This window comes from Kitasatospora sp. NPDC038210, from assembly GCF_055600605.1.
The window spans coordinates 1-54,826 of record NZ_JBVJYK010000010.1 but is presented as its reverse complement, the minus strand read 5'-3'; the positions used below and the strand labels follow the sequence as shown (position 1 = coordinate 54,826).

The following is a 54,826-nucleotide window of genomic DNA, read 5'->3' as shown; positions in this document are numbered from 1 at the left end:
ACGGCTGCTTGTACTTCTTGCGGTCGGCATCGGCGGGCACCTCCCGCCACTCGAAGTAGCCGTCGGCGGGGATGACGCAGCGGCGGGCGGTGAAGGCCTTGCGGAAGGCGGGCTTGGTGTCGACGGTCTCCGAGCGGGCGTTGATCATGCGGGCGCCGCCGGACGCGTCCTTGGACCAGGACGGGACCAGGCCCCAGCGCAGCGGGCGCAGCTGGCGCAGCACCTCGCCGGTGTCCCGGTCGACGCGTTCCAGGACGGCCGGGACGGGATCGGTGGGGGCGACGTTCCAGCTCGGCGCGAAGGTCTCGGCCGGGTCCCAGCGGAGCTCACCGAGCAGCGAGACGAGGTCCTGGGGCGTGGTGGTGGAGACGAAGCGGCCGCACATGCCCCCCAGCCTGCCACCAGGGACGGACAACCGGGGCGCACCCCGCGGCTTCGACGCGTCGGCGGCTTCGGCGGGCCGGTGTGTTCGGTGTGCCGGTGCGCCCGGTGTACCGGCGCGTTCGGTGTGCGCCGCCGTGGCGCACCCTGCGGCCGGTCCTCCGCCGGAGGGGCCGACCGTCCTCGCCGTCGGGCCGCTGCTGCTCGGTGGCGGGCAGGCCGACGAGGCGGGGCCGGGACCCCCGCCCGTGGGGCGACGGGGGCGTCGGGGACCGGCCCCGGGGCGGCGGCTCAGTGGCCGCGCTGCCGCCCGTCCTCCGTCCAGGGGCGCAGCTTCTCCGGGTTGCGGACCGCCCAGATCCGGGTGATCCGGCCGCCGTCCACCTCGAAGGCCGCGACGGTCGCGGTGCGGCCGGCGCGCTGGGCGACGAGGCCGGGGCGGCCGTTGACGGTCCGTTCGAGGAGCGTGAGCCCGGGGGCCGTGTCGGCGATCCGGACCACGTACCGGGCGATCGGGTCGGCGCCCACGACCGGGCGCAGGACGGCGCCGACCGTGCCGCCGCCGTCGGCCGTCATCGTGGCGTCGGGGGCGAGCAGGCCGACCAGCGCCGCGATGTCCCTGGCCTCCCAGGCTTCCTTGAAGTGCCGTACCAGACCGGCCTGTCCGGCCCTGGGGGCGGTCGGCGCCTGCACGGCGCGCACCCGCCGTCGGGCCGAGGTGGCCAGCTGTCGGCAGGCCGCCGGGGTGCGGCCGACCATCTCGGCGACCTCGGGGAACGGGTACCGGAAGACGTCGTGCAGGATGAACGCCACCCGCTCGGCCGGGGTCATCGCCTCCAGGACGACGAGGAAGGCCATGTTCACCGACTCGTCCAGGGTGACCCAGTCGGCCGGGTCGGTCGGCTCCTCCTGGCCGCCGCCCGGCCCGCCGATCCACTCGGCGCGGTCGGGCAGCGGTTCGGGTATCCACTCCCCGACGTAGCGCTCGCGCCGCACCCGGGCCGAGCCGAGCAGGTCCAGGCAGACGCGGGTGGCCACCGTGGTCAGCCAGGCACCGGGCGAGGCGACGGCCTGCTGCCGCTCCGGCGGCATCGCGTACCACCGGGTGTACGTCTCCTGCACGGCGTCCTCGGCCTCGGCCAGCGAACCCAGCAGCCGGTAGGCGATGTTGATCAGCTGCCGCCGCTCGCCGACGATCGCGCTCGGGTCCGGTGCGGACGGGTGGTGCCCCGGCTCGGATGGGGTGGTCATGATCGGGGACGCTCCCTGGCTCGTCTCGTCCGCTGCCGCCCGCACGGCGCTCGTGCGGACGGCTCCTGCCGCTCTCGCCGTTACGACCGAACGGCGCACCGGAGTGTGACACCGGAAACCCCGCCTCACACTCGGGGCCCCCACGTCGTCGGTTGATCGAGACATCGACGATCACTGCCGCGAGGCGGCAGAGGGGAGCGCATCATGACCACGGCGACCACGGCTACGACGGCTACGACGGCGGCGACCCGGCGGGGCGTCACCTTCCTGAGGGCCGCGATCGCCCTGCAGACCGCGGCCGTCTTCTTCCAGGCGGTCACGGCCGGCCTGCTGCTGTCCACCTCCTCCGCCGAGGTGGTGCACGGAGTCGGGGCGCGGGTGATGTACGGGGCGTCGATGCTGTACGTGCTCGCCGCGGTCCTGGCGTGGCGGCCGGGCGGTGGTTCGCCGCGGCCGGTCCTGCACGCCACCGGCTTCCTGGTGCTGGCCTCGGCGCAGGTCGTCCTGGGCATCGCGCACGTGCCGTCGGTGCACGTCCCGCTGGGCGTGCTGATCTTCGGCCTGAGCGTGGCGGCGCTGGTCCGGGCGCCGGCCGCCCGCGTGGTGCGGCGGTCCGGTGCCCGGTAGCGCGGGCTCAGGAGGTGACGGTCCAACTCCGCCCGGCGGGCGGGTCGGTGGTGACGGGCGTGCCCGCGGCCGCGGAGCCGACGCCGAGGTCGAGCCCGGTGGCGACGTTGGTGACGGTGAGGGCGCCGCCGGCCGGGGCCCGCGTCACCCGCCACTCCTGCCAGGGGTTGCCGGGGGAGAGGTCGAGCAGGTAGGCGCTGTTGCCGGCGGAGGCCCCGGCGGACAGCACGGTGTGCCGGTGGGTCGGGGTGTCGCAGCCGTCGGTGATCCGGACCGTGCCGTCCGGGTTGGTGGTGAACACCCACTGCTGCGCCGGGTCGCCGCTGCGCGGCGGCTCGATGTCCGCGACCGAGGTGAGCGGCGAGGCGCAGGAGCCGGAGACGCCCATCGCGAGTCCGCCGGTGGCCAGTGTGTGGTACCGGCCGTCGTCGACCACGCCCGACGTTCCGCCGCCGGTCTGCGCGGTGAGCCGGTACAGGGCCGCCCCGTGCGGCGGCAGGGTGCCGCCGAGCGGGCCGGTGACGGTCGAACTCGCGCCGGTCCACAGCTCCTCGGCGCGGTAGGCGGCGCCGCCGAGCCCGAGTCCGGCGAGGCTGGTGCTCACCGTCCGGGCGGCCGTCGGGTCCTGGTTGACCAGCAGCACGGCGGTGTCGCCGCCGGCCAGCTGCCGCTTGAGCACGACCGGTGCCCGCCCGTCGGCCGGCCTGGCGCCGACCAGGGTGGCGGGCTTCGCCAGGCTGTCCTGGTCGACGGCGATCACCTCGCGGTTCTTCAGGATCGCGAGGCTCTCGGCGCTGATCCCGGTGGACCAGGTGTAGCCGTCGGCGCTGTGCCCGGACTGCGCGGCGGTGCGCAGGTCGGCGCCGGAGATCAGCGGCGCGGCGAGCATCGCGAGGATCGAGGTCTCCGTCCGGGACTCGTCGTCGGTGAAGGGCTTGTGGCAGGTGCAGGTGTCGGTGGTGCCGTAGAGGCCGTAGACGTCCTGCCAGCCGGTGAACATCATGTCCAGGTCGTTCCAGCTGCCCGGGCGGACGTTGTCCGGGTACTGCAGCGCGGTCTGCAACTGCCCGTTCCAGAGCACCCCGTCGAGTTCGCTGTCCCGGTCGCCGCCGATCCGGCACAGGTGGGCGACCTGGCCGCACCAGATGCCGGTGGGCGCGTAGCCGGGGGCCTGGAAGGGAGCGGTGCCGGCGGCCAGGACGACCGGGTCGGTGCGGGCCGGGTCGTCGGCGGCCAGCAGGTACGGGACGCCGGTGTGGACGGGCTGGGCGGAGACGCTGAGGGTGACCCGGGGCCGTCCCTGCGCGGCGGAGGCCGCGTCGAGGGCGCGCTGGAAGGTCTGCACCCGGGTGTAGACGGAGCGGGTCAGTTCCTTGCCCTCGCCCTGGGTGCCGTAGTCGTGCCCGTCCGGGCCGATGATCTTCGGGCCGTACGGACAGTCGTCGTACTTGACGAAGTCGACGCCCCAGGCGACGAAGTCGGCGGCGTCGGTGCTCTCGTGGCCGAGGCTGCCGGGGTGCATCTGGCAGGTGAGGTAGGTGTCGGTGGCGTAGAGGCCGAACTTCATGCCCTTGTCGTGGGCGTACCGGGCGAGGTACTCGATCCCGTTGACGGTCCGGCCGTCGACGTTCTGCGCGGGGAAGTGGTCGGGCCGCGGGACGAGGTGGCCGCTGGTGGGGTCGTTGCCGGCGCCGTCGCTGCCGCCGACCGGGTTCCCGGCGGCGTCGTAGAGCTGCAGACCGCCGTCGGCGTTGCGGACCAGGTCGGTGGTCTGGCCGTCTCGGTGCCACAGCGACCAGCCGTCGTCGATGGTGACGGTGTCGTAGCCGGCCGAGACCAGGCCGTTGGCGGCCATGAAGTCGATGGTCTGGACGACCTGCTCCTCGGTGACCTCGGTGCCGAGGGAGTTCCAGGAGTTCCAGCCCATCGGCGGGGTGAGGGCGGGCCCGTTGCCGAGCGCGGCGGCTCCGGGGGCGGTGCCGAGGTCGAGGGCGGTGAGGCCGGCGGTGGCGAGGGCGAGTGAGAGGAGGGTGGCCGCCAGGCGGCGGGGGGTTCGGCGCATGCGCGCTCTCCTGGGGTGTGGGGGTGGGTGTGACGGTCGGTCGGGAGGTGCGGGGGAGCCGCAGCCGGCCGGGTGGGGCCGGCCGGCCGCGGGTGGTGCGGTGCGGGGGTCAGTCGGTGACGGCCGCGGTCGCGGACCGGCCGGGGGCGAGGGTGACGGTGGCGCAGGTGTAGGTGACGCCGTCGACGACCTCGGTGCGGGCGTCCCGCGGCTTGCCGTCGACGGTGAGGTGCGCGTGCCGGCCCCGGAAGCGGGCCTCCCAAGTGATCGTCTTCGCACCGGTGTTGGTGACGGTGCTGGCGCGTTCGCCGTCGTGGCGGACGGTCACCGTGCCGTCGCCGACCGGGATGCCGGCGACCTGCAGCCAGCCCGTCGGGGCGGGCAGCCGGGAGGTGGTGGCGAGGGTGCCGGCGGCCGCGTCCGGTTCGACGCCGAGCAGGCCCTGGACGGTCTGGGCGAGCAGGGTGAACGGGACCTCGGGGTAGTCGCCGTTGAGCATCCGCCCGCTCGCGTGCTGCTCGCCGGCGTTCTCGTAGACGTAGCGCATCCACTTCCAGGCGGTGGCGCCGTCGTTGCCGGCGAAGAAGGCGTCCGGCAGGTAGGTGTAGGCCTCCAGGTTGGCCGAGCGCTCGGGGCCGGAGTCGGCGGCGTCGATGGCGGCGAGGAGGCCGTCCCGGCGCGGCCCGGGGTCGAGCAGCTGCTTGACCGGCATCAGCACGCTCGCCTCGTAGCCCCAGCCGGTGATCGGCGTGCCGGCGGTGTCGTAGCCGTGCACCACCTCGCCGGGCCGGCCGGGGTCCACGCTCCAGGTGGTGTTGACGTACGTGCGCAGCGTCTCGGCGGCCCGGCGGTACCCGTCGGCCGAGGCGGCGTCGCCCCGGGCGTCGGCGAGCGTGGCGGCGGCGAGGTAGGCCTGGTACTGGGCGCCCAGCGCGTCGCCGGCCTCGGCGTAGGTGCCGGTGGCGTTCTCGGCGTAGCCGGCGGTGCCGGCGAAGATGCTGCGGCTGGTGGCCTGCGGGATCGGCAGGCCGCCGTTGTCGATCGGGCCGGGGTGGCGGGCGATGAACGGACCCAGGGTGTTGCGGACGTAGGCGCCGAGCGTCGCGTCGTCGGCGTAGTCGCGGTCGCCGGTCCAGCGGTAGGCCTCGCCGGCCTTCTGGACCAGCTCGAAGGGCGCGGGCAGCTCGCGGACGAAGCTGGCCGGGCTCCGGTAGTCGATGGCGCCGTACGTCCGGGCGTCGAAGTCGAGCGCCCAGACCGGGTACAGCCCGTTGACCTCGGTGGCGGAGGCGGCGAAGCCGCGCAGCATGGTCTTGTTCTCGGCGTCGAGGCCCAGCAGGTGCGCGCCGACCAGCTGGTGGGCGAAGTCCCGGCTGTAGAAGGCGGAGCGGAAGGGGTAGCCGGCCCAGTAGGTGGCGTCGTAGGTGGTGCTGCCGGTGCCGCCGGGGTGGTTCTCGTCCATGTCGAGGACGCCGGTGGCGCCGGCCTGCTGCACCCAGCTGTTGGCCTTGGTCTTGGCCCAGTCGAACAGTGCGACGACCTCGGGGTCGGAGGAGCTGGCGACCGGGTCGTTCGGGGCGGACGGGGCGACGGCGGCGTCGTCGACGTTGACCCAACCGGTGGGCGAGGAGCCGATGGTGAGGTCGATGCGGTCGCCGGCGGCGACCCGGATCCGGGGGAGGCTGTACTTGGCGTAGGTGGGCTGCTCGGGGAGGGTGAGCGAGCGCACGACGGCGCCGTTGACGCGGACCGCGAGGGTGCCGCCGGCGCCGCCGGTCGCGATCCAGGCGGAGAGGTCGTAGCCGCCGGCGCTGACGGCGGTCGTCCGGTGGGTGACGGTGTAGCCGGAGCCGGCGTCGAGGTAGGCGAGGCGGGTGCCGCCGTGCGGGTTGTTGGTGGCGATGCCGGTGTGCTCGGTGAGGGTCCAGCCGTCGGCGCCCTGCTCGAAGCCGGGGTTGGCGAGCGCGAGGGGCTCGGTGCGGGTGAGGGTCCAGCGGTGGGCCGGGCGGGTGTCGCAGCGGCCGCGCGCCGCGGCCCGCCCGGTCCCCGGCGCGGGGCCGGTCCCGGCCTCCTGTCCGGCGCTGAGGCAGGAGCCGGTGCCGCGCGCGGCGAGGGTGTACGTGCCCTGCGGTCCGCGGGAGACGGTGAAGCGCTCGGCGTCGGGGGAGGTGCCGCAGTCGGCCGTGGTGGGCGGGCGGCCCGGGCCGTCGAGGGTGAGGCAGCGGCCGCTCGCGGCGTTGACGATCAGGAACTCGCCCCCCGCGCTGCGCAGTTGCCAGCGCTGGCTGAGCAGCCGTTGGCAGTGGGCGCCGACGACCGGCACGGGGCCGGGGCCGGACTGCGCGAACTGCGGGCCGAGGCAGCTGCCGTCCAGGGCGGAGCCGAGGACGTAGCTGCCGCCGTCCACGAGCGGGGCGCGGTCGGGCACCTGGCCGGGCGCCTGGTCGCCCGCGAACGCGGGTGGGCCGCCGAGGGCCTGGGCGGCGAGGACGGCCAGGAGCAGGAGACCGGACGGTAAGGCGCGGGTGCGGGGCGGCATGGCGGGTCCTCTTCCGTCGGGTGGGTTGACTGGCAGGCGTTTGAACGTTCAAATCGATGCGCAACAGGTCGCGTGTGATGGGTGACATTTCACATGTTCAGACAAGCCCGCGTCAACGGCCCGGACAGCACCGGCTGCGCGGCGCGGCGACGGCCCCTGCCCGACGGGGGTGGGCAGGGGCCGTCGCCCGGCACGCGGTCCGGGCTCAGCGTCCGAGGGCGGCGAGCGTGTCGTCCAGCGTGGGCCCGCCGGGGCGCGGGCGGTTGTGCGGGAGCCTGGCGAGCATCGCGCCCATGGCGCAGGTGTTCGTCAGCGCGGAGAAGGCCAGCCCGGCGCCGACGGCCGCGGAGGCCCAGCGGGCACCCGGCAGTACGAGGTCGAGCAGCAGCCCGGCGAGGACCAACAAGCCTGCTGACAGCCGTACCTGACGGTCCATCGCCCAGGTGCTACGGGCGCCGGGCGCCTTGTTCAGCGCCTGCCCGGCGCCGGACCAGGCGTTGGTGCCGCCGGACAGCGTGAGGGTCGGGATGCCGGCGTCGGCCAGCCGGCGGCAGGCCTGCTCGGCGCGCGGCCCGGCGGCGCAGACGACGGCGAGTTCGTGCTGCTCGGCGGCGTCGCGCAGCACGGGCAGGGCGCGGTCCAGCCGGTCGAGCGGGACGTTCAGCGCGCCGGGGATGTGGCCGGCGGCGTACTCGCCGGGGGAGCGGACGTCGATGAGGGTGAGCTGCCCGAGGCGGGGCTTGAGCTGCTCGACGGTCAGCGGCGTGGTCATGGGGGTCCTTTCGGGCGGGGGAGGTCGCGGCCGGGGCGGGTCGCGGGGAAGGGGAGGAGGGGGGCTTGGAGGCGGGCCGGGCGCGGTGTCCGGCTCGGCGGCCGTGCCCGGCTCCGCGGGGCGATCAGCTCAGTGAGGTGATCAGCATCAGCGCCGCGACGCCGAGCAGGGCGACGGCGAAGGCCTTCTGCAGGGTGCGCCCGCTGAGCTTGTCGGCGAGCCGCTTGCCGTCCCAGGCGCCGAGGATCGCGGCCCCGGTGAAGGGCGCGGCCACGGCCCAGTCGATGGCGCCGGTCGCGCCGAGGCGGGGCAGCAGGGCGGCGAGGGAGTTGGCGCTGATGACCAGCAGGCTGGTGCCGACCGCCTCGGCCATGGTGAGCGCGAGCACCGAGACCAGGGCGGGGACGGCCAGGAATCCGCCGCCGACACCGAGCAGGCCGGTGACGGCGCCGAGTCCGGCGCCCGCCGCCGTGGAGCGTCCGGGCGTTGCAGCGGAACGTTCCTGCGCGTCCGCCTTGGCCGGCTTCAGCATCCGCCAGGCCGCGAGCGCCGCCAGTACCGCGAAGGCACCGGTCAGCAGCGCGCCCGGCAGGTGCGCGGACAGTGCCCCGGCGGCGGCCGCCACGGGCAGTCCGGCGGCGGCGAACAGTGCGCCGGTGCGCCAGCGGACCCGCCCCGCCCGGGCGTGGGCGAGCAGCCCGGTCAGCGAGGTCGCGGCGACGATCACCAGGGCGGCCGTGGTGGCCAGCGCCGGGCTGAAGCCCAGCAGGTAGACCAGGGCGGGCACGGCGAGCATGCTGCCGCCCCCGCCGAGCCCGCCCAGCGCGAGCCCGACCACGGCGCCGGCGGCCAGCGCCAGCAGCAGCGACGTCATGCCACCCGCCCGGCTTCGCCGCCCGGGGTGGTGACCGGCAGCCCGGCGAGGGCCCAGGCGTGCATGCCGCCCGTCACGTTCAGCGCCCGGATGCCGCGCTGTGCGAGCAGTTCCACCGCGCGCCGGGAGCGGTGCCCGGAGCGGCACAGGGCGAGCACCGTCCGTCCGGTGGCCGCCGGCGGCAGCGGGGCGCCCGCCGCCAGGGCGATCAACGGCTGGTGCAGCGCGCCCGGGGCGTGGCCGGCGGCGAACTCGTCGGCCTCCCGGACGTCGAGCAGGACGGCGTCGTCGGTGCGGGTGAGCTCCCGGGCCTGGACGGGGGTGGCCCGGTCGGTGTCCGGGTGGGGTGCGGGGTGCCCGAGGGCGGGCGGCAGCTGAGGCAAGGCAGTCTCCAGTGGTGCGGGCCGGACGGCACGTGGGTCCGGGCGGAGCGGGGGTGTCGCGGCCGCCCGTAAGGGTCGTACGGCCCGGTGTGGCGGCGGTGTCGGCGCTTCGTCGGCCCCGCCCGTACCTGGTTTCGGTGGCGGCGGCCGGTCCCCCTCGACGCCACCATAGTACCCCCGGGGGTATTATCGAAACTGTTCGGCGATACCCCCACCGGTATCAGACCCATGGCCACCGCATGCCGGATGGCATACCGAGGGGGGTATCGCGAACTGTCCCGGCGCCCGACGCCTCCAGGAGGGCCACCCGTCGAACGCGTGGCCGGCTTGTCAGACCCGACGAGGAGACACCCCGTGATCTTCAGCCAGTACTACCTCGACTGCCTCTCCCAGGCGTCCTACCTGATCGCCGACGAGACCACCCGCCAGGCCGTGATCGTCGACCCCCGCCGGGACGTCGACGAGTACCTCGCCGACGCCAGGGCGCGCGGCCTGACCGTCGTCGGCGTGATCAACACCCACTTCCACGCCGACTTCCTGGCCGGCCACCTCGAACTCGCCGCCCGCACCGGCGCCTGGATCGGCTACGGCCGGCGGGCCGAGACCGAGTACCCCATCCGCCCCCTCGCCGACGGCGAACGCATCCCCCTCGGCGACGTCACCCTGCAGATCATGGAGACCCCCGGGCACACCCCCGAGTCGATCAGCATCCTCGTCCACGAGCACGCCACCGACGAAGTCCCGTACGGCGTCCTTACCGGCGACGCCCTCTTCATCGGCGACGTCGGCCGCCCCGACCTGCTCGCCTCCGCCGGCGTCACCGCCGAGGAGCTCGGCGCCATGCTCTACGACAGCGTCCACCGCAAGCTGATGGCCCTGCCCGACGAGGTCCGCGTCTTCCCCGCGCACGGCGCCGGCTCCGCCTGCGGGAAGAGCCTCTCCACCGAGAAGCAGTCCACCATCGGCGCACAGCGCCTGACCAACTACGCCTGTCAGCCCATGGACCAGGACGCCTTCGTCCGCATCGTCGCCGCCGGTCAGCCCGCCGCCCCCGCCTACTTCGGCCACGACGCCGCCCTCAACCGGCAGGACCGTCCGCTGCTCGACCGGACGAACGCCGACCGCCCCCTGTGCCCCGAAGGCTTCAGGGAGGTCCGCGCCGCGGGCGCCGTCGTCCTCGACGCCCGCAGCCCCCAGGACTTCGGCGCGGGACACGTCCGCGGCGCCGTCAACGTCCCGATCGACGGCCGCTTCGCCGAACAGGCCGGCACCGTCCTGACCCCCGACGCCACCATCGCGATCATCGCGCCGCAGGACCGCGAGGACGAGGTCGTCACCCGCCTCGCCCGCATCGGCTTCGACCGCATCGCCGGCTACCTGCGCAACCCCGGCACCGCCCTGCCCGCCCTGGCCGACGAGGTCACCCCCGCCAGCCGCCTCACCGCCGACCAGCTCCGGGCCGCACTCGCCGGCGCGCAGCCCCCCACCGTCCTGGACGTGCGCAGCTGCGGCGAACGCGAATCAGGAGCCATCGAAGGGTCCCTGCACATCACCCTGGCCGACCTCCCCCGCCGCCTGGACGAGATCCCCACCGGCCGCCCCCTGGTCGTCCACTGCGCCGGCGGCCACCGCTCCTCCATCGCCGCCAGCCTGCTGCGCCACCACGGTCGCGCCGACACCTCCGACCTCATCGGCGGCTACCACGCCTGGGACGCCCTCACCCACCCCGCCCGGGGCTGAAGCCGGCGGCCGTCCCGGCCCGCGCGCTGCCCGGGGCCGTTCGGGTGCCGGGCGGTGGGCGACCCGCCGGTCCGCCGTCACGATTCGGGCTGTTCGTCTCCGTCTCCGAAGGCCTGTTCGACCCACACCGTCTTTCCGGTGGTGGCGAACCGGACGCCCCAGCGGTCCGCGAGCTGCGACACGATGTAGAGCCCGCGGCCGCACTCGTCCGTGGTCCGGGCGTGGCGGAGGTGGGGGCTGGTGTCCGCGCCGTCGCTGACCTCGACGCTCAGGCTGTCGGCGTGGATCAGGCGCAGGCGGCACGGCGGATCGCCGTAGCGGACCACGTTGGTCACCAGCTCGCTCACCACGAGCTCGGTGGCGTACACGGCCTCCTCGGGCAGCCCCCAGCGTCCCAGCTGCGCCCGAACCAACGAACGGGCCCGGGCAGGGGCTTGCTCGTCGGCGTCCAGGACCCATTCCACGGCGGCGTCGCGGGCCAGTCCGGCGGCCCGGCCCAGGAGCAGGACCACCGCTCCCGCCTGCCCGGCGTCGCCCGACGCGAGCAGGAGTTCGTCGCACTGGTCGCGCAGCGGGCGGCCGCCGGGCACGAGGCGGGCGTGCAGGCCCCGGGCGCCGAGGGCGGCGTACAGGGCCGGTGTGGTGAGTGCCAGCACGGTGCCGTCGGGGACGGCCATCCGGCTCGCGGCGAAGGGGGCGGTCTCGGAGGATCCCAGGGTGGGTCCTTCCGGGAGGTCCGCCTCGGTGAGGGCCCCGACGGGGGAGAGGAGGACCAGGCCGGGGTTGCCGGCGCGGGCCGCGGTGAGGCTTCCGGAAGCCGGGTCGTAGACCGCGAACAGGCAGCTCGCCGTCAGCGCCCGGTCCCGCAGCGGGTCGGCGGCCGGCAGCGCACGGCGTTCCGCAGCCAGCTGCCGCGTGGTCTCGTCCAGGCGGGCCAGCAGCTCGTCCGGTTCGAGGTCGAGGGAGGCCAGGCAGCGCAGCGCGGTGCGCAACTGGCCCATCGTCGCGGCGGTGTGGATCCCGTCGCCGCGGATCTCGCCGTCGCCGTGGGCCTCGCCGTCGCCGTGGATCTCGCCGTCGCCGTGGACCTCGCCGACGACGAGCGCGGTGCGGGCGCCCGGCAGGGGGATGACGTCGTACCAGCCACCGCCGGCCCGATGTGTCGGCAGGTGCCCCTGCGCGATCTCCAGGCCGGCGGCGGACTGCGGTGCCCGCGGCAGGAACCGTCGCTGCACCGTGGCGGCGACCGCGTGCTCGCGGGTGTAGCGGCGCGAGTTGTCCAGGCACAGCGCGACGTAGTCGGTGACCGTCGCGGCCAGTTCCGCGTCCTCGTCGGTGAACGCGGGGGAGCCCTCGCACCGGTACAGGGTCAGCAGGCCCAGGAGCGTGCCCCGCAGGATGAAGGGCGCCACCAGTACGGCGACGGGCGTCGCCCCGCGCAGTGCCGCGGCGTGGTCGGCGGTGGCGTGCAGCCAGGCGTCCCCGCCGGCCGGCCTGACCGTGACCGGCCTGGCCCGCGTCAGCGCCAGCCCGAAGGGTGACGCCGCGTCCGGCACGTGCGAGGACCCGAGCGGCCCGCCCGAGCGGTCGCTGCCGCGACGTCCCACTGCCACGCCGTGCAGGGCCACGTACCCCGGCGGCGCGAAGATCGGGGGATCGTCGCCGGTCATCAGGGCGTCGACGACCTCCACGACCACCGCATCGGCCATGTCGGCCGTCAGGACGCCGGCCAGTTCCCGGCAGATGTCGACGGCCTCCAGCGAGGCGCCCACCTGCGCCCGGATCGCGCCCAGGACCTGCGCGCCCGCCTCCGCGACCGCCAGTTCCGTCACGTCCACCACGGTCACGGCCACCCCGTGGAGCGTCCCCTCCTGTGACCGCAGCCGGAAGAACGACACCGAGTACGTGCGCGTCGGCGCCGGGGGAGGGTCGGTGAAAGCCCGGATGCGCCGTTCCAGCACGGGCCGCCCGTCCGTGAGCACCGAGCGTGCCAGGGCCTCCACGGCATCCGGGTCCTCCAGCGGGAACACGTCCCGGAGCCGTCGACCGACCAGCTCCCGGACATCGCGCCCCCGCATGCCGGCCGTCGCCGGGTTGCTCCGCACCAGCCGCAGGTCGGCGTCGAAGATGTGCAGCCCCAGCGGAGACCTGCTGAGCAGAGCCTCCAGCGTCAGTCCCTCCGCGGGGTTCTCCGCGGCGCTCACCGGCCGGACCGCTCCGTCGTCCCCGCCGCAGGGCGGGGCGACCGGTCGCCCCGTGGACGGCCCAGCACAGAAGAGCACCCGACGGCCTCACGCTCGGTCATGCCACCATGATCCCCGATCCGTGGTCCGCCGACGACATTTCGGACACCAGCGTGCCACCGTCGGGGGACGCCACCTGCAGGGCCGGGGCCCGGCGGGCCTCCCCGCCCTCGCGCCTGCCGCCGTCAGCGGTTGCGGAACTCCGGCGGCCGGGATTCGGTGGAATCCCGGCGAAGGAAGCGGTGCGACCGGCTCTCGGTGCCTGCGCCCGCTCGACCCTCTCTTCGTGAATCCCGCGGTCCCACCGGCGGGACCGACCTCTCAGATCCAGGAGACCGATCATGCCCTTCGTCAACGTCGGCCAGGAGAACTCCGCTCCGATCGACCTGTACTACGAGGACCACGGCGCGGGCCGGCCCGTCGTGCTCATCCACGGCTTCCCGCTCAGCGGCCGTGCCTGGGAGCGCCAGGAGCGTGCACTGCTGGCCGCCGGGCACCGGGTGATCACCTACGACCGGCGCGGCTTCGGGCGCTCCGGCCAGCCGACGACCGGGTACGACTACGACACCTTCGCCGCCGATCTGGACAAGCTGCTGACCGCGCTCGACCTGCGGGACGCCGACCTGGTCGGCCACTCCATGGGCGGCGGCGAGATCGCCCGCTACCTCGGCAACCACGGCTCCGGGCGGATCCGGCGCGCGGTCATCGTCTCCGGCGTGCCGCCGTACCTGCTGAAGACCGAGGAGACGCCCCAGGGAGTCCCCCAGCAGGTGTTCGACGACATCGCGGCCGGGCTCACCGCCGACCGCCAGGCGTACTTCACCGAGTGGAACAAGAACTTCTACAACCTCGACCTGACGCTCGGAAGCCGGATCAGCCCCGAGGCGGTGCAGGACGCCTGGAACACCGCCGTCGGCGCGTCCCCGGCGGGGACGATCGCCTGCGTGGCCACCTGGCACACCGACTTCCGTGCCGACCTGCCCAAGATCGACATCCCGGTGCTGATCCTGCACGGCACCGCGGACCGCATCCTGCCGATCGACGCCTGCGGCCCGCGCAGCCACGAGCTGATCAAGGACAGCCGGTACGTGACGATCGAGGGTGCCGACCACGGCCTGTGCTGGACGTACGCCGACGAGGTCAACGAGCACCTGCTCGCCTTCCTGGCGTGACCGCGCGGCGAGCCGGGTGCGGCGTCCGGCGCCGCACCCGGCTCGCGCCCTGTTGCCGGGCCGGCCTCCTGCCGGCCGGGGCCCGGACCACCTCCGCCGGGCTCGCGCAGCGGAAGTCCCACGACCGGGAGATGATCGGCAGGACCCGGAGACCGCCGTCGCCGACAGCGGCAAGAGCCACGACCACAGGAGGACGGCCCGTGATTCCAGAGAGCGCCTTCGACGCACTCGTCCCGCCCAGCGGCACCGGCTGCGTCGAATGCGACGAGGCCGGCGGCTGGTGGGTCCATCTGCGACGCTGCGCCCTGTGCGGGCACATCGGTTGCTGTGACGACTCGCTCGCCAAGCACGCCACCGCCCACGCCAGAGCCAGCGGCCACCCGGTCATCCGAAGCTTCGAGCCGGGGGAGACGTGGTTCTGGAACTACGACACGTCCGAGTACTTCGAGACCGGGCCCGAGCTGGCACCGTCACACAGCCACCCGGCCGACCAGCCGGTGCCCGGCCCCGCCGGCCGGGTCCCCGCCGACTGGGCCGACCTGCTCGGCGCCTCCTGACCGGCGCCTCCTGACCGGCGCCCGCCGCGCCGCGACGGGACGGAACTGCGCGCCCGACTCCCCGCCGACCTGCCGCTGTTGCTCCGGCTCGACGCATGGAACCAGCCCGAGGACTTCGGGGGGACGCTGCCCAGCGGGCACGAGACCTTCCGCCTCCTCGCCGAGGTCCTGGACTCCGGCGACCCGACCCGCTACCGCCCGACCCTCGCCCCCGACACCCACCGGTCGCACTGGCCCGACGCGGGGACGCTGCAGCCCCGGGGCCGGGCGTCGGGGCGGTCCCGGAGCATGTCGGGGCCGCCTTCGGTGCGGCTCCGGCGCGGGCGCAGGATCGGCGGGCGAGGTAATTGAACGCGTTCAGAATCCTGGGCTACGCTGGTCCGCGGAGATGAGGGGGAACGCATGAAGATCGTCATTCCCGGCGGATCCGGCGCGCTCGGCGCGCTGCTCGACCGCAGCCTGACCGCCGCCGGGCACCGGGTGGTCACCCTGAGCCGCAGGCCCGTCCGACCCCGGCAGGTCGGCTGGGACGGGCGCACGCTCGGCGCCTGGGCGGAGGAGGTCGACGGCAGCGACGTCGTGGTCAACCTCGCCGGGCGCAGCGTCAACTGCCGCTACACGGAGGAGAACCGGCGCGAGATGATGGACTCCCGGGTCCTCTCCACGCGCGCCGTCGGCCAGGCGATCGCCGCTGCCCGGCGCCCGCCCGCGGTCTGGCTGCAGATGAGCACCGCCACCGTCTACGCCCACCGCCACGACGCCCCGAACGGCGAGCGCGACGGCCTGATCGGCGGTGCCGAACCCGACGCCCCGGCCTCCTGGCGGTACAGCATCGACATCGCCCGCGCCTGGGAGGACACCCAGAGCGAGGCCGACACCCCCGCCACCCGCAAGCTCGCCCTGCGCACCGCCGTCGTCCTCGGCCCGGAACGCGGCGGCGCCCTCGACGCGCTCTCCTGGCTGGCCCGCCTCGGCGTCGGCGGCGCGATCGCGGGCGGCGCGCAGTACGTCTCCTGGATCCACGAACGCGACTTCGCCCGCGCCGTGGACTTCCTGATCGCGCACGAGGAGCTGACCGGCCCGGTCAACCTCGCTGCGCCGAACCCGCTGCCCCAGCGCGAGTTCATGCGCGACCTGCGCACCGCCTGGGGCATGCCGTTGGCCCTGCCCGCCGCGCGCTGGATGGCCGAGATCGGTGCCTTCGCCCTGCGCTCGGAGTCCGAACTGTTGCTGAAGAGCCGCCGGGTCGTCCCGACCCGCCTGCTCGACGCGGGCTTCGACTTCGCGTACCCGAGCTGGCCCGCCGCCGCGCGGGACCTGGTCCGGCGCCTGCGCGGGAGGTGACGGGCGGCGCACGCACGGTCGGTTCGTCACGGGCCCGTCACAGCTCCGGCGGCCTGCTTGTCCGGGCCGCGCGCCGGCCGCGAGGCTGGGAGCACGCGCGAAGGGGGCGGGATGACGACGGTACGGCTGGCGTTCATGCGACGCCGGGTGGACGCCATCGGGGTCGGCTGTCTGCTCGCCCTGATCGCGGTGATCGTGCTGAGCGGGACCGGCGCCACGGGCGTGGGGCCGACCCTGCTGATCGGCGCTGCGGTCGCCGCCGCCGCGGCCGTCGGCGGGCCGCGCACCTTCTGGCTGCGGGAGGAGGAGACCGGCCTCACCGTGGTCCGCCTGCTCGTGCCGAAGCACTACACCTGGTCGCAGATCGGCGGCATCGCCATGGACTTCGCCGAGGAGCCCGAGACCAGCACCCACCGGGTCCGGCTCAGGCTGCGCCTGGTCGACCCGCCGGGCCGGTTCTGCGGCCCGTTCCTCGGTGAACTCACGATCATGGACGACGACCGGCCTCGCGGAGTCGAACCGCGCGCCCTCGCGGAGCTGTTCGCCCTCTTCGGCCGGCACGGACTGCCCGTCGACCGCCCGGAGTTCGCGAACGCCGTGCTCTTCGCCCACGCACTCCCGCCGCTCCCGCCCCCGGCCGTCGCGGACGAGTAGCGCCACCGAGGCGGGCCGCCCTGACGGCGGCCCGCCCACCGGCAGGGGCATCCCGCCGGGGGTCAGGGCTGGAAGAGCACCTTGACCACGCCGTCCTGCTTGCGTTGGAACATGTCGTACGCCATCGGGGCCTCGGTGAGCGGCAGGTGGTGGGTGGCGAAGCCGTCCACCCCGAGGGGGTCACCGTCGCCGAGCAGCGGCAGCAGGTCGTCCGTCCAGCGCCGGACGTTCGCCTGGCCCATCCGCAGCTGCAGCTGCTTGTCGAACATGGTCAGCATCGGCAGCGGGTCGGTCATCCCGCCGTACACGCCGGACAGCGAGACGGTGCCGCCGCGGCGCACCATGTCCACCGCGAGGTGGAGGGCGTGCAGGCGGTCGACGCCGACCCGGGTCATCAGCCGGGTGGCGAGGGCGTCCGGCAGCAGTGAGGTCACCCGCTGGGCGGCGGTCGCGGCGGGGGAGCCGTGCGCCTCCATGCCGACGGCGTCGATCACGGCGTGCGGGCCGCGGCCGCCGGTGAGCTCGCGGGCGGCGTCGACCACCCGGGAGCCGAGCCGGGCGAGGTCGAGCGCCTCGACGCCGTGCTCCCGCACGCGTTCCAGCCGCTCGGGCACCAGGTCGACGCCGATCACGGTGCCCGCGCCGCGGTGCCGGGCGATGCGGGTGCACATGTCCCCGATCGGGCCGAGGCCGAGCACGGCCACGCTGCCGCCGTGCGGCACCCGGGCGTACTCGACCGCCTGCCAGGCGGTGGGCAGGACGTCGGACAGCAGCACGTAGCGGTCGTCCGGCGGCCCGTGCGGGACCACCACCGGCAGCGTGTTGCCGAACGGGACTCGAAGCAACTCCGCCTGCCCACCCGGAACCTGGCCGTAGAGCTTGGTGTAGCCGAACAGGGCGGCACCGGTTCCGTAGGCGTGTACCCGGGTGGTCTCGCACTGGGACTGGAGGCCGTTCACGCACATGTAGCAGGTGCCGCAGGAGATGTTGAACGGCACGACGACGCGGTCGCCGACCGAGACCGCGTGGACGGCGCTGCCGATCTCGCGGACCACGCCCATCGCCTCGTGCCCGAGGATGTCGCCCTCGTCCAGGAAGGCGCCCAGGACCTCGTAGAGGTGCAGGTCGGATCCGCAGAGGCCGGTGGTGGTGACCTCGACCAGGACGTCGGTGGGCTCCTGGATCACCGGGTCGGGTACGGAGTCGACGCGGACGTCCCGGCGTCCGTGCCAGGTCACGGCTTTCATGGTGCTTCCCTTCGGTCGGGCCGGCGGACGCGGGCGGGGCTCCGCCGGGTGCCGGCGCCGTCCTCTCCCGCATCGCGTGGTCCGTGGTCCGTGGTCCGTGGTCCGTGGTCCGTGGCCGTGCCCGGCGACCCGTCCGGTGCCGGGCATCGGGTGGTTCGGCGTGTGCCGGCAGTCCGGGGCGGGGCGGCCGCCGGCCGCCGGAGGGGCGACCAGCCGGGCCGGGGGCGGTTCGGCCGGCACCCGGCACCTCCCTCAGGACGCCGTGGGCTCGTTGTGGGCGCGGCCCGCCCTGCGCCCCAGGGCCGTGAGCCGGTGGACCGGGCCGCCGTGCGGGTGCCGGGCCGCCGCCCGCCGGCCGGGCACGCCGTGCTCCGGCGCGGCCCCGGCCGGCGGCAGCAGGCGCGCCTGGAGCCCGAGCAGCCGGTTCGTCCCGGCCGGGGCGATCCCGTGGGCGAGGACGGCGGCCTTGGCGAGCGGGGTCAGCACCAGCTCGCGCCGGCCGGCCGCGACGGCCCGGACGATCCGGCGGGCCGCCCGGCCGGCGTCCATCGACACCAGCGGCAGCGAAGCGGCGGTGGCGAACCACGCGTACTCGCGGTCGGCCTGCCCGGCGAACTCGGCGGCGGTCTGCGAGCCGGTGCGCATCAGCCCCGGGAGCACCGTGGTGACCCGGATCCCGTACGGCGCCAGCTCCGCGCCGAGCCCCTCGGAGAGGCCGGTGAGTGCGAACTTGGCCGTCACGTAGGGCAGCAGGTGCGGCGCCGGGATGCGGCCGGCGACCGAGGTGATCATCACGATCGAGCCCGACCCACGGGCCCGCATCGAGGGGAGCACCGCCTGGACCAGCCGCAGCGGAGCCATCGTCATCAGCTCGTGCGCCCGCCGGAAGTCCTGTTCCTGCATCGCCGAGACCGGGCCCACCTGGATCAGGCCGGCGTTGTTGACCAGGAGGTCCACGTCGGCGCCGAAACGGTCCCGGACCGCCGCCAGCAGCAGGGCCGGCGTCTCGGGGGCCATCAGGTCGCCGGCGGTCGCGGCGACCTCGCCGGGGCGGCCGCGCAGCCCCCGGACCGCCCGTTCCAGACCGAGCTCGTCCCGACCGGTTAGCATCACCCGGCAGCCGCGGTCGGCGAGTTCGCCCGCGATCAGCAGGCCGAGCCCGCGGGAGGAGCCGGTGACCAGGGCCGTGCGCCCGGTCAGGACGCCGTTGTCGTGCATCGGGGTGCGACCTCCTCGGTCGGGGACGGAGGGATGCCGGGCGTCTGTCCGCCGGCGCCCGCGCCAAACGCGTGCCGAACGCGTGCCGGATGCGCGTCGGACGGGCCGGGGCCCGCCCGTCGAGCCGTACGACCGGGGTGCCCGGAGCCGCCGGAGCCGCCCGGCCTGCCCGGACCACCGGCGCGGGAGGGCCGGGCGGTCAGTCCCCGTCCGGGCTGGCCCAGGCCAGCAGGCGTTCGAGCGGCCAGGTGGTGATCAGGCGTTCGGGCCCGAGGCCGAGCCGGGCGGCGCGGGCGTACCCGGACCCGAACCAGTGGAGCTGCTCGGGAGCGTGGGCGTCGGTGTCGACGGCGAACAGGCAGCCCGCGCCGGCGGCCAGGCGCAGCAGCTCGTCGGGCGGATCGCGGCGCTCGGGGCGGCAGTTGATCTCCACCGCCGTGCCGGTCTCGGCGCAGGCCGCGAAGACGGCCTCGGCGTCGAAGCGGGACGGCGGTCGGCCGCGCCCGGTGACGATCCGGCCGGTGCAGTGCCCGAGGACGTCGGTGCGCGGGTCGCGGACCGCCGTCAGCATCCGGGCGGTCATCGGCCCCGGGTCGGCCCGCAGCTCGGAGTGCACGGAGGCCACCACGAGGTCGAGCCGCCGGAGCAGCTCCGGCTCCTGGTCGAGCGAGCCGTCGCGGAGGATGTCGCACTCGATCCCGGTGAGCAGTCGGAACGGGCCGTCCCGCGCGGTCGGAGCCGCGGCGTTCCGGGCCGCGGCGTTCCGGGCCGCGGCGTTCCAGGCAGCGACCGCGTCGAGCTGGCGCCGCAGGCGTTCGGGGCTGAGCCCGTGGGCGATCGTCAGGCGGGGCGAGTGGTCGGTGAGCACGGCCCAGCGGTGCCCGAGGGCGCGGGCGGCCAGGGCCATCGTGTCGATCGGGTGGCCGCCGTCGGACCAGTCGGAGTGCAGGTGGCAGTCGCCGCGGGCCGCGGCGAGCAACTGCCACCCGGCCCTCGCGTCGGGCCCCGCCCCGGCCTCCAGGCGGGCGAGGTAGCGGGGGGTCTCGCCGGTGGAGGCCTGCGCGATCACCTCGGAGGTGACCGGCCCGACCCCGGGCAGCCCGCGGGCCAGGGCGGCGTCCACCGGCCCCGGTGGCAGGTCCCCGGCGGCGTCGGCGGCCGTGTGGAAGGCGCGGACGCGGTAGGGCGAGGCGCCGTTCCACTCCAGGAGGAAGGCGATCCGCCGCAGCGCTTCCGTCGGGTCCACCGCCGCGACCGCCTCAGGGCGCCGCGAGGGTGAGCGCCGCGAGCTCGTCGACCACGGCGGTCAGCCGGCCGTGGCGGCGCAGGGCGCGCCGCTGGCGGTCGGCCCCGGTGCCTCGCCGGTGGATCCGGCCGAGCGTGTTCTCGACCGCGGTCAGGTCTCCGGCGGCGGCCAGGCCGGGGGCGGCCCGTTCGAGCAGGCGGTCGGCGAGCGCGGCCATCGGGGTGTCCCGTCCGGTGAGCGGGTCGATGCCGTCCCCGGCCAGGCCGGTGCGGGCGGCCCGCCAGTGGGCGGCGCGGACCAGGCCGGCCGGGCACGCCGGAGCGGGTCGACCCTCGTCGATCTCGTCGAGGAGGACGGTGGTGAGCCCGCGCAACAGCGCCGCCAGCAGCAGGACGGTCCGCAGGTCGGCGTTGACGTCGGCGACCCGCACCTCCAGCGTCGGGACGTGCTCCGACGGCCGGGCGTACCAGTACACCATCCGCCGGTCGAGCAGCACCCCGGAACGCACCAGGGCGGCCACGACGGACTCGTACTGCGGCTCGTCCAGCACCGGGGCCGGGCCGACGGTGGGCCAGCGCGCCCAGCGGACGGAGCGCCAGCTCGCGAAGCCGCTGTCCCGGCCCTCCGCGAACGGGGAGTTGACCGTGAGTGCCTGGACGACCGGCAGCCAGGGACGCAGGTGGTTGGCCAGCGCCAGCGCCCGTCCGCGGCTCACCGTCCCGACGTGGACGTGGCAGCCGCACAGCGCGCCGCCGTAGCCGTCGACCACGTTCCGGTAGCGGGCCGCCATCTCCCGGTAGCGCGGATCGTCGGTGACCCGGCCCGGCCGCGGGTTGCTCAGCACCGGCGTGCCCGACGCGACCAGGAGGCACCCCGCCTCGGCCGCCGCGGCGGCGACGACCGCGCGCAGGTGGACCAGGTCGGCGGCCAGCTCTTCGAGCCGGGTGGCGGGCCGGGTGCACACCTCGACCTGGACGGGGAAGAACTCGGCCTGCACCTGTCCGCCCAGCTCGCCCGCGGCGTCCGCGATGACCTGCGGCGCGCGTTCGGCGGGCAGCCGGGTGCGCCGGTCGACCAGCAGGAACTCCTCCTCCACCCCGACGGTGGGCAGGGCGCGCGGCGGCGCCGTCCCGGGCGCAGCGGCCGTCCGCTGCGCCGGGGTGGTCGTGGTGACGGCTGGGCCCGGGACGTGCTTCGGTCCGGGCCCGGCCCCGGCCGGGGGGCCCGGAGGCTCGTGGATCCGCATGACGGGCGTCTTGCCGGGCCGGTGGCGCCGAAACGTCACATGCGACGGACCTTCGGTGGCGGCCGTCCGGGACGCCCTGCCGCGCCCCGGACGGCGCCGGTCAGTGGCCGAGGGCGTGTGCCAGTTCGCGTTTGTTCATCTTCGAACGGCCCTTGACGTTGCGGTGCTTGGCCTCGTTGTACAGCCGGTCGTAGGTCGGCCCCCGGGCGCCGCTGTGCGAGCGCTTCCCGCCGCGGTGGCCGGAGGAGACGTCCTCCGTCGAGGTGCGGCTGGCCGTCTCCGACTCGCCGTGCCGGGCCCGCTCCTTGTTGACCGTCCGGGCGGCGATCTCCTTGGCCCGCTTCTCGCTCTCGCCGCGGTCGAGCGCGCTCTCCTTGATGTGCTCGTACTGGCGCTCCCGCTTGGGGCTGGATCCTCGGGGCATGACGCCCCTCCTCTCGTGACCGTCGGTGTGTCCGCGCCTACCCGGACAAATCAGAAGAAAACGAACCAAACATGAATTCACTGTCGTATGTCGGGTAGAACACCCATGCAGCGGCCGGGACCGGATCCGGCCGCCCCGGCACCCGCCCGGGTGCCACCGGGACCGCGCTTGAAGAAGCCGGGCACAGGTCCTGGGGGAAGAAGCCCCGAAGGCGAGCGGGTTCGCACCGCACGCGCCACCGGGCGACCCCGTTGCCCAGGAGACATCAAGTGTCCATCCGACTGCAGACGTCCGACCCGGACGTCGTCACCCGCCCTGACCAGCCCCCCGACATCCCGCCCGACATCCCGCCCAGGCCCACCACCGCCGAGCTGCGGGCGATGGGCAAGACCGAGGCCCGCGAACTCAGCGACGCGCTGTTCGAGCGCCTGGCCGGCCTCGCCCGCGAGAGCCACGCCTACAGCTACGTCCGCGGCACGATCATCGAGCTCAACATGCCGGTGGTGCGCTTCATCGCCGCCCGATTCCGGCACCGCGCCGAGGACATGGACGACATCCTGCAGGTCGGCACCATCGGCCTGATCAAGGCCGTCGACGGCTACGACCCGCAGCGCGGCGTCGAGTTCATCACCTACGCGATCCCCACCATCACCGGCGAGATCAAGCGGTTCTTCCGCGACACCTCCTGGCCGGTGCGCGTGTCGCGCAGCATGCAGGAGCTGTACCTCACCGTCGCCCGCGGATCCGACCGGCTGGAACAGGAACTCGGCCGGCTGCCGGAACCCGAGGAGATCGCCGAGGGCCTGCACCTCACCGTCGAACAGGCCACCGAGGGCCTGATGGCGGGCCGGGTCTACCGCCCCAACTCCCTGGACGCCCTGCGCGACCAGGACACCGACGACACCGGCAGCGCCCTGCTCGACCGGCTCGGTGGCTGCGACCCCGGCATCGAACTCGCCGACTTCCGCACCGCCGTCCGCCCGCTGCTCGCCGAACTGCCGCACCGGGAACAGACCGTCCTCAAGCTCAGGTTCTGGGACGGCTGCACCCAGTCCCAGATCGCGGACCGGATCGGCGTCTCCCAGATGCACGTCTCCCGGCTGCTCACCGCGACGCTGAACCGCCTGCGCGAGCAGCTCGACGACCTCGACGCGCCCGGCTGGGACGACGGCCCCGAGAAACCGGCCTGAGCCCGCCGGCCGCCGCACCGCGTCCGGACGGACAGGCGGGTGGCACGGCACGGACAGGCGGGCGGCACGGCGCGCACGGGCACGGGCACGGACAGGGCGAGGAGGCCGAGGGCATGGACGGGCGGCTGCGGGACGGAGTGGACCGACGGGCCGGGCGGGCGACGGGCGCCCCGCTCTCCCCGCGCGGCCCCCTGTCCGCGGCGGTGCTCGGCCTGGTGACTGCCGGGCCACCCGGTGCCGGACGCCTGCTCGCGCCGCCCGGCCCCTTCACCCACCCCTGGAGCGAGGACCACCAGCTCGCGCTGTACCTCTGCTACGAACTCCACGACCGGGGCCTGCCCGGCGTCGCCGCCGGCTGGGAGTGGGAGCCCGAACTGCTGTCACTGCGAAGGTCGTTGGAGCGCCCGTTCCTCGCCGAGGTCCGCGCCGAGGCGGAGCCCGTCGCACCCCTGGGGGAGGCCCTGGAGCGCCTGCTCACGGAGCCCCCGGACGGCACCGGGCCCTCGCACTTCCTGCTGGCCGAGGGCGAACTCCGGCACGCCCGTGAATACCTGGTGCACCGGTCGCTCTACCACCTCAAGGAGGCGGACCCGCAGCTGTGGATGCTGCCGAGGATCCACGGCCCCGCGCAGGCGGCGCTGATGGCGATCCTCTACGACGAGTACGGCGCCGGACGGCCGGAACGGGCCCACGCCGAACTGTTCGCCCGGATGATGGCCGCCTTCGGCCTGGACCCCGGTTACCGGCACTACCTGGACCTGGTCCCCGCGCCCGGCCTGGCGGTGGTCAACCTGATGATGCTCTTCGGCCTGCACCGGGAACTGCGCTGCGCGGCGGTCGGGCAGTTCGCGACCATCGAGATCACCTCCTCGCCCGGCTCGGCGCGCCTGGCGTCGGCGCTGGAACGACTCGGCGCCGGCCCGGACGGCACCCTCTTCTACCGCGAGCACGTCGAGGCGGACGCCGTCCACGAGCAGCTGGTGCGACGCGGGGTCATCGAGGAACTGGTCGCCGCCGAGCCGGCCGCGGCGCGGGACGTGGCGTTCGGCATCGCCGCCACCGAGGTCGTCGACGGCCGCTTCGCGGACCACCTGCTCGGCTGCTGGCGCGCCGGGCGGACCTCCTTGCGCTCACCCCTGCCCGACGGCCCGGTCTGAGCCGCGTCCGGCATCGCCCGCCGCACGTCCAGGCTCGCCCGCCGCACGTCCCGCCTCGCCTGCCGGGCGTCCCGGCTCCGAGCCCCGTCCAGGCCGAGCGCGACGGCGGTGGCTGGTGTCGCAGAACGGGTACGTCCGGCTCCGGCGGCACGCGCACAGCGCCACCACCGGCCGCTCGGAGACCCGTACCGTCCCGTCCGGCAGGACCACCTCCACCGGCCCCTCGACCAGCAGCGGACCACCCGGAACGACGACCACCCTGGTCGGTCCCCGGTCAGCCGTCGCGGACACCGCGCACCACCACCAGCTCCTCCTCGCGCTCGCCCGGCCGGATCAGCCCGCGGCGCTCGAACAGGGTGGCCCGCGCGGTCATCACCGGTCCGAACGCCTGCCGCCGCCGGGCCGCGACCTCCACCCGCAGCCCCGCCCCGCGCAGCAGCGCCAGGGTGGCGGGGACGTCGGCGAGCGCGGACTGCACCAGCAGCAGCACCCCGCCGACGGCGAGCAGACCGGGGGCCGTCCGGCAGATCCGGTCCAGGACGAGCCGGCCGTCCGGCCCGGCGTCCCAGGCCAGCGCGGCCCCGCGGCCGCCGGCTCCCGCGGCGGGATCGACCGGGACGTACGGAGGGTTCGCCGTGATCAGGTCGAAGCGCCCGCCGGCCACCGGGGCCAGCAGGTCGCCCCGGTGCAGGCGGATCCGGCGACGGTGCAGCCGGGCGTTGACCCACGCGGTGGCCACGGCGCGGGCGGACACGTCGACCGCGGTCACCCGGGCCCCGGTCCGCGCCGCGACGAGCGCGACCGCCCCCGTGCCGGTGCAGAGGTCGAGCACCCGGCCGGAGGCGTCCAGACGCTCCCGGCGCACGCACGAGGCCAGCAAACGGGTGTCCCCCTGCGGGCGGTACACCCCGGGCGGTCGGAGCAGCAGCCGCACCTGGCTGCGGGCCGCCGGGGCGGCCGGGCGCCGGACGTGCCCGGCGACGACGGCCGCCACCCGGATCCCGGGGCGCCACCTGCCTTCCGGTGCGTCGGCGTGCGGCGGGAGATCGGGGACGGCGGCGGTCATGGCTCCTCCTGTGGTGCTCCCGGGCGGCTGCCCCCGGCCGTCGGGGTGAAACGCCGTCCGGTGCCGACCGGTCGGGGCGGCGCCCCTGCTGACGGCCCTGGTGAGAGCCCTGGTGACAGCGGGTCAGCCGGCCCCGGGCAGCCGCACCTCCAGGTGGCCCGAGAGCACCCGGGTCTCCAGCACCGGCTGCGGCGCGGTGGCCGGGCCGTGCACCACCTGGCCGTCGAGCAGCCGGAACTCGCTGCCGTGCCACGGGCAGCGCAGGCAACCGTCGGCGACGGTGCCCTCGGACAACGGCCCGGACAGGTGCGCGCAGCGCTCGGCCAGGACGTGGCAGAGCTCGCCGTCCCGGACGACGACCACGGACAGCTCGCCGGCCGTCCGGCGCACGGCCCGGTCGGGCGGGAAGTCCTCCACGGCGCCGAGGCCGACCCAGTCGGCCGGGGCAAGCCGGGGCACGGCCGCGGCCCGGTCCGGCCCGGCGGCCAGCCGGTAGGACAGGTGCCCGCCGAGCGCCGCCCCGGCCGAGACCGCGGTCAGGCCGGCGAGGCCGAGCAGCCGGCCCCGGGCGCGGTGCCCGCGGCAACGGGCCAGCAGCGACCCGGCGTACAGCAGCACACCGGTGGTGTTGGAGAGCGCGTGCACCAGGCCGGTGCGGCGGCGCGGCGGATCGAGCCGGGCCCAGTCCGCCCAGCCGGCGAGCGCCGCGGGCCCGGCGGCCAGCAGCCCGGCCGCCACCAGGGTGCCGGCCGACCGGCGGCCCCCCGGGGTGAGGTCCAGCAGGGCGGCGGACGTCCAGCAGCCCAGCGGGAACTGGACCAGCGCCGGGTGGAGCGGGTGGCCGAGCCACACGCCGTGCAGGGCGTCCCGGTACGGCCCGAGCGGCAGGGCCTCCACCGCGCGGGCGAGCTTCCCGGCCGGGGCGTCCAGGACGTCCCAGTGCTCCGGCGTCTCCAGCGCGCGGCGCAGCCGGCGGGACCAGGGGTGGGTGTGCAGGGGTGAGATGTCCATACCGGGCGGCTAGCCGGGTACGGCCCGGTCAAACCCGGTGCGGGGTGTGTGACGCGGCGGTCCGCGGTTACGCCGGCACCGTCGGGGCAGACGCGCGGGCGGCCGGGAAACACCCGGCCGGTTCCCAGCGAGGAGGCCCGCATGAGCATGGTGAAGGAGTCGGTCGACGTCGAGGTCCCGCTGCACACCGCCTACAACCAGTGGACCCAGTTCGAGGAGTTCCCGCGTTTCATGGAGGGCGTCGAGTCGGTGACCCAGCTGGACGAGCGCCACAACCACTGGCGCACCAGTATCGGCGGCATCACCCGTGAGTTCGACACCGAGATCGTCGACCAGCTGCCGGACGAGCGGATCGCCTGGCGGACCACGGACGGCGAGGTGGACCAGAAGGGCGTGGTGACCTTCCAGCGGCTCACCGAAGGACGCACCCGGGTCAACATGGCCATCGACTACCGGCCGGACGGAATGGTCGAGAAGGCCGGTGACGCGATCGGCATGGTCGACCGGCGGGTGAAGGGCGACCTGAAGCGGTTCAAGGAGTTCATCGAGCACCGAGGCATGGAGCAGGGCGGCTGGCGCGGGCGGATCAATCCGCGCTGAGCCCGTTCCGGCAGGTCCGGCGGTTCCGGCCCCTCCCGGGGGCGGGAGCCGCCGGACGCGTGCGACGGGTGTGCGGAAACCGGTGTGCGCGAACCGGCGTGTGCGGCCGCGCGGGACGGGCCGCCGGTGGCGGTCCTGCGCCCCGACGGGTTGGCCCCGGTCCGGCGGGGTAGGCGCGCGGCATGGAGGACCTCGGACCCCCGGCGGGCGACCAGGCCGGGAACGACGCGGAACCGCTCGACCTGTGCGACCAGTGCGGACGGGCCGTCCCCGACGCCGACCTGCTCGGCGCCCTGGTGCCGGACTCCTCGGCGCTGCACGCCACCGACCCCGACCTGGACGGCAAGCGGGTGCTGCTGGCCTGCTCCGTCGACCACCTGGCCACCCTGATCGAGGAGTACCGGCGCCGCCGGTTCGTCCCCGAGGAGCAGTGGGCCGGCAAGGTCAGCCGAGCGCTCGCCGACGTCGACGAGCCCGTCCCGCTCAGCGTGGTCGCCCGCATGACCGGCCTGTCCGAGCACCAGGCGGTCCAGGGCGTGGAGTGGCACAACGCCCGTGCCCGGGAGTGGCGCGAGCGCTACGGGGGCGGGGACGGAGACGGGGACGAGCACTGACCGGTGGTCACCGGCCGGAACGAGGAGGAGTCATGACGACCGCGAAGCGCTACCGCCTGGTCGCGACCGACCCGTACCGCGAGATCCTGCTCACCGCCACCGGCGCGGCGGGCAGCACGGGCACCGAGGTCTACGTGGACGCCTCCGGTGCCGTCCGGGTCGAGATCGACGGCGAGGGCGAGGTTCGGACGATCACCACGGCGCTCGACCTGGGCCGCCCGGTCCTCGCGGAGCCGCTGGACTGAGCCCACCACCCGGGGCGGACGTCGCCGGACGCCGTCCCGCCCTCCCACCGGCGGGGCGGGAGCGGTGGTGCTCGATCAGCGCGGCGAACCCGCCCCGCGCAGGCGGCGCTCGCACCGGCGCAGCTCCTCCGGCGCGCTGCCGGCCCGCAGGGCGGGGAACAACTGCTCCTCCTCGCCGCGCAGGTGGGCCCGGACCACCACGATCAGGACGGACACCGCGTGGCGCCGTTCGGTGGGGGTGAGGCGGCCGTCGTCCGCCCGGTCGAGCAACCGGCGGATCGCCTCGTGGGTGCGGACCGCGGCGTCCGCGAGGGCCGCACCCGTCGGCAGGGACCGACGCGCCAGCGGGTACAGGTGCTGTTCCTCGGACGCCAGATGGGGGTCGACGATCCGCCGCAGCGAGTCCAGCAGGCGCAGCGCCTCGTCGTCGGTACCACGGCGAGTGGCGATCCGGTCCAACTGCCGCAGCAGCGCGTCGATGGCCCGGTGCTCGGCGCACAACCGGTTCGGGAAGCCCTCGGCACCGTTCATGGGAATCTCCGTCCGACTGCGGGAGGCGGTTGAACCCGGACGCCTGCCCGGTCCGCGCGGGGCCAACCGCCGTACGGTGCCCGGATCGCGATCGGCCGACGGCTCGGCCGGTCGTCGCCGGTCGTCACGGCCCGGCCCGGCAACGGGACGTCCGTCTCGTGGCCGCGGCTGCCCGCGCGGTCCGCGGCCCGGCCGCTCGCATCGCGCATCGCTCGCCCCGCCCGGGTGACGTCGGCCGTCCCGGTGGTCGTTCCGGAACCGGGACGTACCGGGCAGGTGCCCACGACCGGCCCCGCCACACCCGCCGCGCGGCGGCGTTTGGCAGCGGGCCGGCCGGGGACACGCCGGGGCGGCGGGGAACAGCGCCGAGAAGGAGGCGAGCGATGTCCAACGATGCCATCGTCCTGCTGCGCGAGGACCACAAGGAAGTCCGCCGTCTGTTCCGCGAGTACCGGGGGCTCGTCGAAGGCGACGGCGAAGGCGGCGCGCAGGCGCGTCGCGAGAAGGTCGAACGGATCGTGGAGGAGCTGACCGTCCACACCTACCTGGAGGACGAACTCTTCTACCCCAGGATCCGCCGGGAGGTGCCCGGACTCGCCGAGGCCATGGACCGCGCCAAGGAGGAGCACCACGTCGCCGACCTGCTCTGCGAGGAGCTGAGCCGGATGACCCCCGACGACGAGGGCTACGACGCCAAGACCGCCGTCCTGATCGACGCCGTCGAGCGGCACATCGAACAGGAGGAGGGCGACTGGTTCCCGGAGGTCCGTTCCGCCCTCGGCCGCAAGGAACTGCAGGAGATCGGCGAACGGATGCAGGCCGTGCGGGAGACCGCGCCGCGCCGGCCGACGGGCGGCGGGGTGCTGCACCGGATCGCCTCCGCTCTGGAGGGCTGACCGGCCCGAGCCCAGGAAGGGGTACCACCCGTGAACCACGACGAAGACCTGCTGGAACAGCTCGTCGCCGACCACCGGTCGATGCTGGTCCACTTCAGCGAACTCAGCGGCATCCCCAGCGGGGACCGCCAGCGCAAGCGCCTCGCCGCCCTGGTGACCGACCAGCTGGTCCGCCACACCAGGGCCGAGGAGGAGCACCTCTACCCGCTCGTCGGTGACCGGCTGCCCGACGGGCCCGCCGTGGTCGAACGCGAACTCGCCGACCACCGCGGGGTCGAGGCCCTGCTGGTCGAACTCCGACGGACCCACGTCACCTCGCCGGCCTTCGACCGCCTGGTCGCCCGGCTGACGGAGGAGGTCACCCGGCACGCCGGCGACGAGGAGGCACGGCTCTTCCCCGCGGTCCGCGCGGTGACCACCGATGCCGAGTTGCACGAGCTGGCGGCCCTGGCCCGCGAGACCAAGGCCTCCTCGACCGGTCGTCCCCGCTACCAGCGGCCGTCCGAACGCCCCGCGGACCACCTGCCGCCCCCCGAACGCTCGCTCACCGAGCGGGTGCGCGAACTCCTGACGCCGGGCGGGCCGCACTGACGGACGGGCCATCCGGGCACTCCGGCCGGACACCGGGCGCCGATCCGGGCGGGAGCGGCGCCCGGATCGGCGCTGCTCACCGCCCGTCGGGCTGTCGGGCTTCACCGTGCGTCGGGCTTCGCGGGGCCGTGGAGCCGGTCGTCGCTGCGCCCGGACCCACTCCCGTCGCCGCGCCCGGACCCACTCCCGTCGCCGGGGCCACCGTCCTCCCCGGCCTCGTCCGCGTCCTCGAAGGAGACGTCCACGCGCTGCTCGGGGCGGCGCTCCTCCTGTCGGGCGACGGAGGACAGCACCTTCTGGTCGGCGTCCGTGAGCGGTGGCTGCAGCAGGCTGCGCGGCCACAGCCGGCGGGTGAGCACCACATTGGTCTCGGCCGCGTACACGGTGATCTGCGCGGCCAGGTAGATCCAGAAGAGCAGGCCGATCACGGTCGCGAAGAAGCCGTAGACCTGGCTCGCGTGGCGCAGCTCGTGGGCGACCAGCAGGGCGCCGAACGCCTGCAGCACGGTGAACAGCGGGCCGGCGATCGCGCAGCCGGGCCACAGGGCGCGGGTGGGGATCTCGCGCGGGGTGAGCACCCGGAAGCAGGCCAGGCACAGCGCGGTGTTCAGCAGCGCCGAGACGACCAGGCCGCCGATCCGGGCCGGGGTGCCGCCCAGGGTGGTGCCGACCAGTGAGGCGGCCGCGGTGCCCAGGACCAGTCCGGCGCCGAGGACGGCGAACAGCAGCAGGCTGCGGGCCAGCCGCGGCCAGTAGCCGGGGCGCTGGACGCCGGGGACGTTCCAGACCTCGGCCATGGCGTGCTGGAGGACCTGGGCGATGCCGAGCGCGCCGTACAGCATGCCGAGCGCCCCGATGATCAGGGCCAGGCCGCTGCCCTGCAGGGAGTGCACGTTCTGGCGCAGCTGGTCGCCGATGATCGGGAAGTCGGCGAGCGCGGAGTCCACCACCGAGCGCTGGGCGCCGGGGTGGCCGTGCAGGACGAAGCCGAGGACGGTGCTGAGCAGGAGGAGCAGCGGGATCAGGGCGACGAAGCCGTAGTAGGTGATCAGGGCGGACAGCAGCCCGCCGCGGTCGTCCCCGTACTTGCGCACCACGCCGACCACCACGCCGGTGGGCCGGTGGCGCTGCTGGAAACCGTCCACGCCCCGCAGGGTCCGTTCGATGGGGTTCACACGGCGGCGTCTGCCCCGGTCGGGCGGTCCGACACCCGGCGGCGGCGACGCCAGTGTCGACCGGTGCGCGCGGAGGGCCTCAGGAGGCTGCCAGGGCGCGCTCGCACTCGCGGCAGCGGCGGTCGGCCAGTTCGGGCGGGTACCAGGGGCCACCGGGGCGCGCGGGGGCGTAGTGGCTGTGCTCCATGGAGCGGGTGTCGCGTTGACACAGCGTGGTCGGCTGGGGGTCCTCGGGGACGTCGGGGTCGGCACCGGCGGCGTGGACGGCCAGTACTCCCGGTCCGACGCCCTCGGCGCCGAGGACCTGCTCGGACTCCAGCTCGAACAGCACGATGATCGAGGCCATGTCTCCGACGGTGCGCCGGGGCGGACCGCTCCGCACTCCGGGCCGGTCACGCGTGGGACGGGTCGCGAGTCCGTCCGTCCGCCGCCGACCCGGTGCGGGCGTGCAGCACCCGGCCGTTCCTGGGTAGGCGCAGGGCCGACGGGAGGTGTGACGTGGTGAGCGGCGACGACGCCGGGCTGGGCGGCGTGCTGGCACGGCTGCTGGCCCGCACCCGGGCGAGCGGGCCGGCGGACCTGCCCGACCTGGTGCGGGCGGCGGCCCGCGAGCTCGGCGCGGACGGGGCGTGGGTGTTCCTCGCTGACGTCCAGCAGCGCCACCTCGTCCCGCTGCCCGGCTCCGAGGACGGCGACCCCTTCGACCCGGTCGACGTCGAGGGGACGCTCGGTGGCCGCGCCTACCGGTTGCAGCAGACCCAGCTGTCCTCCGGATCGCCCGGCGTCGGCTGGTTCCCGCTGGTCGACGGGGTCGAGCGGATCGGGGTGCTGCGGATCGAGGACGGTGCGCAGGGCGGGGACACGACCGGGCGCTACGAGGCGTTGGCGGGGCTGGTCGCCCTGCTGGTGGTGTCGAAGAGCGCGTACAGCGACGTCATCGTCGGCGTCGGACGGCGGCGGCCGATGAGCCTGCAGGCCGAGCTGCTGTGGGCCTTCCTGCCGCCACGGACCATCGGCACCCGGCACGTCACGTCCAGCGCCGTCCTGGAACCGGCCTACGACGTGGGCGGGGACGCCTTCGACCACTCGGTGGCGGGTGGTCGCCTGCACGTCTCCGTGTTCGACGCGATGGGGCACGACCTCGCCTCCGGCGGTGCCAGCTCGGTCGCCCTGGCGGCCTGCCGCTCCACCCGGAGGTCCGGCGGCGGCCTGGCCGACATCGTCCGGGCCATCGACGACGCGCTGGCCCGGTGGATCCCCGACCGGCTGCTGACCGCGGTCGTCGCCGACCTCGACACGTTCACCGGCGAGCTGTCCTGGGTCAACTGCGGGCATCCGCCGCCGCTGCTGATCCGGGACGGCCACGTCCTGACGGACGCCCTGAGCCGGCGACCCGAGCTGCCGCTCGGGCTCGGCTTCCACCGGCACGGGCCGCAGCCCGTCCACCACGGGCGGCTGCAGCCCGGCGACCGGCTGCTGGTGTACACCGACGGGGTCACCGAGGCCCGCTCGACCTCCGGCGAGCTGTTCGGCGAGCTCCGGCTGACCGACTCCCTCGTCCAGCACATGGCCGGCGGGGACCCGGCCCCGGAGGCCCTGCGTCGTCTGATCCACGCCCTGGTCACGCACCAGGACCACGAACTGCGCGACGACGCCACCATCCTGCTGGCGGAGTGGCACCCGGACCGGCCCGGGACCTGAGGCCGGAACGGGGCGGTAGGGGGCGGAACGGGGCGGTAGGGGGCGGCCGGGGAGCGCAGGGGCGGCCGGGGACTCCCGGACTACCGCAGCAGTCGGTCCAGCACCCGGCCGAAGACCAGGCGTCCGGTGGCGGCGACGACCGGATCGGCGAACCGCGGAACACCGGAGATCCGCAGCTCCTCCGCCCACACCGCCACGCTGCCGCCGCCCACCGCCCGGACCCGCAGCACCGCCCCGCCGCGCACCGGGCGCCCGCGCTTGGCCAGCCGGCACAGCCCGTCACGTCCGGGCCCGGGCGGGACCAGCTCGACGATCTCCATCGGGTCGTCGAACCGCAGCGGCCCGACGGCCGTCCTGGCCAGGACGACGTCGCCCACCTCCCGGCCGGTGCCCCGGGCGACGCCGACCCGGGTGAACGGCACCCGCTCCCCGTGCCGGGGCCAGGCGGTCAGCCGCTCCCAGCAGACGGCCGGGGGAAGCGGCGTGCGGCGGGTCAGGACGAAACGGGCCATGCGGCCCACCGTAGCGCCGCGGCCGGCCGCCGGAGGCCGCACCGGGCGCGTCGGCCCAAGCCCGTCGGCCCGCGCCCGTCGGCCCGCGCCCGTCGGCCCGCGCCCGTCGGCCCGCGCCCGCCGGCTAGGCCCGGTCGCCCAGCAGCGCCGCCACCGCCGCCAGATCGGCCTCCTCGTCGACCAGCACCACCACCGGCGGGTGCGGTGGGGCGCCCAGCCGGGCGATCTCGTAGGCGGTGACGCCGAGCCCCGGCGGGGCAACCAGGACGACCGGGGCGCGGGTCTCCAGCAGTGGGCCGAGCACCGGGCGGTAGGCGGCGGGCGGCGGGTCCTCCCCGACCGGGCGCAGCACGCCGAGGCCCTGCGGGCCGGGCCAGCCGCGGGCGGCGCCGGCCAGCCGGATCTGCGGGGCGCCGGGCGGGGGCAGCAGCAGGACCCAGCCCGCGTCCGGGAGGCCGGCCCGGTGCAGGACGTCCAGTCGCACCGCGGGGCCGTCGGGCGCGTCGGTGACGTCCGGATCGCCGCCGGCCTCGCCGAAGAGCCGGGGCGCGGGCTGTCCGGCGAGCGTGGTGCGCAGCACCTCGGTGGTGCTCAGCCCGCTCGGCAGGTCCGGGAAGGCGCGCAGCAGGTGGGCGCTCTGGCTGAGGAGTTCGACGGCGTCCTGGTCGGCGAGCAGGGTGCGGTCGTGGGTCGCGGTGAGGACCAGCCCGCCGGTGGTGTCGTAGTGGGCGGCGAGGGTGATCGGGTACGAGGTGAAGGTGCCGGCCGGCACCGGGCTCTCCACGTGGATTCCGTGCGCGGCCAGGTCGGTCTCCAGCCGCAGGTGGTGCGCGGCGGTCGGCTGGTGCTCCAGGACGACCAGGCTGTTGGGCCGCCGTCCGCGCGGGCCGGCCGTCCAGCGGTGCGCCTGGCCGGGGGAGACCCACTCGTACGCGGCGAGGTCGAGCACCCCGTCGCGCAGCGCGGTGAGCAGCTGTGGCACGGTGGTGCCCGGGTGCAGCCGGACGGAGATCGGCAGCGGGTTGCGCAGTGCGCCGGGGAGCCGGTCGATGCCGTCCAGCGGGATGCCCCGGCCGGAGACGGTCACCGCGAAGCCGACCCGCACCGAGCGGGCCGGTCGGCGGGGCCGGTCGGACTGTGCGGCGCGGTACAGCAGCAGCGCCCAGGCGGCCTGCAGCGCGCTGCTCTCGCCGGCGCCCCAGGCCGCCGCCCAGCCGCGCAGCCGGACCGCCTCGTACGGGGTGAGCCGGCGCCGGGCCCGGCCGCTGCCGTGCCGGCGCGGGTCGGGGGCGAGCGGCAGGACGGCCGTGGCGCCGGGGCGGGTGGACCAGAACTGCTGGGCCGCGTCGGTGCCCTGGGCCTGCAGCCAGCGGGCGTGGTCGCGGACGTCGGGGCGGCGTTCGCCGCCGGGCAGGACGCCGCCGGTCAGGTAGGCGCGGTAGAAGGACTGCAGCAGCAGGCGCACGCTCCAGCCGTCCAGCATCGCGTGGTGGTAGCTGAGCAGCACCCGGGTGGCGGGCCCTTCGTCGGCGTCCGGCGGGGCGTCGAGCAGGGTGGCGCGCAGCAGGGCGGGGCGGCGCAGGTCGAAGCCGCGGCGGCGGTCGGCGGCGAGCAGTTCCTCCCAGTCGGCGGTGCCGTGCGGGTGCCGGGTGACCTCGGGGACGGCGCGTTCGTGCAGCACCATCCAGGGCTCGGAGTCGCCGCCCTCGTCCCAGTCGAAGGCCGCGCGCAGCACCGTCTCGTGGTCGATGACGGACTGCCAGGCGGCGGTGAAGCGCTCGGTGTCCAGCGGGCCGTGCCAGTGCCAGGACAGCTGCTCGACGTGCCGTCCGTCGTGGTCCGGCTGCCCGAGGACCTGGCGCAGCAGCTCCCGCTGCAACGCGCTGGTGGGTACGGTGACGGGCTCCGGCGGGTGCGCCAGGGCCTCGCGCAGCTCCTGCAGCAGTGCGAGGGCGCGCCCGGGCGGGCCGGGCGCGAGGCCGACGAAGAGCCTCGGCTCCCGGGCGCCGTCCCGGTCCTCGACGAGCACCGCCCGCAGCCGGGGGCCGGTGGCCAGGCTGTGCCCGAGCTCGGCGAGCACCCGGTCGAGGCCTTCCGGGCCGTCGGCCGTGCGCTGCCACAGCAGCTCCTCGCCGGCGTCCGGCCGGACGGCCCGAAGTGCGGCGCGCAGCACGTCCGGCCGGTACGCCCGGTACAGCTCGACCAGCAGGAACTCCTTGGCCCGCGCGGGCCGGGCGGCGGCCTTCCGGGGCCGGGCCGCGGTCCGGGCCAGTGCGGCGCTCACCGCCCCCGCGTCGAGGCGTCTCGGCGGGCGGGCGGCGGGCAGGCAGGGCTCGGGCGCGGGGGCGCCGGACACCAGCAAGGTGACGGGTGCGCTGGAGAACTGACGGTTCGTCATCACTGATCAGCGGGCACCGGAGCCCGAGTCCTTCCCGTGGGCCGGCCAGGATCGCGCCGGGGTTACTGGGTGGCGAGTCCGCCGCAGACGTTGAGTGCCTGGGCGGTGATGCTGGCGGCGGTCGGGGTGGTGAGGTAGCCGGCCAGCGAGGCGACCTCCTCGGGCGTGGTGTAGCGGCCGAGCGGGATGTGCGCCTGGAAGTGCTGGTGGATGGTCTCGGGCGTGGTGTTGTAGGCGGTCGCGTACTCGTGGTGGATCCGCGTGGTGTGCGGGGTCTGGACGTAGCCGGGGCAGATGGCGTTGACGGTGGTGCCGGTGGGTGCCAGCTCCTTGGCCAGCGCCCGGGTGAAGCCGATCACGGCGTGCTTGCTCGCGGTGTACGGCGCGCCCAGGGTGACGGCCTGCTTCCCGGCCGTGGAGGCGATGTTGATGATGCGCGGGTTCGCGGTGCTGGTGATGTGGCCCTGCCGGAGGGTTTCCCGGGTGACCAGGAAGACGGCGTTCAGGTTGGTGTCGATGACGTCGTACCACAGGTCGTCGGTGGTGGTCGCGGTCGGTCCGCCGCCGGTGCGTCCGGCGTTGTTGACCAGCACGGTGATCGGGCCGTGCTCGGCGACCGCGTACCGGATCAGCTCGGCGACCTGGGCGGGGTCGCGGACGTCGCAGGTGCGGCCGTCGGCCTGGTGGCCCTCGCTGCGCAGGGTGACCAGCGCCTGGTCGATGTGCGGGGCGGTGCGGGCGCAGATGAAGACACGGTGGCCGCGGCTGCCGAGTTCGCGGGCGATGGCCAGGCCGATGCCGCGGGTACCGCCGGTGATCAGGGCGAGGGGTTGCTCGGGTGCGGTGGTCATGACGCGTCCTGTGGGTGTGGGCTGGGAGAGGTCTGCGGGGACGGCCGTACGGACGGGGCTCAGGCCGAGTACAGGTTGTAGGTGGTCGGGTGGGCGGTGGTGGGCGTGTTGAGGGTCGGGTCGAGGGTGAGGATGGCGTGCTGCAGGTGCTGCAGGTGCGGGGAGGGCTGGATGCCGAGTTCGGTGGTCAGCCGGTGCCGCAGGTGGTGGTAGGTGGTGAGGGCGTTGGTCTGCCGGCCGGCCCGGTAGAGCGCGACCATGGCCTGGGCGTGCAGGCCCTCGTGGTGCGGGTGCTGGTGGGTCAGGTGGGTGAGTTCGGGGATCAGTTCGTTGTGCCGGCCGAGCCGCAGGTCGGTGTCGATCCGCCGCTCCAGGGTGATCAGCCGGCTCTCCTCCAGGCGCATGATCTCGATGGTGAGGATGGGGCCGGGCCGTACGTCGACCAGGGCGGGGCCGTGCCAGAGCGCGAGGGCCTGGCGGAAGTGGGTGGCGGCCTGGTGGTCGTGGCCGTGGTTGAAGGCGTGCTGGCCCTGGGTGATCAGCAGGTTGTAGGTGTGGACGTCCAGGCTGTCCGGGTGCGCGGTGAGCTGGTAGCCGCCGTGGCGGGTGGTGAGGATGTCCTTGGCGGTGGTGTCCGGGGTCGGTCCGAGGGCCTGGGTGATGCGGCGGCGCAGCTGCAGGATGTACGTCTGCATGGTGGTGAGCGCCTGTCTGGGCGGGTCGTCGCCCCAGATCTCCTCGATGAGGGTGGCCGTGGGCAGGATCCGGTTCGGGTAGAGCGCGAGCAGCGCGAGGATCTGGCGCTGCTTGGCGGCGGAGGGGACGACGGATATGCCGTTGAGGTCGGCGGTGAGGGGGCCGAGGACTCTGAGCTGCATGGCGGTTCCCCTTTCGAGCGCGGGACGGTTGTCGGGCGCGTGACGTGTGCTCGGGAGCGGATCGGTCGGCCGTGCGTGGGGCGGTGGATCGGGCGATGTCTCGTGCTGGTGTTCGAAAGCAGGGGATGGTGGGGGGTTGCGTCGCACCTTAGTTGCGCCGGGAGGCGGGGGCCGGATTCCTCAAGTGCCCGTCGAGCGCGGTTCCGGGCGCTCTGGTGGGGCTCTCCGGGCACGACGGGGCGGCGGGGCGCCGGCCCGGGTGGGGCCGGCGCCCCGTCGCGGGGGTGCCGAGGGGCGGGAGCTGCGGCGGGCGGGCGCCGCTCAGCCGCGGGTGACGCCGGGGGCGATGCCGCGGGTGCTGCCGCCGGGGGTGCTGCTCAAGGCGCTGCCGGGGGTGCTGCCGCCGGGGGTGCTGCTCAAGGCGCTGCCGGGGTGTTGCGCGGGGTGCCGGCGGGGGTGGCGAGCGGTGCGCCGGCCGGTGCGCCGTGGGGTGTGCCGCCCGCGGGCGTGGCGGCCGGCGCCGGGAGGTGCGCCTGCCGGTCCGGCGGGTAGAACTGCCGGGCCCAGTGCCGCATCGCGCCGATCGGCCCGTCCCCGGCGGCGAGCCGGGGCGGCGACTGGTACCGCTTGGTGGACCAGATCGGGAAGTCGGCCGAGGTGAACTCCAGGTTGCGCTTGAACATCGGCCCCGCCAGCACCGCGGTCACCGCGCGGCTGACCGTCCGGGCGACGGCCGGCGGCAGCCCGGCCGGCTCCCGCATGACGAAGCGTCCGGCCTGACGCAGCTGCATCCGGCCGGGGGAGACCTGGGTGGCCATCACCAGCGAGCAGATCTCCAGGCCGAGCGAGGGCGTGCGCACATCGGTGTGCAGCGCGGTCAGCCCGTACCCGTCCACCTCCACGTCGACCTGCCGCATGCCGAGCAGCGGGAAGGTCTCCCGCACCCGCATCGAGATGTGGAAGCGGGGGCCGTCGAACTCCACCGGGGCCGCCAGCTCGCCCTGTGGCCAGCCGTGCAGGGTGACGAAGTGGCCCAGGTCGAAGGAGTTCTCCATGACGTCCTGGGCGTGGCCGGGCATCTCGAAGGAGGCGTACCGCAGCGGCTGCCGACCGTCGCCGAGCCGGTGCCAGGACGGGATCTCCCAGTCCGGTTCCCGGCCGTCGTGGTGGCGCCAGACGAAGACGGCCTCGTTCACCTCCCGCACGGGCAGTTGCGCCAGGGCGGCCTTCGGCGGCGGGGTGCCGTAGCCGGTCCGCACGCAGCGGCCGTCGGGGTCGAAGGCGAACCGGTGGAAGGGGCAGACCAGGTCATCGCCCTCGACCGCCGCGAGGCCGAGGTGGGCGCCCAGGTGCGGGCAGTACGGGCGGATCGCGCGCAGGCGGCCGCTGCGCAGCCGGTACAGCACGACGTCCTCGCCGGCGAGTCGGCGGGTGAGCACGGTGCCCGGCCGGAGTTCGGCGGAGAAGGCGAGTGCGGACCACCCGTCGGGGTAGGGCAGGGCCGGTGGCAGGGCGACGTCGGCGGCCGTGGGGCGGTCGCTGACGGGGTGGACGTGCTGGTGGGACGCGCGCATGAACTCTCCTGTCGGGTCCGTCCGGCGCCGCCCCTCCCAGGCGATGAGCGCTCGGACGACATGCATTTCAGATGCTAGCCAGGGGTGGTGTGTGTCCGCACGACAACCTCCCTGCGGCAGTGGAAGTCTGATGATCAGTCAGTCGTGCATGGTCAAAGCTTGGCAAATTCCGGTCGCTCCTCTGGATGTGCCATTGCACATGTCACATCATGCTCCCCATGAGAAAACCCCTCGCCCTGCTCGCGGCCCTCACGGCCGTCGCCGCCCTCGGCGGAACCTCCGCCTCCGCCGCCGGACCCGACGCCACCGACCTGGCCGACACCGGCCAGGGTGCGCTGGTCTGGAGCTCCTGCAACGACGCCACCACCCCCGCGCTGCAGTGCGCGATGCTCGACGTGCCGGTGGACTACGCCGACCCGCACGGGCGGAAGATCGCCATCAAGCTGAACCGCCTCCCGGCCACCGCGCCCAGGGAGAAGCAGCAGGGGCCGATCCTGCTCAACCCCGGCGGCCCCGGCGACTCCGGGCTCTGGATGCCGGTGTCCATCGCCTCCAAGCTCCCGGCGGACGTCGCCTCGACCTACGACTGGATCGGCTTCGACCCGCGCGGCACCAACGGCAGCGACCCCCACGTGGTCTGCGACGCCCACTACTTCGACGCCGAGCGCCCCGACTACCAGGTGGGCCAGGGCACGTCGAAGGCGTGGCTGAAGAAGGCGGCCGGCTACGCCGCCGACTGCGCGGCGGACTGGTCCTGGCTGCTGCCGCACATGACCACCGTCGACAACGCCCGCGACATGGACAGCATCCGCCGGGCGCTCGGCGTCCCGAAGATCAACTTCTACGGCGGCTCCTGGGGTACCTCACTGGGCTCCACCTACGGCCAGCTGTTCCCCTCGCACGTGCGCCGGATGGTGCTGGACAGCATCGTCGGACCGACCATCAGCTGGTACGACCACAACATCCTGCAGGACAAGGAACACCAGCGCCGCTTCGAGGCCTTCGCGGCCTGGACCGCCAAGGCCGACTCCGTCTACCACCTGGGCACCGACGCCGCCGCCGTCGAGCGGGCGTACGGCCAGGTCGAGGACGCCCTGCGCAAGGAGCCGGTGGACGCCGCCCCCGCGCCCGGCCGGATCGGCCCCGCCGAGTTCGAGGACACCTTCTACGGCGGCGGCTACAACTTCCTGCGCTGGCCCCGGATGGCGACCGTGCTCTCCGCCTACCTCACCCAGCACGACACCCGTCCGCTGGCCATCGCGTACAACCGGTACGCCGCCCCGGGCGCCGACGACGGCACCTTCCCGGCGTACAACGCGGCGCAGTGCACCGAGAACGCCTGGCCGCGCGACTGGGAGGTCTGGAAGAAGGACCAGGCGAAGGTGAACGCCGTCGCGCCCTTCTACACCTATAACAACATGTGGTACAACGCCGCGTGCATGTTCTGGCCGTACCAGGGCAACCCGGCGGGCCGGCTGAAGATCACCGGCAAGGGCCTGCCCCCGGTCCTGCTCTTCCAGGCCACCGAGGACGCCGCCACGCCGTACGAGGGCGGGCTCGCCATGCACGACGCGCTGCCCGGCTCCAAGCTGGTCGTCCAGAACGGCGGCAGCTTCCACGAGATCCTCTTCCACGGCAACGCCTGCCTGGACGACACCTTCACCGCCTACCTGCGCGACGGCAGCCTGCCCCAGGGCAAGGGACGGATCGCCAAGACCTGTGCGCCCGAGGCCGATCCGGACCCGGTGTACGTGACGCCGCCCCCGGCCGCCGCCAAGGCCGCGCCCGCGGCCGCCCCGGTCACCGGCCTGGCGCCGACCGACCCGGAGGCCGTGCACGGCGTCCTGCGGTAACGACGTCGAAGCCGGGTGGCCCGTTCGACCGCGGGCTACCCGGCAGTCACATCCGCGGCGTATGGTCGGTCCCCGTCAATTCCGCGCCACCCTCACCTCACTCGGGATGACCATGAAGAGACTCGGAACGCGCCTGCTCGCCGCGGCCGCGTGCCTGCCCCTGCTCGCCGCGGTGCCGGCGGGCGCCGCCGCCGCCGCGCCCCGAGCCGGGGCCGCCGCCCAGGCCGGTGCGCAGGCCGCCCGGGCAGGCGTGCAGACCGGCCCCGAACTGGCCGCGTCCTGGACCGGGCCGCTCAGCACCCGCGGGCGCTACATCGTCGACGCGAACGGCGCCCGCTTCAAGCTGAAGTCCGCCAACTGGGCCGGGGCCCAGGGCACCTGGGAGGGCAGCGGGAGCACCGACGACCCCGCGAACAACCAGGCCGGGCAGGTCTCGCACAACATCCCGCTGGGCCTGGACCGGGTGCCGCTGGAGCGCCTCATGGCCGACTTCCACGGCCTCGGCCTCAACAGCATCCGGCTGCCGTTCGCAAACGCGATGATCCACGACACCACCGCCGTACCGGACTCCGCCGTCGCCGCCAACCCGCAGCTGCGCGGCCGCACCCCGCTGCAGGTGTACGACGCCGTGGTGGCCGCGCTCACCGCCGACGGCTTCGCGGTCGTCCTCAACAACCACACCACCGGCTACCGCTTCTGCTGCGGCCTGGACGGCAACGAGCGCTGGAACAGCGGGCAGTCCACCCAGGCGTGGGAGGACGACTGGGTGTTCCTGGTGAACCGCTACCGGGCGAACAAGCGGGTGGTGGGCGCCGACCTGCGCAACGAGGTCCGCCGCGACACCTGGGACGACCCCAACTGGGGCATGGGCGACGCCCACGACGAGTACGCCGCCTTCGAGGAGGCCGGCAACCGGATCCTGCAGGCCGACCCGGACATGCTCGTCATCATGGAGGGCATCAACTGGTACGGCATCCCCGCCGCGATCTTCAGCCACGGGCGTCCGATGCTCACCCCGGTGCGCAACCTCTCCAACACCCTGATCGACTCGGGCAAGTTGGTGTACTCCGCGCACTTCTACGCCTACACCGGCCCGGCCAACACCGGCGCGGGCAGCGGCCCGGGAGCGACCGGCGACCCCCGTTACGAGGACTTCACCCCCGAGCAGCTGGCCCAGGTCGTCGACGACGAGGCGCTGTTCGTCACCCAGGCCGGGCAGCACTTCACCGCACCGGTGTGGATCAGCGAGTTCGGCGCGGGCGGACGCGGCTCCACCGACGCCAAGGAACAGGCCTGGCTGCACACCTTCACCGACCTCCTGGCCGCCCGTGACGCCGACTTCGCCATCTGGCCGCTCGTCGGCTGGGCCGACACCGCCGGCCGCCCGCTGGACACCTGGGCGCTGCTCTCCTACGACCCGGCGGGCAAGCGGACCGGCCTGACCGACCCCGGCGACTGGCGGGCCGCCGACTGGACCAAGCTGGTCGGCGCCCCGGCACTGACCGGCCCGGTGGCGCCGGTGAACCACTGGAACGTGCTCGACCTCGACCACGGCGACCAGAACGTCTCCCGCCGGATGGCCGGGGTGGACTGGAGCAGCGGCAACCGCAAGGGCAACTGCCCGGACGGCCAGCGCCTGGTCGCCCTCGGCCGCAGCGACAGCCGGGGCCTGTGCACCGACGCCGGCGAGCCCGCGACGGGCACCGGCGACTGGGTCACCGTCAGCGACGAACGGTACGTCACCGGCGGCGACTGGGCGTCCGGCTACAACAAGCTCCAGTGCCCCGACCGCACCTTCGCCGTCGGCTACAGCGTGCACAGCGACGCCATGTCCGCCCTGCTGTGCGCACCCGCGGCAGGCCCGCTGCCCACCACCGGCCGCGACGTCTGGTTCGACCACGGCGACAACCGCCCCGCCACCGGCGGCTCGGTCGCGAGCGACTGGGCGCCGGGCCACTACAAGGGCCAGTGCGCGGACAACGAGTACGTCGCCGGCGTCGCCTACACCTGGAAGTGGCTCCACTACGGCGTGCCGGACGCGCTGCTCTGCCGCCCCCTCGCCTGAGCGCCGCCGCCCGTCCGCGGGATCCCGGCGGCTGCCGGTCCGAGGCGTACGCGCCCCGGGCCGGCAGCGGCCGTCGGTGGACGGGTGGTCAGCCTGCCGTGGGTGGCTGCATCGGCCGGTTCACGCCCGCCAATCCTCGGCCAGCAGCCCGAGCACCACCTGGTCCACGAACTCCCCGCACGCCCACGCCGCGCCGCGCAGCCGCCCCTCCGCGGTGAAACCGGCCCCGGTCGCGGCCCTGATCATCGGCGTGTTGTCCGCGAGCGTCTCCAGCTGCAGCCGGTGCAGGCCGAGCACCACGAACCCGTACCGGCACAGCACCCGGACGGCGTCCGTCGCGAACCCGCGGCCGCGGTGGCCCGGGCGCAGGGCGAGGCCCAGGTGGGCGCTGCGGTTGTGGGCGTCGATGCCCCACAGGAGGGCCTCCCCGGCCAGCTCCCCGGAGGCCGTGTCGACCACGGAGAAGCACGCCGCCTCGTCGGACGGCCCGGTGACGGCGTACGGCGACTGCGCCGATCCCGGCGGGAGGGGCCGCCAGGGGCGGGAGTCGGCCCGCGAACGGGTCGCCACGTCGTCGTGGAGCTCGGTCTGGAGCACCGGGACGTCGGCCTCGTGGCGGGCCCGGAGGGTGATGTGAGTGCCCTGTAGCATGTCACATTGCTAACACCGTCGCCCGGTCCGCGGCCACCGGTTTTCCACGGGCGGACACAACGGAAGGGACGGGCGGAACGGGGGACCGGCGGGGTGTTTGGTCGCCGCGTCCCTCCCGGGAGGGAGAGGCCGACCCTCCGGAGCGGGATCCGCGCAGGTCACAGCCCCGGTTGACTGGGGGCAACGACAACCGGGGAGGAAGACCCATGCTGCGCGGGCGAATCGGACGACTGCTGGCCCGGACGACGACGGCGGCGGTGGTGGCGCTGGCCGGCACGGCCGCACTGCCAGCCGCCACGGCGGCCGGAGCCGAAGGCGGGGCGGGAGTCGGGGCCGGACCGGCGGACATCCGGGCCGCGATCGAGGCGGTGCCCGGCCTGCGGATCACGGAGGAGAAGCCCGCCGCACCCGGCTTCCGCTTCTTCGTCCTGACGCTGCACCAGCCCGCCGACCACGCCCACCCCGAGCGGGGCGGCTTCGACCAGCGGCTCACCCTGCTGCACCGCGGCACCGACCGCCCCACCGTGCTCTACACCAGCGGCTACGACGTCTCCACCGCCCAGTACCGCTCGGAGCCGGCCGAGCTGCTGGACGGCAACCAGGTGAGCACCGAGCAGCGCTTCTTCGGCACCTCCCGGCCTGACCCCGCCGACTGGGACGACCTCGACATCCGGCAGGCCGCCGCCGACCACCACCACGTGATCGAGGCGCTGCGCGCCGTCTACCGGGCACCGTGGATCTCCACCGGCGGCAGCAAGGGCGGCATGGCCACCGTCTACCACCGCCGCTTCTACCCGCAGGACGTCGCCGGCTCGGTCGCCTACTCGGCGCCGAACAACGTCGACGACCGCGAGGACTCCGCCTACCTGGACTTCCTGCGCACCGTCGGCACCCCCGAGTGCCGCACCGCCCTGCAGGCCGCGCAGCGCGCCCTGCTGGAGCGCCGCACCGCCCTCGTCGCCCGGTACCAGGCCTGGGCGGACTCCCGGGGCGACGGCTTCCGGCTCGTCGGGAGCGCCGACAAGGCCTTCGAGATCGCCGTCCTGCGCGCGCCGTTCATGTTCTGGCAGGGCCGCGGCCAGGCCGCCTGCCCGGCGGTGCCGCCCGCGGACGCCTCCGACGACGCCCTGTACGGCTGGCTCTCCGACGTCGCCCAACTGCCCGTCTACGCCGACGCGGTGGCCGGGAAGTTCGTCCCCTACTTCTACCAACTGGGCACCCAGCTCGGCTACTTCCCGGTCGAGACGGCCCACCTGGCCGGCCTGCTGCGCTACCCCGGCGCCACCGAACCGCGCACCTTCGTGCCGCAGGAGCTCCCGATGCGCTACCGGCCGCAGGCGATGCGCGACGTCGACCGCTGGGTCCGCACCCGCGGCGAGCACCTGATGTTCGTCAACGGCGCCGCCGACCCGTCCGTCGCCGAACCGTTCCGCCTCGGCGACGGCTCGCGGGACTCCTACCTCTTCGAGGTGCCGGGCGGCACGCACTCGGTGCGGATCGCCCAGCTGCCCGCCGCCGACGCCGCGGCGGCGACCGCCGCGCTGCGCCGCTGGGCGGGGGTGTAGCACGGCGGAGGAGCGGCGCGGCAGCCGAACGGCCCCCGCCCCCGGTTCGACCGGGGACGGGGGCCGCAGCGCGCCCGTGCGGGTGACCGGCGGGCCTACTTGGCCAGGCCGTAGCCGCCGACGGCGGCGTAGACGGTGTCGGCGACGTGGCGGGGGGAGGAGTCGGTGGTGGTGGTCACGGGCGGCTCGTTGCCGTTCTGGTCACGCAGGTTGAGGGTGGTCGAGCCGCCGCCGTCCAGGTTGACCGCGTCGACCAGGTCGAGCGCCTTGAGCAGCTGGGCGAACTCGCTGCGGGTGGCTCCGGACGCGAGGGGCGCCGGGCCGCCCTTCTGCCCCTCGACGGTGACGAAGAAGAGGTGGCCGAAGCCGTCCGCCCCGCCGGCGGTGCGCCAGGCCCGTGCGGTGTCGTCGGCCGGCTGGTACACGACCGAGGCGTCGCGGATCAGCACGTCGCCCACGGGGGTCGCGTACAGCGCCGGGTCGATCGGCTGCTCCACGGCGCCGGCCGGGGCGCGGCCGAACCAGGTGTCGGCGAGGGTGTCGCCGAAGCGGGTGTCGGTGATCACCGTGTGCAGCGTGACCGGCCGGCCGGCGCAGGCGTTGTCCCAGAGCCAGGTCGCGCCGTCGCCGGTGCCCTCCAGGGCCCGTCCGCCGGGCGGCACGTCGTGGCCGCCGCGCGGGGCGTCGGAGACGATGCCGCCGGGCGCGGCGCCGGGGCGGAAGCAGGCGGTGGCCACGCCCGCCGCGTTGAACAGCACCTCGACGCCCGGGTCGTCGTCGGTGGTCGTGTCGGTCTGCCTGAGCACGTCGGGAGCCGGCGTCCTCGCCCCGAACTCGGGGGTGAACTCGACGATCTCCGACGGATCGAAGCAGACGCCGCCGACGACCGTCACGTCCGTGTTGGCGGGGTCGGTGTTGCGCAGGCAGTGGCCGGCCCGGCCGGGGAGCCGGTTGACGCCGTCGACCTTCCGGCTGACGGCGCCGTCGTCGGAGAGCTGCACGCTGAGCCCGGTGGCGAGTTCGGTGATGTACGGGCGGCCGTTCTGCAGCATCAGCACGGAGTTGGCCGGGCGCAGCCCGACGGCCCTGCCGGTGACGGTGTCGTAGACGTAGCGGCCTCCGCCGGCCTCGCTGAGCAGCCGCCCGTTCTTCAGCGAGGTGCCGCCGAGGTCGCCGAGGAAGATCCGGCTCGCCGGGTCCAGGACCACGCCGTCGTCGAAGTAGCCGCCGTTGACCCCGAGGTAGGGGCGTCGGCTGCTCACCCCGGTGGTCTGCTCCAGCATCTCCTGGACGGTCTGCGTGGTGTACATGCCCTGGCCGATCGAGCCGTCGAAGGTGATCGGCGCCCGGCTCGGGTCGATGTCCACGACGTTGACCGTCCACGTCCGGTCGGCGTCCTGGTAGACGGTGCGGGTGATCCCGGGGAACGGCGTGGTGGCGGAGGCCTGGGCGAGGGTGATGCCGCCGAGGACGATGCCGGTGTCCGCCGCGCCGGCCAGGCCGCTGCCCGGGACGGCGAGGACGGAGGCGGCCAGCCCGAGGGCGGTGGCGGTCCGCAGCGCGGCGGCGCGCCGCACGAGGGTGTGCTTCATGTGGGGCTCCCGGGTCAGCAGAAGTCGGTGGCGGGGCGGCCGGCGGCGGCGGTGACCAGACGGTCGGAGCTGAGCGTCCCGGCGTACGGCGCGGGGACGAAGGTGCTGTCGCCGCTGAGCACGACGAAGGCCCGGTAGGTGGAGCCGTTGGCGCTCCAGGAGCCGGTGAGCCCGTTCTCCGGGTAGAAGCAGGCGTGCTTGGCGGTGTGGTTGAAGACCGAGACCGCCCGGTCGTTCCACTCGGCGCCGTAGTCGCGGACCTCGTCCTCGGTGAAGGAGGTCATCGTGCCGCGACCGCTCTCCTCCGCGAACAGGCAGAGCCGCCCGGTCTCGCAGCGCTCGTAGCCGGTGAAGCAGCCGGCCTTGGACTTGGCGCCCTTGAAGGAGGTGACCTTGCCGTCCAGGTGGGTGCCGAGCTCGGCGAGGGTGGCCTGACCGCCGGGGCGGACGGCCTGGACGGAGCCGCCGTAGCCGGCGTCGGCGTAGAGGCAGGCCCAGTAGGGGGACCGGTTGTCCACCGAGCGGGCGCGGTCGTTCCAGGCGGGGTCGACGCCCTGGACGGGGACCCGGGGGTCGTTGGCGAGTTCGGCGCCCTGGCCGCCGTCCTGGTCGTAGAGGCAGAAGCCGCCGGCGGCGCAGTGGCTGGTCCAGCTCGCGGCGGTGGCCCGGGCGCCGGGCAGGACGGCGAGCACGAGCGCCACGAGCAGCATGCCCATGACGGCGCGCGGAAGGTGTTGCCTCACGGCGGAGTTCTCCTCGGTGGAAGTGGCGGGTGGTCCGAGCCGGGCTCGGGACGCCCTGGTTCGGGATCGACCGACACCGTGAATGCGGACACCGAATCCGGCTCGTGGAGAGGTCCATCGAACAGCGGAACCGATCGGGATGCGGGCGGAATCGGAAACATCCGGCCCGGTCGGGCGTCGGATCCGTACAAGAACTCCCGAGCGCGCCGTCGTGTGCACCCTGTGAAGGCCGCTTCCCCGGCGTCAGGGCAGAACTGTAAGGGCGTCAGGTGGCCGCGCTGCGCCGCCGCCCGGTCCGGCCGGCTGTCTCACGGCTGTCTCACGCTCCTGACGTGCAGCTGTGTCGACGGTCGAGGAAGTGAAGTGGAGACGCCGTAGCGCCCCTCGCCGAGCGGTCCGGCGGTCCGGGGCCGGGGATCACGCGGGTGGGTGACCGGGGACCGCTTCGGGTGCGATGGGTCGACCGCCCCTTTCCCGGGAGGGGCGAGACCACGCCCGGGAATCGATCGGGATGCGTCCCGCGCCGAGCGCGGGAACGGCACGGCGGTCGGCGCGTCGTCCGGGCCACCGGAAAACCGATTTCGTGTTCGGCGGACTGTCGCATAGAGTGGTCTCACCGACGCGGGGTGGAGCAGCTCGGTAGCTCGCTGGGCTCATAACCCAGAGGTCGCAGGTTCAAATCCTGTCCCCGCTACTACCAGGGCCGGGGTCGACGCTTGAGGGCGTCGGCCCCGGCCTTTTTCGTTCGGCCGCGGCGCCGTCGCGCGGCCCGTCCCCTCGTCCGGTCCGGCCCGTCCCCTTGCTCGTCCCGCCGCTGGCCCTGCCGTCCCGCCGTTGCCCGTCCCGCCGGTGCGCGGCCGCTTTTCGCGGATTCCGCCGGCCGGCCATTCCGATCGGAATTCGCGGCCGTTCCCGAATGCGGTCGAGGAGGGGTCGAGGGGTGCTGGAAAGCGCTTTCCGGCCGTGGTGGGGTGTGTTGTGGTGGGTGACCGGGGGCCGTGGCCGCGGGCAGGACAGCAGCCGTGGGTGGGCGGAGCGCCGCTGGTGAGCGGTGTAGACGCTCGCGCATGGAGCTGAGTGCGGTGGCTATGGTTCGCCCGACCCGGGGGGATTTGAATGGTGCCATGACGACGAACCGATCGGCGCAAGCGAAGCCGACGGCTGGTCGGACTCCTGTGATTCCTCCGTGTCTTCGAATGAGGGTGATCGTGATGGCTGGTGTGGTGGATCTTTCGACGGATGCCGGTGTCGTGCTGGTGGTCGGTGGTACCGGGAAGACGGGTCGGCGGGTGGCGGACCGGCTGGCTGCGCGTGGGTACGGGGTGCGGGTGGGTTCGCGGTCGGGTGCGGTGCCGTTCGACTGGCACGACGAGGGGACGTGGGAGGCGGCGCTGGAGGGTGTGAGCGCGGCGTATCTGACGTACTACCCGGATCTGGCGTTCCCGGGTGCGGTGGAGGCGGTGGGGGCGTTCTCGCGGCTGGCGGCGGCGCGTGGGGTGGGGCGGCTGGTGCTGTTGTCGGGGCGTGGTGAGGAGGCGGCGGAGGCGGGGGAGAAGGCGGTGATGGAGTCGGGGGCTGCGTGGACGGTGGTGCGGTGCGCGTGGTTCAACCAGAACTTCAGTGAGTCGTTCTTCCTGGAGCCTGTGCTGGCGGGGGAGTTGGCGTTGCCGGTGGGTGGTGCGGTGGAGCCGTTCGTGGATGTGGAGGACATTGCGGACGTGGCGGTGGCGGCGTTGACGGAGGCGGGGCACGCGGGTGAGGTGTACGAGCTGACGGGGCCGCGGTTGCTGTCGTTCGCGGATGTGGCGGTGGAGTTGTCGGGGGCGGTGGGGCGTGAGGTGCGGTTCGAGGCGGTGTCGCTGGAGTCGTACCGGCGGGTGCTGGAGGAAGCGGGGTTGCCGGCGGACTTCGCGGAGCTGTTCTCGATGATCCTGGACGGCCGGAACGCGTCGTTGGGTGACGGGGTGCGGCGGGCGCTGGGTCGTGAGCCGCGGGACTTCGCGGACTACGCCCGGGAGGCCGCCGCCTCGGGCGTGTGGAACGTATGAGCCGGCTCGTCCCCGGCGGCCCCGTGTGGCCGCCCCCGGGCGGGCGTTGCAAGGGACCCTGAACGGACTTTGGAGGTCTGGTCATGTCGGACGGCACAACGGTCTGGTCGAGCGAGCGGGGCATCGGCACACTGCCCGGCCACATCAAGGGCTTCGGTCTGATGCACGTGGCGATGCGCCGCGACGCGGCGCGGCTGAGCGCCGCCGCCACGCGCGGACCGTCGGGATCCACGGCGGAGCTGGCGGAGTGGTTCGGGCGGCTGCGCGCGGTGATCGACTGGCACCACCACAGCGAGGACGAGATCCTCTGGCCGTACCTGCGTGGCCGGGTGGCCGGGTTCGACGGCGGCGGGGTCCTGGAGGAGGACCACGAGGCGCTGGACCGGTCGATGCGGCGGGTGGCGGGGGTGCTCGGCTCCGGGCTGCGGGCCGAACTCCCGGCGGCCGCCGAGGCGTTCGAGACCCTGGTGCGCGACCACCTAGGGCACGAGGAGCCGGTGGTGTTCCCGGCGCTGGCCGGCCTGCCGGTGGACGAGTACCTGCGGGTGGAGCGCCGGATCATCCAGAGCGCACCGACCCAGGTGATGACCTACCTGCAGCCCTGGATGTTCGACGGCGCGGACCCGGCGGCCGTCCGGGCGGTGTCCGCGACGATCCCGGCCCCGGTGCGGCTGATCGGGCGGACGGTGCTGGAGCGGCGGTACCGGCGCGGCCTGTCGGCGGTGCTCTGAGCCCGCAGCGGGCCGCGGGCGGGCGCGACGGTGCGCCCGCCGGGCCGCAGGGGCGGCGCAAGACGGGGCACGTGCCGTCCTGCAGCCCGGGGTTCCGGTTGTCGCGCTTCCGTTGCGCGGTGCACCGCACGGTGGTCGGTGTCGTGTGCACAAAGTTCGTCGGCACCGCAGCTCGCGGGCCGGGAGAGTGAAGGGGTCCTGAGATGCGTTCGGATCAGACCGCGGTTCCGCTGTCGTACTCCGCGCCGTCGGCCATCGGAGGTGTGGGGATGGGGAGTTCGGCGCACGCCGTCGGGCAGAGCAAGGCGACCGGGCCGCTGCTGGTGGGCGCGACCATCGCGATGGGCTTGATGGCGGGGCTGTTCTTCGCCTTCGACGTGTCGGTCATGCCGGGTCTCGCGGCGAGTGACGACCGCACGTACGTGACGGCGATGCAGCACATCAACAAGTCGATCGAGAACGGCATGTTCGGCCTGGTCTTCGTCGGCGCCTTCGCGGCGACGGGTGTCGCGGCGTGGCTGCTGCACAAGGCGGGCCGGCGGCAGGCGGCGCTGTGGGCCGCGCTGGCGACGGCGCTGTACGTGGTGGCGCTGATGGTGACCATGGGCGTCAACATCCCGCTCAACAACCAGCTGGCGGCGGCCGGCGACCCGTCCCAGATCCACGACTTCGCCTCGGTGCGGGCGCACTTCGCCGACAGCTGGGTGCCGGCCAACATGCTCCGCACCGCGCTGTGCACGGGCGGTCTGCTCGCGCTGACCCGCTCCCTGGTGCTGTACGGCCGGTTCAGCCGCTCCGGCCGCTGACACCCGTCCGCACGCGCCGCCTCAGGTGCCCGTCCGCCACGCGCGGACGGGCACCTGCGCGTTGGCCGGTCGTTCATGGCGGTCGCTGCCCGTGGCGGTGGCTGCTCATGGCGGTGGCTGGGGTGCGGGGCCCGGTGCGCCGGAGCGTGCGCCGGTGCGCCGGGTCGGTGACTACACCCAATTCACTGGGTGAGACAGCGAGTTGGCGCCCGGCACGGATGTGGTGGAGCATGGGCGGGCCCGGTCTGTTGCGGTGCGCTTGCGCCGCGGCCGCGGCGCGTGCGCGTGCTGGGGGAGGAGGCGGGTCCGGTGAGTCCGGTGGATCGTCCGTTTCTGGTCCGGGGGAGGGCGGTACCCCTGGCCAGGTACCTGGCCGAGGAGGACATCGAGGGCCTGGTGGCCTGCTCGTGCATCGGGAACGAGGTGAGCATCGACCTCCCGGACACCCGGATCCTGGTGAGCCTGGTCGACGTCGCCGACGTGGTGAGGCTCAACTTCCACATGGTCCAGGACGGCCCGGCCAAGCCCCGTTCCTGGTCGCGCCGGCTGCCCGCCGGCACCGGCCCGCGCGAGATCGCGGCCCGGATAGCGCTGGACGTCCGCACCCTGGAGCGCGAGCTGGCACCGCTGCGGCGCCGCCCGCCGGCGCTGCCGGAACAGCGCCGACCGGGCTGAGCGCAGGCCCCCGTAGAGTGGCGGCGTGGACAACGACCAACCCCGCGCCGACCACGCTCCGGCCGACCACGCGTCCGCCGACGCACCCTTCGTCGACGACCCCTACGCCGACGGACGCAACGTGCTCTGGCTCCTGGACGGCTTCGACGCGGACGACGAGGTGCGCTACTCCCGTGAGCTGAACCGGGAGGAGTACCTGCGGGTCCGCCCCCTCTTCGAGGGCGCTCCCGAGGTCCGACTCGGCGACGACGTCTGGATGCTGGCGGGCGACTACCGCGTCCCGCCCCGCCTGTGGGAGCCACTCCGGGAGCTGCTCGGCCCGCCCGCCGGCCCGGCGGAAGGCCTGGACTACTTCATCGGCGCCCGCCAGGACTTCCCCGACGGTCGGGACGACTGAGCCGCCGCCCGTCCGCGGTGACGCCGGCCGGCGGCGCGGCCGCGGGCGAGCTCCCAGCCCCCCGGCCCCTGACCCTCCACCTCCACCTCGACCGGTCGGACCACCGGCCGCACCCGGCGCTCACCGAGCCGCTGCACCGCTTCAGGGTGCAGCGGCTCGGACCGCTCTCAGCGGGTGACCAGCCAGGACAGGCTCGCGGTCAGGTCCGCGCGCAGCGCCGGGTCCGCCACGGCGGGGGTGGGATCGGTGGCGACGGCGGTGAGCAGGTGCGGCCGGATCCGGGACCCGGTCAGCTTGAGGTCGCCGAGGTCCAGCGCGGTGCGGCCGGAGAGCCGCGGCAGCTCGCGGCCGTCCAGGAACCAGCGCAGCCTGGTGCCGGGCACCGGCAGGTCGACGGTCAGGTGGTCGGCCGCGGTGAGCCAACTCCCCTCGGCCGTGGGGCTGGTGAGCGGCGTGGCGTGGCGGTAGAAGCCGGCGATCATCGCCTCCCGCCCGGGCAGGTTGAACTCCCGCCCGAGCGAGCGCATGATCGAGTTCTCGGTCGGCCGGTACAGCCCGGTCGGGTAGTAGCCGCCGCCTTCGTACGCACCGACCGTCCCGCCGTCCGGGGAGGTCTGCCCGAGCCAGCGGGACCACTTGCTGCCCTGCTGCCGCATCCGGTCGGCCGTGAGCGTGCTGATGTTGGCCTCGGCCGGTTCGTCGCCCTGGTACGTCCCCTGGCCGTCGTAGGCGTACTCGTCGGCGAGCTTGCCCAGCGAGTGCCCGGTCTCGTGCACCGCGATCTGCCCGGACTTGGCGTTCCCGCCCGCCACCGTGGCGATGCCCTCGTAGCCGAGCGGGGACGTGACGTCGTTGTAGCCGGCGCCGCCGTACTTGGCACTGTTGGCCACCACCAGCACCAGGTCCGCCTGCGGGGCCTTCGCCGCGTACCGCTCGACCGCCTTCTCGTCCACGCAGAGCAGCCGCTCCACGTCGTCGCACCAGAAGTACGAGCCCAGCGCGGTGTGCCGCACGGTCGCCCGGTCCGGATCGCCGGTCACCCCCGACTCCGGCGAAACCGCCGACACCGCCCAGACGTTGAACAGCCCGCGGTACGTGGCGTACGGCTCGACGGCGGTCACCTCGCGCCACTTCTCGGCCGCGTCGGTGAGGAACTTCTGCTGCTCCTGCGCGGCGTACCCGTCACCGATCACCACGACGTCCAGCTTGGTCGCCGGATCGCCGCTGCGGACCAGCGGCGTCAGGTCACCGTCCCCGTGCGGCGCGGCCACGCCCTGGGCCGGCGCGGCGACGAAGGGGGAGACGGCGGGGGCTTGGGCGCGGGAGATGCTGCCGTCCTCCGCGAAGGCCTCCACCTGGCGGGAGGGCGGTGCCGCGCTTCCGGCGGGCGCACTCCAGGAGGGGGTGGCGCCGAGCAGGGCCGCGGCGAGGGCGGTGGCGAGCAGAGCGGTGGTGGTGCCGGCGGGTGTGCGGCGCACGGGCGTGGTCCTCCCTGGTGAGCGGTCTTCGACTGATCGGCCTCCTTCCCGTGTCGAGAACCTGACAATCACACCGGCGTCGAGAACCGGGCCGCTTGCCGTCGTGCGCGTCGTCCTCTCGCCCCCTCGTCTCCTCGCCGCAACCCGATGCCACGGCGCGACACCGACGGGCGTCGGCCGCCGCGGCCTACAGCTCCGACACGACCGTCGCGGCTATGACCACCGTGATCAGCCAGGACGCGATCGCAAGGGTCAACGTGACGGCGAACGGCCACTGGAGCACGATGAGGAGGACGCAGCCCGTGACCGTCGCAACGAGGGTCGGAACGGCGATGAGCAGCGGCCGCCCCCACACCCGCCGGTCCGCCGCGACCACGCGGTACGCGAACAGGGTCGTGCCGGCACTGATCAACACGGCGATCTCGAACACGGACCGCCACGGCATGTTCCGCTCTTCGGCCTGGTGCCCCTGATAGGCGACCCGGACCACCTCGTCCTTCCAGACCTGCAGATCGACCGTGGCGCCGACCTCGACGTCCCGGTAGAAGGCGCTGCTCACGTCGTACTCGCCGGTGGGAGCAGACTCGCGTGAGACGGTCAGCAGATAGGTGACCGAATCGTCGCTGGAGCTGACGGACTTCTTCGTCACCCGCCCGCTCTCCTGCCGCACGCACTCCACCACGTCCCCGGCCTCCGCCGACCCGCAAGCCGGCGCGGAGCGGTAGGCACCCGACGCCTCGAAGGTGTCCACGAATCTGAAGAACCCGAGGCCCACCGCGGACAGGCCTATGACGATCAGTAAGGCTTTCCATCCCGTCCGGACGACCGGCGCCACCTTCCGCCGCTGCTTCGGCTTGCTCAGGCTTCCCACCCATGCGCCCGGCACGCGGTCTGTCACGTCGTCGGTCACGTCGCCCACCGCATCCTCACCGTCCTGCCTCGTCCGCACCTTGTTGATCTCCCGGTGTAACCGGATGATGCCAGGCCACAGGCGCCCTGGAAGGAACTGGCGCAGCCTGTAACGGACTTGTGCCGGCATGGACCGACCGGGCAGCGCGAAGAGCCGGGAGCGCCGCCCGCGATGATCGCTGGCGATGAATTCCCGGCTCTTTTCACGATTTCTCTCGATTGCGCTGTTTCTTCGTTTGCCTACTGGCTGTTGGTGAGGTGGTGGTGGAGGTTGGTGAGGGCGTGTTGGGTGGCGGTGGTGTGTTTGTAGGTGAGGTTGGTGAGTTTGTGGAGGAGTTTGGGC

General features: G+C 74.6%; 52 protein-coding genes and 1 tRNA gene (1 of these 53 cut by a window edge). 24 read left to right on the top strand and 29 right to left on the bottom strand.

What is annotated here, in order from left to right; translation table 11 throughout:
• Together ACZ7KX_RS21145 and sigJ are read right to left on the bottom strand one after the other, a co-directional pair.
• On the bottom strand, positions 1 to 385 hold the 5' portion of the coding sequence (locus tag ACZ7KX_RS21145) for an SOS response-associated peptidase (RefSeq protein WP_350523076.1). It extends 359 nt beyond the left edge of the window; 385 of the gene's 744 nt are visible here — the first part of the coding sequence; it begins with the start codon at positions 383 to 385; its stop codon lies beyond the left edge, outside the window.
• 287 nt (positions 386 to 672) lie between these two features.
• Complete coding sequence (sigJ, locus tag ACZ7KX_RS21140; RefSeq protein WP_470327765.1) at positions 673 to 1,632, bottom strand: RNA polymerase sigma factor SigJ; 960 nt, start codon at positions 1,630 to 1,632, stop codon at positions 673 to 675.
• 204 nt (positions 1,633 to 1,836) lie between these two features.
• Between sigJ and ACZ7KX_RS21135 the strand changes: the two genes are divergently transcribed.
• Complete coding sequence (locus tag ACZ7KX_RS21135) at positions 1,837 to 2,259, top strand: hypothetical protein (RefSeq protein WP_470327764.1); 423 nt, start codon at positions 1,837 to 1,839, stop codon at positions 2,257 to 2,259.
• Between the two features lie 7 nt (positions 2,260 to 2,266).
• Here ACZ7KX_RS21135 and ACZ7KX_RS21130 read toward each other — a convergent pair whose 3' ends face one another.
• The 5 genes from ACZ7KX_RS21130 to ACZ7KX_RS21110 all read right to left on the bottom strand — a co-directional run bounded on the left by ACZ7KX_RS21130 (position 2,267) and on the right by ACZ7KX_RS21110 (position 8,889).
• Positions 2,267 to 4,321: an alpha-galactosidase gene (locus ACZ7KX_RS21130; protein WP_470327763.1), complete on the bottom strand. Its 2,055-nt coding sequence runs from the start codon at positions 4,319 to 4,321 to the stop codon at positions 2,267 to 2,269.
• A gap of 109 nt (positions 4,322 to 4,430) precedes the next feature.
• On the bottom strand, positions 4,431 to 6,860 hold the full coding sequence (locus ACZ7KX_RS21125; protein ID WP_470327762.1) for an RICIN domain-containing protein: 2,430 nt from the start codon (positions 6,858 to 6,860) through the stop codon (positions 4,431 to 4,433).
• A gap of 205 nt (positions 6,861 to 7,065) precedes the next feature.
• Complete coding sequence (locus ACZ7KX_RS21120) at positions 7,066 to 7,632, bottom strand: rhodanese-like domain-containing protein (RefSeq protein WP_470327761.1); 567 nt, start codon at positions 7,630 to 7,632, stop codon at positions 7,066 to 7,068.
• A gap of 124 nt (positions 7,633 to 7,756) precedes the next feature.
• Entirely contained in the window at positions 7,757 to 8,506 is a 750-nt protein-coding gene (locus ACZ7KX_RS21115) for a sulfite exporter TauE/SafE family protein (protein ID WP_470327760.1), read from the bottom strand.
• Positions 8,503 to 8,889, bottom strand: coding sequence for a rhodanese-like domain-containing protein (locus ACZ7KX_RS21110; protein ID WP_470327759.1), 387 nt, complete (start codon positions 8,887 to 8,889; stop codon positions 8,503 to 8,505). Before ACZ7KX_RS21110 ends, ACZ7KX_RS21115 begins: the two co-directional genes overlap by 4 nt.
• Before the next feature lie 354 nt (positions 8,890 to 9,243).
• Here ACZ7KX_RS21110 and ACZ7KX_RS21105 point away from each other — a divergent pair, with 354 nt between their 5' ends.
• Entirely contained in the window at positions 9,244 to 10,629 is a 1,386-nt protein-coding gene (locus ACZ7KX_RS21105) for an MBL fold metallo-hydrolase (protein ID WP_470327758.1), read from the top strand.
• A 77-nt stretch (positions 10,630 to 10,706) separates the two neighbouring features.
• Here ACZ7KX_RS21105 and ACZ7KX_RS21100 read toward each other — a convergent pair whose 3' ends face one another.
• The gene (locus ACZ7KX_RS21100) at positions 10,707 to 12,833 is read right to left on the bottom strand and encodes a SpoIIE family protein phosphatase (protein WP_470327757.1); all 2,127 of its coding nucleotides are present in this window, start codon (positions 12,831 to 12,833) and stop codon (positions 10,707 to 10,709) included.
• Between the two features lie 380 nt (positions 12,834 to 13,213).
• Here ACZ7KX_RS21100 and ACZ7KX_RS21095 point away from each other — a divergent pair, with 380 nt between their 5' ends.
• The 5 genes from ACZ7KX_RS21095 to ACZ7KX_RS21075 all read left to right on the top strand — a co-directional run bounded on the left by ACZ7KX_RS21095 (position 13,214) and on the right by ACZ7KX_RS21075 (position 16,599).
• The gene (locus tag ACZ7KX_RS21095) at positions 13,214 to 14,044 is read left to right on the top strand and encodes an alpha/beta fold hydrolase (RefSeq protein ID WP_470327756.1); all 831 of its coding nucleotides are present in this window, start codon (positions 13,214 to 13,216) and stop codon (positions 14,042 to 14,044) included.
• 200 nt (positions 14,045 to 14,244) lie between these two features.
• A complete protein-coding gene (locus ACZ7KX_RS21090) occupies positions 14,245 to 14,601 on the top strand; it encodes a UBP-type zinc finger domain-containing protein (protein ID WP_350523066.1) in 357 nt (118 codons plus the stop codon).
• A gap of 45 nt (positions 14,602 to 14,646) precedes the next feature.
• The gene (locus ACZ7KX_RS21085; protein WP_470327957.1) at positions 14,647 to 14,952 is read left to right on the top strand and encodes a DUF7003 family protein; all 306 of its coding nucleotides are present in this window, start codon (positions 14,647 to 14,649) and stop codon (positions 14,950 to 14,952) included.
• Positions 14,953 to 15,003: 51 nt separating this feature from the next.
• Positions 15,004 to 15,945, top strand: a complete 942-nt coding sequence (locus ACZ7KX_RS21080) for a TIGR01777 family oxidoreductase (protein WP_470327755.1) — start codon at positions 15,004 to 15,006, stop codon at positions 15,943 to 15,945.
• A gap of 111 nt (positions 15,946 to 16,056) precedes the next feature.
• Positions 16,057 to 16,599, top strand: coding sequence for a hypothetical protein (locus ACZ7KX_RS21075; protein WP_470327754.1), 543 nt, complete (start codon positions 16,057 to 16,059; stop codon positions 16,597 to 16,599).
• 62 nt (positions 16,600 to 16,661) lie between these two features.
• On the opposite strand, the gene ACZ7KX_RS21070 is transcribed toward ACZ7KX_RS21075, so the two are convergent.
• The 5 genes from ACZ7KX_RS21070 to ACZ7KX_RS21050 all read right to left on the bottom strand — a co-directional run bounded on the left by ACZ7KX_RS21070 (position 16,662) and on the right by ACZ7KX_RS21050 (position 21,980).
• On the bottom strand, positions 16,662 to 17,846 hold the full coding sequence (locus ACZ7KX_RS21070; protein ID WP_470327753.1) for an alcohol dehydrogenase catalytic domain-containing protein: 1,185 nt from the start codon (positions 17,844 to 17,846) through the stop codon (positions 16,662 to 16,664).
• 252 nt (positions 17,847 to 18,098) lie between these two features.
• The gene (locus ACZ7KX_RS21065) at positions 18,099 to 19,064 is read right to left on the bottom strand and encodes an SDR family NAD(P)-dependent oxidoreductase (protein ID WP_470327752.1); all 966 of its coding nucleotides are present in this window, start codon (positions 19,062 to 19,064) and stop codon (positions 18,099 to 18,101) included.
• Positions 19,065 to 19,263: 199 nt separating this feature from the next.
• Entirely contained in the window at positions 19,264 to 20,310 is a 1,047-nt protein-coding gene (locus tag ACZ7KX_RS21060; RefSeq protein WP_470327751.1) for a PHP domain-containing protein, read from the bottom strand.
• Between the two features lie 13 nt (positions 20,311 to 20,323).
• Entirely contained in the window at positions 20,324 to 21,556 is a 1,233-nt protein-coding gene (locus tag ACZ7KX_RS21055; RefSeq protein ID WP_470327750.1) for a carboxylate-amine ligase, read from the bottom strand.
• Positions 21,557 to 21,656: 100 nt separating this feature from the next.
• Positions 21,657 to 21,980 carry a plasmid stabilization protein gene (locus tag ACZ7KX_RS21050; protein ID WP_470327749.1) on the bottom strand — a complete coding sequence of 108 codons (324 nt, stop codon included), beginning with the start codon at positions 21,978 to 21,980 and terminating at the stop codon, positions 21,657 to 21,659.
• Positions 21,981 to 22,249: 269 nt separating this feature from the next.
• Between ACZ7KX_RS21050 and ACZ7KX_RS21045 the strand changes: the two genes are divergently transcribed.
• Complete coding sequence (locus ACZ7KX_RS21045) at positions 22,250 to 23,170, top strand: SigB/SigF/SigG family RNA polymerase sigma factor (protein ID WP_470327748.1); 921 nt, start codon at positions 22,250 to 22,252, stop codon at positions 23,168 to 23,170.
• Positions 23,171 to 23,283: 113 nt separating this feature from the next.
• Entirely contained in the window at positions 23,284 to 24,327 is a 1,044-nt protein-coding gene (locus ACZ7KX_RS21040) for an iron-containing redox enzyme family protein (protein WP_470327747.1), read from the top strand.
• On the opposite strand, the gene ACZ7KX_RS21035 is transcribed toward ACZ7KX_RS21040, so the two are convergent.
• From ACZ7KX_RS21035 to ACZ7KX_RS21025, 3 genes are all read right to left on the bottom strand, one after another.
• Positions 24,301 to 24,537, bottom strand: coding sequence for a CDGSH iron-sulfur domain-containing protein (locus ACZ7KX_RS21035; RefSeq protein WP_470327956.1), 237 nt, complete (start codon positions 24,535 to 24,537; stop codon positions 24,301 to 24,303). The two genes, ACZ7KX_RS21040 and ACZ7KX_RS21035, sit on opposite strands and share 27 nt — an antisense overlap.
• 64 nt (positions 24,538 to 24,601) lie before the next feature.
• The gene (locus ACZ7KX_RS21030) at positions 24,602 to 25,393 is read right to left on the bottom strand and encodes a HemK2/MTQ2 family protein methyltransferase (protein ID WP_470327746.1); all 792 of its coding nucleotides are present in this window, start codon (positions 25,391 to 25,393) and stop codon (positions 24,602 to 24,604) included.
• 123 nt (positions 25,394 to 25,516) lie between these two features.
• Positions 25,517 to 26,404: a Rieske (2Fe-2S) protein gene (locus ACZ7KX_RS21025; RefSeq protein ID WP_470327745.1), complete on the bottom strand. Its 888-nt coding sequence runs from the start codon at positions 26,402 to 26,404 to the stop codon at positions 25,517 to 25,519.
• A 141-nt stretch (positions 26,405 to 26,545) separates the two neighbouring features.
• Here ACZ7KX_RS21025 and ACZ7KX_RS21020 point away from each other — a divergent pair, with 141 nt between their 5' ends.
• The 3 genes from ACZ7KX_RS21020 to ACZ7KX_RS21010 all read left to right on the top strand — a co-directional run bounded on the left by ACZ7KX_RS21020 (position 26,546) and on the right by ACZ7KX_RS21010 (position 27,863).
• Positions 26,546 to 27,004, top strand: coding sequence for an SRPBCC family protein (locus ACZ7KX_RS21020; protein WP_470327744.1), 459 nt, complete (start codon positions 26,546 to 26,548; stop codon positions 27,002 to 27,004).
• Between the two features lie 182 nt (positions 27,005 to 27,186).
• Complete coding sequence (locus tag ACZ7KX_RS21015; RefSeq protein WP_470327743.1) at positions 27,187 to 27,618, top strand: hypothetical protein; 432 nt, start codon at positions 27,187 to 27,189, stop codon at positions 27,616 to 27,618.
• Between the two features lie 32 nt (positions 27,619 to 27,650).
• Positions 27,651 to 27,863: a DUF6296 family protein gene (locus ACZ7KX_RS21010; RefSeq protein WP_470327742.1), complete on the top strand. Its 213-nt coding sequence runs from the start codon at positions 27,651 to 27,653 to the stop codon at positions 27,861 to 27,863.
• Between the two features lie 75 nt (positions 27,864 to 27,938).
• On the opposite strand, the gene ACZ7KX_RS21005 is transcribed toward ACZ7KX_RS21010, so the two are convergent.
• A complete protein-coding gene (locus ACZ7KX_RS21005) occupies positions 27,939 to 28,394 on the bottom strand; it encodes a hemerythrin domain-containing protein (RefSeq protein WP_470327741.1) in 456 nt (151 codons plus the stop codon).
• A 383-nt stretch (positions 28,395 to 28,777) separates the two neighbouring features.
• On the opposite strand from ACZ7KX_RS21005, the gene ACZ7KX_RS21000 reads away from it, so the two are divergent.
• Together ACZ7KX_RS21000 and ACZ7KX_RS20995 are read left to right on the top strand one after the other, a co-directional pair.
• Entirely contained in the window at positions 28,778 to 29,290 is a 513-nt protein-coding gene (locus ACZ7KX_RS21000) for a hemerythrin domain-containing protein (protein WP_350523054.1), read from the top strand.
• A gap of 30 nt (positions 29,291 to 29,320) precedes the next feature.
• Positions 29,321 to 29,881, top strand: coding sequence for a hemerythrin domain-containing protein (locus tag ACZ7KX_RS20995; RefSeq protein WP_470327740.1), 561 nt, complete (start codon positions 29,321 to 29,323; stop codon positions 29,879 to 29,881).
• A 101-nt stretch (positions 29,882 to 29,982) separates the two neighbouring features.
• Here ACZ7KX_RS20995 and ACZ7KX_RS20990 read toward each other — a convergent pair whose 3' ends face one another.
• Positions 29,983 to 31,026 carry a YihY/virulence factor BrkB family protein gene (locus tag ACZ7KX_RS20990; protein WP_470327739.1) on the bottom strand — a complete coding sequence of 348 codons (1,044 nt, stop codon included), beginning with the start codon at positions 31,024 to 31,026 and terminating at the stop codon, positions 29,983 to 29,985.
• Between the two features lie 109 nt (positions 31,027 to 31,135).
• A complete protein-coding gene (locus tag ACZ7KX_RS20985; protein WP_470327738.1) occupies positions 31,136 to 31,402 on the bottom strand; it encodes a hypothetical protein in 267 nt (88 codons plus the stop codon).
• 155 nt (positions 31,403 to 31,557) lie between these two features.
• Here ACZ7KX_RS20985 and ACZ7KX_RS20980 point away from each other — a divergent pair, with 155 nt between their 5' ends.
• A complete protein-coding gene (locus tag ACZ7KX_RS20980; RefSeq protein ID WP_470327737.1) occupies positions 31,558 to 32,757 on the top strand; it encodes a PP2C family protein-serine/threonine phosphatase in 1,200 nt (399 codons plus the stop codon).
• Between the two features lie 80 nt (positions 32,758 to 32,837).
• On the opposite strand, the gene ACZ7KX_RS20975 is transcribed toward ACZ7KX_RS20980, so the two are convergent.
• The 5 genes from ACZ7KX_RS20975 to ACZ7KX_RS20955 form a co-directional block, all read right to left on the bottom strand.
• The gene (locus tag ACZ7KX_RS20975) at positions 32,838 to 33,269 is read right to left on the bottom strand and encodes an SRPBCC family protein (RefSeq protein WP_350523049.1); all 432 of its coding nucleotides are present in this window, start codon (positions 33,267 to 33,269) and stop codon (positions 32,838 to 32,840) included.
• A 124-nt stretch (positions 33,270 to 33,393) separates the two neighbouring features.
• Positions 33,394 to 35,667: a condensation domain-containing protein gene (locus ACZ7KX_RS20970; RefSeq protein WP_470327736.1), complete on the bottom strand. Its 2,274-nt coding sequence runs from the start codon at positions 35,665 to 35,667 to the stop codon at positions 33,394 to 33,396.
• A gap of 62 nt (positions 35,668 to 35,729) precedes the next feature.
• Positions 35,730 to 36,518: an SDR family NAD(P)-dependent oxidoreductase gene (locus ACZ7KX_RS20965; protein WP_470327735.1), complete on the bottom strand. Its 789-nt coding sequence runs from the start codon at positions 36,516 to 36,518 to the stop codon at positions 35,730 to 35,732.
• 59 nt (positions 36,519 to 36,577) lie between these two features.
• Positions 36,578 to 37,396 (bottom strand): AfsR/SARP family transcriptional regulator, encoded by an 819-nt coding sequence (locus ACZ7KX_RS20960; protein WP_350523046.1) that lies wholly within the window; start codon positions 37,394 to 37,396, stop codon positions 36,578 to 36,580.
• Positions 37,397 to 37,812: 416 nt separating this feature from the next.
• Complete coding sequence (locus ACZ7KX_RS20955; RefSeq protein ID WP_470327734.1) at positions 37,813 to 38,970, bottom strand: Rieske 2Fe-2S domain-containing protein; 1,158 nt, start codon at positions 38,968 to 38,970, stop codon at positions 37,813 to 37,815.
• A gap of 218 nt (positions 38,971 to 39,188) precedes the next feature.
• Here ACZ7KX_RS20955 and ACZ7KX_RS20950 point away from each other — a divergent pair, with 218 nt between their 5' ends.
• Together ACZ7KX_RS20950 and ACZ7KX_RS20945 are read left to right on the top strand one after the other, a co-directional pair.
• Positions 39,189 to 40,823, top strand: coding sequence for an alpha/beta hydrolase (locus ACZ7KX_RS20950; protein WP_470327733.1), 1,635 nt, complete (start codon positions 39,189 to 39,191; stop codon positions 40,821 to 40,823).
• Positions 40,824 to 40,929: 106 nt separating this feature from the next.
• Positions 40,930 to 42,888 (top strand): glycoside hydrolase family 5 protein, encoded by a 1,959-nt coding sequence (locus ACZ7KX_RS20945; protein ID WP_470327732.1) that lies wholly within the window; start codon positions 40,930 to 40,932, stop codon positions 42,886 to 42,888.
• Between the two features lie 120 nt (positions 42,889 to 43,008).
• Here the strand turns inward: ACZ7KX_RS20945 and ACZ7KX_RS20940 are convergent, their stop codons facing one another.
• Positions 43,009 to 43,539 (bottom strand): GNAT family N-acetyltransferase, encoded by a 531-nt coding sequence (locus ACZ7KX_RS20940; RefSeq protein WP_470327731.1) that lies wholly within the window; start codon positions 43,537 to 43,539, stop codon positions 43,009 to 43,011.
• A gap of 206 nt (positions 43,540 to 43,745) precedes the next feature.
• Between ACZ7KX_RS20940 and ACZ7KX_RS20935 the strand changes: the two genes are divergently transcribed.
• Complete coding sequence (locus ACZ7KX_RS20935) at positions 43,746 to 45,104, top strand: S28 family serine protease (RefSeq protein WP_470327730.1); 1,359 nt, start codon at positions 43,746 to 43,748, stop codon at positions 45,102 to 45,104.
• 95 nt (positions 45,105 to 45,199) lie between these two features.
• On the opposite strand, the gene ACZ7KX_RS20930 is transcribed toward ACZ7KX_RS20935, so the two are convergent.
• A complete protein-coding gene (locus ACZ7KX_RS20930) occupies positions 45,200 to 46,696 on the bottom strand; it encodes a phosphodiester glycosidase family protein (RefSeq protein WP_470327729.1) in 1,497 nt (498 codons plus the stop codon).
• A 14-nt stretch (positions 46,697 to 46,710) separates the two neighbouring features.
• Complete coding sequence (locus tag ACZ7KX_RS20925) at positions 46,711 to 47,439, bottom strand: peptidase inhibitor family I36 protein (protein ID WP_470327728.1); 729 nt, start codon at positions 47,437 to 47,439, stop codon at positions 46,711 to 46,713.
• Positions 47,440 to 48,059: 620 nt separating this feature from the next.
• On the opposite strand from ACZ7KX_RS20925, the gene ACZ7KX_RS20920 reads away from it, so the two are divergent.
• The 6 genes from ACZ7KX_RS20920 (at position 48,060) to ACZ7KX_RS20895 (ending at position 52,096) form a co-directional block, all read left to right on the top strand.
• Positions 48,060 to 48,133: transfer RNA gene (locus ACZ7KX_RS20920), tRNA-Met, on the top strand.
• 517 nt (positions 48,134 to 48,650) lie between these two features.
• Entirely contained in the window at positions 48,651 to 49,487 is an 837-nt protein-coding gene (locus tag ACZ7KX_RS20915; protein ID WP_470327955.1) for a Rossmann-fold NAD(P)-binding domain-containing protein, read from the top strand.
• Between the two features lie 83 nt (positions 49,488 to 49,570).
• A complete protein-coding gene (locus ACZ7KX_RS20910; protein ID WP_350526823.1) occupies positions 49,571 to 50,218 on the top strand; it encodes a hemerythrin domain-containing protein in 648 nt (215 codons plus the stop codon).
• Between the two features lie 203 nt (positions 50,219 to 50,421).
• Positions 50,422 to 51,024 carry an anthrone oxygenase family protein gene (locus ACZ7KX_RS20905; RefSeq protein WP_470327727.1) on the top strand — a complete coding sequence of 201 codons (603 nt, stop codon included), beginning with the start codon at positions 50,422 to 50,424 and terminating at the stop codon, positions 51,022 to 51,024.
• 318 nt (positions 51,025 to 51,342) lie between these two features.
• The gene (locus tag ACZ7KX_RS20900) at positions 51,343 to 51,699 is read left to right on the top strand and encodes a hypothetical protein (RefSeq protein ID WP_396553983.1); all 357 of its coding nucleotides are present in this window, start codon (positions 51,343 to 51,345) and stop codon (positions 51,697 to 51,699) included.
• Positions 51,700 to 51,724: 25 nt separating this feature from the next.
• Positions 51,725 to 52,096, top strand: coding sequence for a hypothetical protein (locus ACZ7KX_RS20895; protein WP_470327726.1), 372 nt, complete (start codon positions 51,725 to 51,727; stop codon positions 52,094 to 52,096).
• A gap of 167 nt (positions 52,097 to 52,263) precedes the next feature.
• Here ACZ7KX_RS20895 and ACZ7KX_RS20890 read toward each other — a convergent pair whose 3' ends face one another.
• Positions 52,264 to 53,574, bottom strand: coding sequence for a M64 family metallopeptidase (locus tag ACZ7KX_RS20890; protein ID WP_470327725.1), 1,311 nt, complete (start codon positions 53,572 to 53,574; stop codon positions 52,264 to 52,266).
• 187 nt (positions 53,575 to 53,761) lie between these two features.
• Complete coding sequence (locus tag ACZ7KX_RS20885) at positions 53,762 to 54,484, bottom strand: hypothetical protein (RefSeq protein ID WP_470327724.1); 723 nt, start codon at positions 54,482 to 54,484, stop codon at positions 53,762 to 53,764.
• Positions 54,485 to 54,826 lie beyond the last annotated feature (342 nt).

What these genes read in the sequence shown, in the direction of transcription:
- sigJ (WP_470327765.1), bottom strand. Translation starts at nt 1,632, where the DNA reads ATGACCACCCCATCCGAGCCGGGGCACCACCCGTCCGCACCGGACCCG.
- ACZ7KX_RS21135 (WP_470327764.1), top strand. Translation starts at nt 1,837, where the DNA reads ATGACCACGGCGACCACGGCTACGACGGCTACGACGGCGGCGACCCGG.
- ACZ7KX_RS21130 (WP_470327763.1), bottom strand. Translation starts at nt 4,321, where the DNA reads ATGCGCCGAACCCCCCGCCGCCTGGCGGCCACCCTCCTCTCACTCGCC.
- ACZ7KX_RS21125 (WP_470327762.1), bottom strand. Translation starts at nt 6,860, where the DNA reads ATGCCGCCCCGCACCCGCGCCTTACCGTCCGGTCTCCTGCTCCTGGCC.
- ACZ7KX_RS21120 (WP_470327761.1), bottom strand. Translation starts at nt 7,632, where the DNA reads ATGACCACGCCGCTGACCGTCGAGCAGCTCAAGCCCCGCCTCGGGCAG.
- ACZ7KX_RS21115 (WP_470327760.1), bottom strand. Translation starts at nt 8,506, where the DNA reads ATGACGTCGCTGCTGCTGGCGCTGGCCGCCGGCGCCGTGGTCGGGCTC.
- ACZ7KX_RS21095 (WP_470327756.1), top strand. Translation starts at nt 13,214, where the DNA reads ATGCCCTTCGTCAACGTCGGCCAGGAGAACTCCGCTCCGATCGACCTG.
- ACZ7KX_RS21080 (WP_470327755.1), top strand. Translation starts at nt 15,004, where the DNA reads ATGAAGATCGTCATTCCCGGCGGATCCGGCGCGCTCGGCGCGCTGCTC.
- ACZ7KX_RS21075 (WP_470327754.1), top strand. Translation starts at nt 16,057, where the DNA reads ATGACGACGGTACGGCTGGCGTTCATGCGACGCCGGGTGGACGCCATC.
- ACZ7KX_RS21070 (WP_470327753.1), bottom strand. Translation starts at nt 17,846, where the DNA reads ATGAAAGCCGTGACCTGGCACGGACGCCGGGACGTCCGCGTCGACTCC.
- ACZ7KX_RS21065 (WP_470327752.1), bottom strand. Translation starts at nt 19,064, where the DNA reads ATGCACGACAACGGCGTCCTGACCGGGCGCACGGCCCTGGTCACCGGC.
- ACZ7KX_RS21055 (WP_470327750.1), bottom strand. Translation starts at nt 21,556, where the DNA reads ATGCGGATCCACGAGCCTCCGGGCCCCCCGGCCGGGGCCGGGCCCGGA.
- ACZ7KX_RS21050 (WP_470327749.1), bottom strand. Translation starts at nt 21,980, where the DNA reads ATGCCCCGAGGATCCAGCCCCAAGCGGGAGCGCCAGTACGAGCACATC.
- ACZ7KX_RS21040 (WP_470327747.1), top strand. Translation starts at nt 23,284, where the DNA reads ATGGACGGGCGGCTGCGGGACGGAGTGGACCGACGGGCCGGGCGGGCG.
- ACZ7KX_RS21030 (WP_470327746.1), bottom strand. Translation starts at nt 25,393, where the DNA reads ATGACCGCCGCCGTCCCCGATCTCCCGCCGCACGCCGACGCACCGGAA.
- ACZ7KX_RS21025 (WP_470327745.1), bottom strand. Translation starts at nt 26,404, where the DNA reads ATGGACATCTCACCCCTGCACACCCACCCCTGGTCCCGCCGGCTGCGC.
- ACZ7KX_RS21020 (WP_470327744.1), top strand. Translation starts at nt 26,546, where the DNA reads ATGAGCATGGTGAAGGAGTCGGTCGACGTCGAGGTCCCGCTGCACACC.
- ACZ7KX_RS21015 (WP_470327743.1), top strand. Translation starts at nt 27,187, where the DNA reads ATGGAGGACCTCGGACCCCCGGCGGGCGACCAGGCCGGGAACGACGCG.
- ACZ7KX_RS21010 (WP_470327742.1), top strand. Translation starts at nt 27,651, where the DNA reads ATGACGACCGCGAAGCGCTACCGCCTGGTCGCGACCGACCCGTACCGC.
- ACZ7KX_RS21005 (WP_470327741.1), bottom strand. Translation starts at nt 28,394, where the DNA reads ATGAACGGTGCCGAGGGCTTCCCGAACCGGTTGTGCGCCGAGCACCGG.
- ACZ7KX_RS21000 (WP_350523054.1), top strand. Translation starts at nt 28,778, where the DNA reads ATGTCCAACGATGCCATCGTCCTGCTGCGCGAGGACCACAAGGAAGTC.
- ACZ7KX_RS20985 (WP_470327738.1), bottom strand. Translation starts at nt 31,402, where the DNA reads ATGGCCTCGATCATCGTGCTGTTCGAGCTGGAGTCCGAGCAGGTCCTC.
- ACZ7KX_RS20975 (WP_350523049.1), bottom strand. Translation starts at nt 33,269, where the DNA reads ATGGCCCGTTTCGTCCTGACCCGCCGCACGCCGCTTCCCCCGGCCGTC.
- ACZ7KX_RS20970 (WP_470327736.1), bottom strand. Translation starts at nt 35,667, where the DNA reads ATGACGAACCGTCAGTTCTCCAGCGCACCCGTCACCTTGCTGGTGTCC.
- ACZ7KX_RS20965 (WP_470327735.1), bottom strand. Translation starts at nt 36,518, where the DNA reads ATGACCACCGCACCCGAGCAACCCCTCGCCCTGATCACCGGCGGTACC.
- ACZ7KX_RS20960 (WP_350523046.1), bottom strand. Translation starts at nt 37,396, where the DNA reads ATGCAGCTCAGAGTCCTCGGCCCCCTCACCGCCGACCTCAACGGCATA.
- ACZ7KX_RS20955 (WP_470327734.1), bottom strand. Translation starts at nt 38,970, where the DNA reads ATGCGCGCGTCCCACCAGCACGTCCACCCCGTCAGCGACCGCCCCACG.
- ACZ7KX_RS20950 (WP_470327733.1), top strand. Translation starts at nt 39,189, where the DNA reads ATGAGAAAACCCCTCGCCCTGCTCGCGGCCCTCACGGCCGTCGCCGCC.
- ACZ7KX_RS20945 (WP_470327732.1), top strand. Translation starts at nt 40,930, where the DNA reads ATGACCATGAAGAGACTCGGAACGCGCCTGCTCGCCGCGGCCGCGTGC.
- ACZ7KX_RS20940 (WP_470327731.1), bottom strand. Translation starts at nt 43,539, where the DNA reads ATGCTACAGGGCACTCACATCACCCTCCGGGCCCGCCACGAGGCCGAC.
- ACZ7KX_RS20935 (WP_470327730.1), top strand. Translation starts at nt 43,746, where the DNA reads ATGCTGCGCGGGCGAATCGGACGACTGCTGGCCCGGACGACGACGGCG.
- ACZ7KX_RS20930 (WP_470327729.1), bottom strand. Translation starts at nt 46,696, where the DNA reads ATGAAGCACACCCTCGTGCGGCGCGCCGCCGCGCTGCGGACCGCCACC.
- ACZ7KX_RS20915 (WP_470327955.1), top strand. Translation starts at nt 48,651, where the DNA reads ATGGCTGGTGTGGTGGATCTTTCGACGGATGCCGGTGTCGTGCTGGTG.
- ACZ7KX_RS20910 (WP_350526823.1), top strand. Translation starts at nt 49,571, where the DNA reads ATGTCGGACGGCACAACGGTCTGGTCGAGCGAGCGGGGCATCGGCACA.
- ACZ7KX_RS20905 (WP_470327727.1), top strand. Translation starts at nt 50,422, where the DNA reads ATGCGTTCGGATCAGACCGCGGTTCCGCTGTCGTACTCCGCGCCGTCG.